The organism is Rhizohabitans arisaemae, assembly GCF_025996515.1.
In the GTDB taxonomy this organism is placed as follows: Bacteria; Actinomycetota; Actinomycetes; order Streptosporangiales; family Streptosporangiaceae; genus Rhizohabitans; species Rhizohabitans arisaemae.
Window position 1 is genome coordinate 281,576 of record NZ_BLRH01000034.1, and the last position, 55,777, is coordinate 337,352.

Consider the following 55,777-nt stretch of genomic DNA (forward strand, 5'->3'; position numbering starts at 1 on the left):
GTTTCAGTCGCCGGAGCGCGCGACCCCATCCGCCAGGACGGGGCCCTTGAACCGGGGAATCCGGTCGAGTCTGACCACGGTATTGACACCGACTCTTTTACAGTTTGTAATTAAGAAAGTTTCTTAAAAGAAACTGTCCGTTGTCCGAGTGAGGAGTCCCCATGGGCTTCAAGAAGCTTGCGGCCGTCCTGTCCGTCACCGCTCTGATCACCGGAACGACCATCCTGGGGACGGCATCGGCCGCCCACGCGCAACCGACGGGCTGCAGCGCCCAGGTCGGGCCTACCGGCACCACGGTGACCAGCCACTGCTCCGGTGGCTACGGTTACCACAAGGTCGTCGTGTATGTGAAGCACCGCATCCCTTGGAACGACTACATCATCAGCGAGGGCCCCTGGAGGCCCGTGGGCGAGGTCTCCGAGGCCTACCTGCCGCCCGGGCCGATCCTCTACCTCTTCTACTCGACGCACAGCTGGTAGGGAGAAAGATCGTCTGGTGACTCCCCGTCGTCCGAGCGAGGAGTCACCACGGCCTGGGTCCGGCACAGCCACGGCGAGACCCGCCTCGCGCAGGTCCTCACAGGGCTTGGGCAAACGCGACGGGCGCCGCCTTCCTTCCCGAATCCGGTACGGCTGCCGCGGCGCACGCCGTACCGGACGCATCACAACGAACCCACACATCCGTGTCGTCGGCGGAAAACACGGTGGGCGTCCCTCCAGGAAAGGGACGCCCACCGCCGTCTCGGAGAGACGTCTCAGTAGCCGAGGTCGGGCTCGCGCATCGTGCCCGTCGGCTGCTCTCCGGCCAGGTACCGGTCGAGGTTCGCGCAGAAGTCATCGCAGAGCCGTTGCAGGTTGCCCGAAGCCCGGAACGAGGTGTGCGGGGTGACGACGGTGCGCGGCAGCCCCCAGAACCGGCTGTCCGAAGGGAGCGGCTCCTGCTCGAAGACGTCGATCACAGCGCCCGCGATCGTGCCCTCGGTCACCGCCGCCACGAAGTCGTCCTCCGCCACCAGCGCGCCGCGGCCCACGTTGATGAGCACCGCGGTGTCCTTCATCGCCACGAAGTGCTCGGCGCGGATCAGGTAGCGGTTCTCCGGTGTCAGCGGCATCGCCAGCACCACCCAGTCGGCCTCGGGGAGGACCTCCAGGCAGTCCTCGACCGGCACCACCCGGTCGAACCCCTCGGCCGGGCGGCCGCTGCGGCTGACGCCGATCGTGCCGGCCCCGAGCGCCTTGGCCCGCCAGGCCACCTCCAGGCCGATCGAGCCGGTCCCGAAGACCAGCATCGTGCTGCCGACGAAGTCGGTGGCGACCACCCGCACCCACTCCCGGCGTTCCTGGGCCTCGCGCAGCTCGGGGAAGGCTCGGGAGTACATGAGGGCGGCACCGATGACGTACTCGCCGATCGGCACGCAGAAAGAGTGCGACGACCGGGTGAGGACCATCCCTTCGGCCACCCGATGCGGGAGGACGTCACCGCCGAACCAGTCGAAACCGGCGGTGGTGACCTGCATCCAGCGCAGCCCGGAGGCCTTGCGCAGGATGCCGTTCAGCATCTCTTCCCCCATCGAGCTGCAGAACATCACCTCGGCGTCGACGTACTCCTCCAGCAGCGGCCCCGCATCCGGTACCGGGGTGAAACGGGCGGCCGGGTACCGCGCGGTCAGCTGAGGCAGCATCCCGGCCAGGTTCTCGCTGATCAGCACGTGCGGCCCCGCAGGGGTGTGACTCATGCCGTCCCTTCGCTCCGCTGCATGCGCTTGGTGTAGGTCACCCCGCCCTTGGCCCACACGTCGTGGGAAACCTCGTACAGCAGGACGTGGGTGTTCTCGCGGGGCGAGCCGTACTTGACCAGCACGTCGGTGAGCTCGGCGATGATCGCTTCCTTGGTGTCCTGGTCGCGCGGGGAGAGTTCGACACGGATGATGGCCATGGGGATCAGTTCTCCTGGGTCGCCGCCGACGCGTCGGCGAAGTCGGGGTTGCGGGAGTATTCGGCCTCGACGGCCAGATAGGCGAAGGCATGGGTGACGCGGGTGCGGATCACCGCGTCGAAGACCTCGCGGGCCTTGGCGACGTCGCCCCGGTGGTAGTACCAGTTGCCCAGACCGTAGCCTTCGGTGGCGGTGCGCAGGTCGTCGCCGTCCAGGGACTTCCACAGCTCGTCCGGGCCGAGGTCGCCGGTGTACAGGCGCATCCGGTTCTCGTAGCCGACGTGGTGGTCCTCACGGACGACGTCGATCGCGCGGAACCGGTCCAGCACCTGCTCGGCCTCCCCGGTACGGCCGAGACGGCGCAGCGTCATGTACTGCCAGTCCTGGGAGGCCACGACGCCCTCCTGGTGGCGGGAGCTGCGCTCGGCCTCGCCGAAGGCGAGCAGGCAGCCCGTCAGGTCGCCGATGAGGTACTGCGCCACGCCGAGGTGGTACCAGACCGAGGTGTGCAGGGTGGTCAGGTACCGGCCGAGGGCCGTCGGGTCGGCGGCGGCCATGGTGTCGGTGAGGTGCTGCGGCCGCACCGCCTCGGGCCGGCCCAGGATGAGGCTGACGACGTCCTTCTCCACCTCGGGCTGGTACATCTCGTACTCGTCCTCGACCTGGTCGAGCTGCGAGGCGGCCGTCCGCAGGTCCTCGATCGCGCCGGCGTAGTCGCGGATCGAGATACGCCGATGGCCGCGGAAGCGCAGCAGCCGGGGGCTGCCGGGATCCTGCTCCAGCGCCTCGGTGAGGAGGGAGACTGCTTCGGCGTGCTTGTTCAGGTAGCCCTTCAGCCGGGCGGCCATGATGTAGCGGTCGGTCAGCGGCACTGAGGCCATGATTCGCCCTTTCGATGGGTGGTACCGGTCGGGCCGGGGAGGACGGCGGTGGGTCGCCGCCCTCCCCGGGGCCGGTCAGCGGTCGAGCCAGAGGTGGCGGTAGAACCGGTACGTCGGGGTGGGGTCACCCGCGTAACCCATGACGTCCTTCTTCACCACGTCGAAGTCGGCGTTGAGGAAGGTCATGGCCACCGGCCCGCGCTCGGCCAGAATGGTCTCCGCCTGCTGGTACAGGGCGGCGCGCTTGGCCGCGTCCAGTTCGGAGCGGGCCTGCACGATCAGGTTCTCGTATTCGGGGTCGCTCCAGTTGCCGTAGTTCAGGCCGCCGCCCTTGAGGAAGCTGGCGGAGAACCGCTCGTCCGGGTCGTAGGTGAGGCCGAAGCCGGACTGGTACATCTCGAAGTCGCCGGACTTGGTCTTGGAGTCGGCGATCGTGGCCTCGACCGACTCGATCGTCACCTTGATGCCGATCTTGGCGAGCTGCTGCTGCTCCACCTCGGCCTGGCGCACCTGGAACGCCGAGGTGGAGATGACGGTGAGCTTGGCCTCGAAGCCGTTCGGGTGTCCGGCTTCGGCCAGCAGCTGCTTGGCCTTCTCGAGGTCGGGCTTGCCGTAGATCGGCTTGGTCACCCCGCCGAAGCGGTCCGGGGGCAGGTAGCCGGCTTGAAGCGCGGTGCCGAAACCGGAGTTGGCGACGTTGAGGATCTCCTGGCGGTCCAGGGCGTGGTAGATCGCCTGGCGGACCTTGACGTTGTCGTACGGCGCCTTGGAGGTGTTGAGCCGCAGGTGCAGGGAGAGGGAGCCGGAGCCCCCGTACCACTTGAGCGCCTGGTCCTTCTTGAGCGCGTCGATGAATTCGGGCGCCGGGCGCCACAGGAAGTCGATGGTGCCGCTGCGGATCGCCGCGGCGCGGGCGTTGTCGTCGGGGTTGAAGGTGAAGTCCAGCCCGTCCAGATAGGGGACGCCCTTCTCCCAGTACTTGTCGTGCTTGTCCAGCTTGATGGCCTGGCCGGTGACGCGGGACGCCAGCTTGAACGGCCCGGTTCCGCCGTCCACCTGGCCGTTGAGACCGCCGCTCGCCTCGGCGACGCTACGGTCCACGATGGAGGAGGCCGCGGTGGACAGCAGGGTGAGGATGGCGGCGTACGGCTGGGACAGCTTGACGACGACGGTTCGCTCGTCCTTGGCCTCCACCGAGGTGATGGACTCGTAGCTGCGGGCCCGGGGGGCGCGGGTCTTGGGATCCTTGATCCGTTCGAGGGAGTACTTCACGTCCTCGGCGGTCACCTTCCGGCCGCTGTGGAAGTAGGCGTTGTCCCGCAGCTTGAAGGTGATCGTCTTGCCGTCGTCGCTCTGCTCCCACGACTCGGCCAGTGCCGGCTTGATCTCGCCCCGGTAGGACTGGACCAGCGACTCGTACAGCTGCTCGTTGATGACGAAGGCCGAGGTCTCCGACATGCGGTGCGGGTCGAGCTCGACGGCGTCCAAGCGGATCATGACGCTGAGCCGTCCGCCGGATTTGGGGGTGCCGGTCGGCTTGACCTCATCCTCCAGGCGGACGTTCGCGGTCAGGCCGTCGTTGACGGGGGCGGCGCTGTCTCCGGCCGACGACGGCGGTGCGCCACCTCCGCCGCAGGCGGCCAGCAGGGTGAGGGCGACCCCGGCCGCCAGCGCGTTACAAAGGGTTCGACGTCTCATCGGATGTCTCCTTGGTGGGGGTGGGGGTGGTGCTCGATGGCACGGTCTTCCATGCCTCCCCGAAGACTCGTAGCCAGTTGCCACCGAGGATCTTGGTGACCTCCTCCGGTGAGAAGCCGCCGTCAAGCAGGGCGGTCGTGAAGTTGGGGAACTGCGAAGCGTCGTCCATACCCTCGGCTCGGCGCTGGTCCCAGGGCCAGTCGCCGAGGAGGTTCTTGAACTCCTTCACCTTCATCTGCTCGGCCCGCATCGCCTCGGTGAGCGTCTCGTCGTAGTCGGTCGCGATGGCGACGTGGTCGACGCCGGCGACCTCGGCGATGTGGGAGATGTGGTCGACGAAACGGGCCAGGTCGGGCCGTCGCCCGGGCTCGTCGGGGTGGTAGAGGAACGCCGACAGGGTGGTGACGCCGATGACACCGCGCTGAGCGGCCAGCCGGCGCAGGAAGTCATCGGATTTGGCCCGGATGTGGGGGGAGAGCACGTCGCAGAACGAGTGGGTCACCACGACCGGTTTCCCGGAGGCGTCCATCGCGTCGAGGCCGGTGCGTTCGCCGCAGTGGGAGACGTCGACCAGGATGCCCAGCTCGTTCATCTCGCGGACGAAGGCGCGGCCCTGGTGGGTGAGCCCCGGGTCGACCGTCTCCCCGCAGCCGGCGCCCAGCAGGTTCTGCCGCTGGTAGGTGAGCTGCAGGATGCGCACGCCCAGGTCGTGGAAGGTGCCGAGCAGGTCGAGGTCGACCCCGATCATCTCGGTGTCCTGCGGGCCGAAGACGACGGCCTCCCTGCCCTCGGCCTTGGCCCGGGCGATGTCGTCGACGCATCGCGCGAGCAGCACCCGGTCGGAGTGTTCCTCGATCCAGCGGCGGCAAGCGTTGATCTCGTGCAGCGCGCTGACGGTGTCGGCGTAGGGGGTGGTCACCGTGTGGTTGACCGCGGTGACGCCGCCGCGGCGGATCCGGTCGAGGTGTTCGTCGCTGAGCTCGATGACGGTGCTCCCGTCGACCACGGTGGCGGCGGCGTGCAGCTCGACCGGCGTGAGGGTGGCGCCTTCCGATGCGGCAGGGTTCAACGTCGCCTCCAATGCGCGGGATCAGAAGATGCTGGCGACTCTACGAGAACTGTTCAGTCGTGTCCATATTTCCTAGGAACTCGTCATTCAATTGTCTTGAAGTGACGAATTTCGTCATTTTGGCGGTCAAGGCGACTGTCGAATCGCTGCCTGAATTGTGATGTTTTGTAACATCCGACCCTGGGAACGATCAAGAAGTTTGGGTACGCGTGCCACCGGGCGAGACCGGGATCGTGGCGCCGCCGTCCAAGGCACAGCTGTTGAGCGTGATCGATAATCGGGACGAATCGTCCTCCCGATAGTCGCGGTGCGTGACCGATCGATCCGCTTGATGACCGGAGAAACATGAAAAGACGCGTTCGTACCCTCCCCGTTCTTCTGACGATGATCACGGTCCTGGTCCCCGTTCTCCCCGGGAACGCGGCAACGGCTGTTCCCGAAAGGGCCGGTGCGCCGGCCGGCCGGGCTATCGCCTGGGCACCGTGCGCCGCGGACACGACCGCGGAATGCGGCACCTTGACCGTTCCCGCCGATTGGGCGAAGCCCGGCGGCCCCACCATCGATCTGGCCGTGGCCAGGCGGAAGGCCGCCGACCCCACGGCCGGAATGGGCTCCCTGATCATCAACCCGGGTGGTCCCGGCGAATCCGGGGTCGACTTCACCCTGAGACGCCGGGACTACTTCAGCGAAGAGATCACCCGAAGATTCGACATCGTCGGTTTCGACCCTCGCGGTGTGGCGCGCAGCAACCCCGTGGTCTGCTCCGCCGAACTCATGCGGCAGGCGCCGGCCGACCCGTTCCTGAGAAGCCAGACCGACTTCGATCGATGGCTCGACTACAACGACCGGCTCCGCGCCGACTGCCGGGCCAGGACCGGACCGCTGTTCGACCACGTCGACACGCTCAGCGTGGTCAAAGACGTGGACGCGCTGCGGGCCGCCGTCGGTGACAGGAGACTCACCTACTACGGTCTTTCCTACGGCACACTCATCGGGCAGCTCTACGCCGAGCGGTTCCCCCGCCGGGTCCGGGCGCTCGCCCTGGACAGCAATGTCGACCACAGCCTGCGCACCACCGCGTTCCTCGACACGGGGGCCGCCGCGGCCCAGGACTCCTTCGAGGAGTTCGCGGCCTGGTGCGAACGAGACAGCTCCTGCGCACTGCAGGGCGGCGACCTGCGCGCATTCTGGGCGAAGCTGCTCGCCCGCGCCGAACGCGGCGAGCTGCACTACCCCGGCGAACCCACCCTCATACTGACCCAGTTCGACCTCATCAGGCTTCCCTTCCAAGCCTCCTACGGGCCCTACTGGCGTGAACTCGCCGAGATGATGGTGGCGATCAGCAGCGGCGCCACACCCTCGAAAGCGCTGCCGGAGATCTTCACACGCCGCCTGACGCAGCGCCAGGAGGAGCGTCACCGGGCCACGCAAGCGGAAGATCTCATCGCCAACCCCATGCGGATCGTCTGCCAGGACTTCCACCTACCGATCCGGGACTACCGCGAGTTCGCGGCCCTCCTGCGCCGCTCGCAGCGCATCGCGCCCGACATGCGGGTGAGCCCGCTGACCCTCTCCTTCACCATGGCCTGTCTCGGCGAGCCCGCCGCGATCCCCAACCCGCAGCACCGGCTGCAGGTCGACGGCACCCCGGCGTTGCTGCTGGGCAACGCACGGCATGATCCGGCCACCGGCCACGCCTGGGCGGTGAACGCAGCCGACCAGATCGGCGGCGAGGCGCGGCTGCTGACCTACGAAGGCTGGGGACACAGCGTCTACAACCGCAGCGAGTGCACCCGCGGCGCGATCGACCGCTACCTCATCGAGCGGACGCTTCCCGCTCCCGGCATGCACTGCCCGGCGGTGCCTTACACGGGCACACCGACGTCGGCGCAGACCTGGCCCACGCCAATCGCGCCCCTACCCGACCTGCCCGGCTGATTCCATAGGGCGATGGACAGGGGTGCGTCAAAGCAACTGGCTCTGTCGCAGAAGCCGTACAGTCCGGCATACGGGAGCGGGTACGCACCGCTCACTAGCCCAGATCCACCGGCTTTGGAGCCGACGTCACGTCAGGAGGCATGACGGCACCGGTTCCACGTGCGGCCCCCTTTGTGGGTCTTCGTACGGAGGCCGATTGCCGGGCTTCTCGGTCACCCGGTGACGTGGTGATGTGTGGCCACATTACGCGGTACCTGACCATGGGGAGGGCAGGTGAACGACGATGCGGAGTCCGCCCGCGGGGCGCGGGGCGATGGTGAGCGATCCGTCGTGCACATGGACGATGCTCTTGACGATCGCCAGGCCGAGGCCGACGCCTGCGTGGTCCCCGCGGATTCTTCCGGCGCCGCGCTGAAACGGTTCGGTGAGCGTCGAGACCACCTGTGGGGTGAGCCTCTCGCCGGTGTTCTCGACGGTAAGCACCACGGTCTCGGGGCGGACGCCGGTCGTGACCCACACGGTGCCCCGTTCGGGCAGGTTGTGCACGATGGCGTTGTGCACAAGGTTCGTCGTCATCTGCAGCAGCAGCGCGTGCGACCCGACGGCGGGGGTGACGTCCGTGGAGGTGTCGACGGCGACACCGCGTTTCTCGGCGAGCGGGAGCAGCGTTTCGGTGGCCTCGTCCACGAGCAGGGACAGGTCCACAGATTCTCGGGTGAAGGACCTCCGGTCGGCGCGGCTGAGCACCAGGAGCGCCTCGGTGAGGTCGATCGCCCGGGCGTTGACGGCGTACAGGCGGTCGACGAGTTCACCGTGGTCGTGCGCCGGATCGTTGCGGGCCACGTCGAGAAGCGACTGCGAGATCGCCAGCGGGGTGCGCAGTTCGTGGGAGGCGTTGGCTGCGAATCGCTGCTGTTCGGCGACGTGTGCTTCGAGTCGTGCGAGCATCGTGTCGAAGGCGTCGGCGAGTTCGCGGAACTCGTCTTCGCGGCCTGCCAACCGGATCCGGTGGGAGAGCGACCCGTTCGCGGCCATGCGTGTCGCGTCCGTGATGCGGGTCAGCGGGGCGAGCATGCGACCGGCGAGGATCCACCCTCCCACGAGACCGAACACCAGCAGGAACGCCAACACGATGGCCGCGGCCGGGGCGAAGGTACTCAGGAGGAGGTAGCGGTTGGGTGATTTGCCGAGAAGGCCGGGCCAACCGTCGGGTACGTAGCGCAGCAGGAACACCCACACGGCGGCGAGCAGCAAGGCGCCGGCGAGCATGAGGAACCCGACGTAGCTGAGGGTGAGTTTGAGGCGAACGCTCCACCCGGGCGCTCTATCCACGGTTCGCTCCGTCGCGTCCGGTGCCGGGTGCTGTGCCGATGCGGTACCCGACGCCGGCCACGGTGGCGATGATCCCGGGTTCGCCGAGCCGTTTGCGCAGTGCCGAGACGGTGATGCGCACGGCGTTGGTGAAGGGGTCGGCGTTCTCATCCCACGCTCGCTCCAAGAGCTCTTCGGCGCTGACGACACCGCCTTCGGCGGCGACGAGGACTTCGAGCACGGCGAACTGCTTCCGGGTGAGCGCGACGTAACGGCCGTCGCGGTAGACCTCGCGGCGGAACGGATCCAGCCGCAGACCTGCGATCTCTCGCACGGGCGGCCTGTTGTACGCGCGCCTGCGGTCGAGTGCTCTGAGCCTGAGCACGAGCTCCCGGAGTTCGAACGGCTTCGTGAGGTAGTCGTCGGCGCCGAGTCCGAACCCGGAGGCCTTGTCGTCGAGCCGGTCGGCGGCGGTGAGCATGAGGATCGGCATGCCGCTGCCGGAGGCGACGATGCGTGTGGCGATCTCGTCGCCGGAAGGGCCGGGAATGTCGCGGTCGAGGACGGCGATGTCGTAGGCGTTGACACTCAGCAGTTCCAGCGCGGTGTCGCCGTCACCGGCGATGTCGGCGGCGATCGCCGCCAGGCGCAGGCCGTCGCGGATGGCTTCCGCCAGATAGGGCTCGTCCTCGACGATCAACACACGCATGCTCCCGAGGCTACGAGCCGACGCCTATCGCCCGCGTATCGAAAACCACATACGTGCCGGCAACACCGCGCCACCTTGACTTCAGGCATGAGCTACAGCGAACCGGCACGATTAGAAACCCGTCGGATTCCCCGGATCCCCCCCGGCGGCCCGCCCGTCGTCGCGGTGATCGCCGACGAGTCCCCGGCCTCCGGAAAGCGGCACCCCAACCGCGGTTTTGAGGGGGGCGCATGCGGCTGCTGAGGACGATGCTGGTCGGCTTGATGCTGGCCGCCGCCGCGCCACCCGCGGTCGCCACGGCGGCGGCCGCCGACGGCCGACACGAATGCGCCACCGCGACCAGCCGGTGCATCGGCACCCTGACCGTCCCGCTGAACTGGCAGGATCCGCAGTCGGAGAAGATCACCGTCAGGTTCGGGTACGTCCCACGGGCCAACCGATCGCGCCAGGCCCGCACCTCGATCCTGGTGATGCCGGGCGGTCCGTCCCCGCTCGGACCGGGCGGCGAGCGCGTCGACTCCTTCCGGCAGGTCCTCCAGCCGCTGCTGGACGACTCGGACATGACGATCGTGGAGTTCCGCGGGACGGGCCAATCCGCGCCGCTGCGGTGCGAGGGGCTGCGGCCGGCGAAGCCGGAGACGGTCAGCCAGTGCGCACGCGACCTGGGAGACCGGGCCCAGTTCTTCAGCAGCGACCAGTACGTCGCCGATGTGGAGGCGGTGCGCGCCGCGCTGGGCCTGCCCAAGGTCACCGTCGTGGGATCGTCCTGGGGCGCGCTGACCGGACAGGCGTACACGACGCGCTACCCGGACCGGGTGCGCGCCCTGTACATCGAGAGCATGATCGGCCCGCTCGACGAGGACGGCCGATGGCAGCTCGGAGCGGGGGACGGCCGCCCGATCCGGGAGGTCATCGCCGGTTACGCCCGTGCCTGCCGGCGATCGTCGGCCTGCCGCGGCGCCGCCGGTGGCGACCCGGAGGAACGCTGGGACGCGGTGGTGCGGAAGATGCGCGCCGCAGGCGACGGCGCACTGACCCCGCGGCGGCTGTTCGAAGCGCTGCAGGCCATCTCCGATCCGGTGGTCGCCACCGACGCGACCGCGGCCGCCGCCGCGTACCTGGTCGGCGACCCGGTCCCGCTACGGCGCCTGCTCGACCGGGCCGCCCCGCCCGCGCCGCCGCCCGGGCCGACACCGGAGCGGGCCGGTACGACGGCGTACCTGTGTTCCGACCCGTCCTGGCCGTACGGCCGTACCGACGACGAGGCGACCCGGCGCCGCCAGTTGGACGACCTCCACGCCGGGGGCAACCGGTACGCGCCGTTCACCCGCGCCGAGGTGTGGCCCAGCGGTCCTGACTACTGCGCAGGCTGGCCGACTCCGCGAGAGAACAACCCGTTCGGGCCGCACCGGCCGGCGGTGCCGATGCTGGCCGTCGCCGGCGAGTTCGACCCGATGGCGGTCGTCGGCGCGCGCTCCGCGGCGCGGCTGTTCCCCCGTGGCCAGGCGGTCACCGTCCTGGCCGGGTACCACAACCCCGGTGTCGTGGGGCGCGGGCCCGGTGGCGAGTGCGCGCGCCGGATCATGCACCGGTTCATCGAGAATCCGGGGCCGGTGTCCGGCACGTCGTGCGCAATGGCCAACTACCAGGCACACGGCCGCTTTCCTGCGACCGTGGCGGCGGTACCGGCCGCCCGCGGCGGCGGGCTCGGCGCTCCGCAGCGGACTCTCGTGGCGGCCGCGTTCGCCACCGTCGCCGACGCGGTAGCCGTGTACAACCCGCACCGCGCCTTGCGGCCGGGCACGGAGGCCGGGCTGCGTGGCGGGCGGCTCACCAACGGCGGAGACGGCACGATCACCCTGGACCAGGTCCGCTACGTCACCGACCTCGCCGCCACCGGCACCGCCAAGGTGACCGGCGGCAAGGCCACCGCCGACCTCACCGTCACCGGCCCCGACGGCGCGACGCACAAGGTCACGCTGCAGTGGGCGGCCTTCACCGCCACGGCGACCACTCCGGTCACCGGCACCCTCAACGGCCGGCCGTTCCGGCTCCGCGTCCCCGGACACTGATCCGCCCCACCCCGTGGGGAGCTCGCGGCGCCGGGCTCCCCACGGGATTCCGACGGCGGGGGTGACGGCCGCGGAGGCACCTCGGCGCCTGACCGTCGATCGCGTGAGAGACGCCACGGCGGGGCTGTCCGAGCACGGCGCCGAGTACGGGCTGCGCCAGATCTGCAGCAACGAATCCCGGGCACTGAGAACCGCGCCTTGAAGGCACCGACGAGAGCCGCACGCCCATGCGCGCCACTCCAAGGACGCCGCGGTGACCAGCACGCTCGGCACATCCCAGTCCAGACCCGCCGACCTTCGGCATTCGATCCCCGAACGACTCCAGCCGTCAACCGAAAGCCTCCATGCCAATGACGACCACCACCCGGCAAGCCACTCAGGAAACCGTGGCGGCCAGCGCGCGGAACCTGACCAAGACCTACGGCAAAGGCGATGCCCGGGTGCATGCCCTGCGCGGTATCGACCTCGACCTCCCACGAGGCAGGTTCATCGCGATCATGGGGCCGAGCGGGTCGGGCAAATCCACGCTGATGCACTGCCTGGCCGGACTCGACCAGGCCAGTGGCGGCACCGTCACCGTGGCCGGCACCGACCTCGGATCACTAGACGACGACGCGCTCACGATCTTCCGCCGCGAGCACATCGGCTTCGTGTTCCAGTCGTTCAACCTGCTGCCGATGCTCACCGCGGAGGAGAACATCGTGCTCCCGCTTGAGCTGGGCGGTCGCCGTATCGACGACGCGGTGCGCGAGCGCGCGCGCATGCTCGCCGACACCCTCGGCGTGGCCGACAGGCTCGGCCACCGGCCCGCGGAGCTGTCCGGCGGCCAGCAGCAGCGGGTCGCGATCGCCCGGGCCCTGATCACCCAGCCGGACCTGCTGTTCGCCGACGAGCCCACCGGAAACCTGGACAGCACCACCTCGGCGGAGGTGCTCGATCACCTGCGCCGGTCGGTGCGCGAGCTCGGCCAGACCGTCGTGATGGTCACCCACGAGCGGGACGCGGCGACGTACGCCGACCACGTGGTCACCGTGCAGGACGGGCGGATCGTCTGATGCATACCGTCTTCCTCGCGTCGCTGCGCACCCACATCCGCAGGTACGTCGCAGCGGCGATCGCGGTCACCGTCGCGGTCGCCTTCGTCGTCGTGGTCGGCGTGCTCACATCCGGGGCACACAGCGGACTCATGGACGGCCTGGGGGCGCCGTACCGCAATGCCGACCACGTGGTCTCGCCGACGGGGTGGCCGTCGTCCGAGCTGGACCCGAAGGCCGCGATCGCATTCACCGAGCGACACGGCGAGAACGCATCCGCGACCGGCCGGGCGACGCTGCCTGCGCGTGCGAACGGCCGAAAGCTCTCCGAATTGACCACCGTGGGTCCGATCGCCACCTCGGAGAAGTGGCGCTGGCAGAAGCTCAGCTCGGGTCGCTTTCCGGCACGCGCGGGCGAGGCGGTGGTGGACGTGTACTTCGCCACGGCCGAGAACGTCGCGGTCGGCGACCGGGTTCGGATCGGCGAGGGCGTCGCCGCGACCGACGTAGAAGTGGTCGGTCTCGTGGAGTCGCCCTCGCCCCCTGCCCAGGCCTCGATGTATGTCACCTGGCCGCAGTTGCTGCGGTGGCGCGACCAGGTCCATCTGAACGCGGTGGCGGTGCGCGGGGAGGTGGGCCGGCTCCCGGAAGGCGCGAAGGCGCAGTCGCCGGAGGGGTTCGCCGCGGAGCGGCTGACCTATGTCCAGAACAGGGTGAACAGCTTGGCGGTGATGCTGCTGCTGTTCGCCGGCGTCGCGATCTTCGTCTCGGTCCTGGTCATCGCGAACACGTTCTCCATCCTGTTCGCGCAGCGACTCCGCGACTTCGCCCTGCTGCGCTGCATCGGCGCGACCCGGCGGCAGGTGGTGCGTTCGGTACGCCGCGAGGCGGCCGTCGTCGGGGTGCTCGCGTCGCTGGCCGGGGCACTGGTCGGTATCGGTCTCGGCTACGGGCTGACCGCCCTGATCGGCGCCCTCGCGCCCGGCGTCCCGATGGGCGCCGCCGAGCTGCCCGTACTCTGGCTGCTGGGCGGGTTCGCCGTCGGCCTGGTGGTCACCATGGTCGCGTCCTGGTTGCCGACCCGGCGCGTGGTCCGGGTGAGCCCGCTGGCGGCGCTGCGCCCGGATACCGCGGTCGACGTGCACACGGCCACCGGCCGGGTGCGGCCGGCGTTCGCCGCGATCCTCCTGGTCACCGGGTCAGCCCTGCTCGGGGTGGCGATGGTCCAGGACAGTACGGCGCTCATGGTGGCAGGCGGAGGATCGGTGTTCGCCGGCGTACTCCTCTTCGGGCCGGTACTCGTTCCCCGCCTGGTTTGGATCACGGGCGCGCTGCTCGGCCCCGCCGGGCGGCTGGCGACCAAGCACGCTGTGCGCAATCCGCGTCGGACCGCCACCACCACCGCCTCCCTGCTGGTCGGCGTCACCCTGACGACCGCCGTACTCACCGGGATGACCACGTGGCGTTCTGCGTTGGATGAGCAGATCGGCAGGGACCACCCCATCGATGTCGCGCTTACCTCGCCCAAGGAGCCGGTCACCACCGACCTCCTCAATCGGGTACGTCACACTCCCGGTGTGGAGCGGGCCATTCCGGTGGACGGCGCCGTGGCCCGAGTGTCAGGGCTCGACGAACCGATCCTGGTTGTCACCGTGCCGGCCGCGGCGCAGGTGGCCCGCGACGGCGGAGCGTTCGCCCGGGTGGAGCCGGGGAAGATCGGAATCGATTCCGAGGCCTTCGGCAAGAACCTGAGCCTGCGGCCCGGTGACCGGGTCACGGTGCGCGTCGGCGACCGGCGAGCCCGGTTGCAGGTCGCCGTCGGCACCGGCTGGGGCCCGGCGGGCGTGGTCGCGCCCGAGACTCTGGCGACGCTCACCGACGCCCCCGAACCGCATGCCGTCTGGATCCGCGCCACTTCCGGCGCGGACCCGGCTCGACTCGGCGGTGACCTGGACAAGCTGGCGGATCCGGTCGGCGCGACGATCGAGAACGGGTTGCGGACCTGGGAGTCGCTGGACCGGCAGCTGGGGATCTACACCTGGTCGGCGCTCGGCCTGACCGGCATCGCCGTGGTGATCGCCCTGATCGGGATCGCGAACACCCTGGGACTCTCCGTCCTCGAACGCGCCCGCGAGCACGCGATGCTGCGCGCGCTCGGGCTCACCCGCGGGCAGCTGCGGCGGATGCTGGCGGCCGAGGCGGTGCTGCTGTCGGTGGTGGCCACCCTGCTCGGCACCGTGATCGGCGTCGTGTTCGCCTGGGTCGGCCACGAGACGTTCGTGAAGCGGGCTCTCCGCGAGGCCACCTTGCAGGTCCCCTGGCCGTCACTCGGCGTCGTCGTCCTCATCGCCGCCCTGGCCGGACTTCTCGCCGCCGTCCTCCCGGCACGCCGGGCCGCCCGGGTGACCCCGGCCGCAGGGCTGTCCCTCGACTGAGGCACTCGTCCCGACGGCCCCGAGCCGCTGCGGCTCTGCGCGGGGCTGTCGCCCTGCCCGCCGGGCCAGCGGTACGGATTGCTGCTCGACGTCGGCGAGTGGTTCACGATGGGGCGGCTCCCCAGCGGCTCTCCACCCCGGCCCCATGAGGGGCCTGGCCGCTTGAAGTCCGGGCGGCTAGCGTGATCGGGGTCGCGTACGAGCGTCGGACCGCGGAGGCACTGTGGCGGACAAGCTGGAAAACCTGATCGCGGGCATGCTCCTGTTCGGCAGCATCGGAGGCCTGGTCGGATACCTGGTGGACATGTTCATCTCAGGCTCCGGGAGCTCATCCGGCTCCGGGGGGTCGTCCGGCGCGGGCGGCGACTACAGCGGCGGCAGCTACAGCGGCTATGGCGGGGACAGCGGCTATGGCGGGGACGGCGGTGATGGCGGGGGAGACGGCGGCGGTTGACCGTCGTCGGTCCGGCCCGTCCCGGTTCGGGATCAATCGCAGGAGGAGCACTTGTCTCTGCCGGGCAGGCGGGCGGGGCGGCGGGGCTGCGGGAGGTCGATACCGTCGCGTGCCGCGCCGCCTGGCAGGCCTGGGACCTGCGTGCCGCGGCCGCCACGCCGCTGGAACTGGTCGCGATGGACGCCCCGGGGCCGAAGCACGCCTGGACCTGGGCGACGCCCGCCCCGAGGAGGTGACCGTGACGGTCGGCGCCTACAACAACGAGACCGGCACCGAGATCACCGACGACCTCACCATCACCCTGATCGACGAACGCGGCCACCAGGTCGTGAGGTGGGCCGGACGGCGCAGGCCGCTGGCCCTGGACGGCCGGACCGTCCTCGACCTGGCTGCCGCGGGCGAGACCATCGCCGGCGCCTACGACCGGTACCTGCGCGACACCGCGATCCAGGACGCCTTGCGCATCGACCCGGACGGCTCCTGACCATGGCCCGGCGGCCCGAACCGGTCGAATGGCCCGACGACCTCGACGACGTCCCGCACGGCACCGCGCTGCTCGGCGACGGGCGCCTGCGAGCCGCGATGCGTGACGCGTCCTGGTTCTCCAAGCCTGACACCGTCAAGGACAAGTACGCCCACGTCATCACGGTCTCCCACGAGATGAAGACCGGCCCGGGCGGGACCACCGGCGGCTGGGAAGCCGCGGCGTGCGACCCCACTCGCATCCCCTTGGACGTCGACCGGCTGGTCTGGGACGCCGCCGACGTCGGGGACAGCCTGCGCTGCCGCCGTCCCGGCTGCGTCGCCCTGTTCACACAGGCCGACCGGGCCAAAGCCGCCGAGAACGGCCGGACCACGGATCAGAGAAGCAGGCCGAAGGCGACCGCCAATACCAGACCGGCCGTCCCGGCTGCGGCGGCCATCGTGGCGAACACCGAGTCGGTGCCGTCCTGCAGGCTGCGCCGGGTGATCCGGTCGGCGACCGTCCCCCCGGCCAGGCCCGCCAGCAGCGGCGCCCCCAGCCAGCGCAGCGCCGCGCCGATCACGGAGGCGAGCCAGGTCACGAACGCCGCCGCGCCCACCCCGGCGAACACGTGGAACACCCAGGCGAACCCCAGGACGACGAGCGAGACCCCGACCCCCGCGCCGACCGCCTTGAGCGTGTACGGCTCCCGGTAGGGGGCGCGCACGAGCCGCGACGCCTCCTCCAGCAGGGCGCCCGGGTCGTCGTCGGCCGTGGCGGCGTGGGAGGGGGGCGGCAGCGTCATGTTGCGGGCGGGGTTGCCGAGCCGCCGCCCGGCCTCCACCCAGATCTCCCGGGCACGGCGCCGGTGCCGGGCCAGGCTCACCTCGGCCCCGGTCCGCTCCTGCTGCAGGTAGGACTTGGTGCGCTTGGCTTCCTCCACCCGGGCCAGATGCAGCTCGTGCCCCTCGACCAGCTGCTGCACCTGCCCGATGAGCGAGCGGTAGTCCCGCGCCGCCGAGGCGACCGTGTCGCTTTTCATGCGAGCTCCTTCCCTGCGGGCCTTCTCCTCGCGCGGTACGGCGAACGCGGCTTCATCCGGTTGCGGTACGGCCCGCGGGGGCCCGTACCGGATGCGGTCGGGCCGGTCATCGCTCGGCCTCCGGTTCCACGACGTGGAAGGGGATGACCGGCTGGGGTTCGCGGTGCCGGGTCCGGTCGAAGAACAGGGCCCGGCGTTCCCGCGGCGCCCAGGAGACCAGGGTGCCCGCGGGGAGCAGCGGGGTGAGCTCGGCGCCCTGCACGTCCAGCGCCACCCACACCCCGAGGTCGTCCAGCTTGCCGCCGATCCCGCCCGCGACGTCCTCGCGGAGGCGGCCCACCCCGCGCCACCACCCGATGACGTGGGTGAGCGTCTCGGGTCCGCGGGAGAGCACCCGGCGGAGCAGGTCGTGGCCGCTGGTCCGGGTCTGGGCGTCCTTGGCGGCCAGCACCCCGCTGGCCGCGTCGACGGCGAACAGCACCAGGTAGTGGACGCGCTCGGGCCGCTCCCCGGCCAGGGCCGCCTCCACCCGGTCGGCGCTCGCCTTCAGCGCGTCCTTCAGCCCCCAGGTGTCGGTGGTCTCCACCTCGTGCCCCAGATCCGCCAGGGATTTGCCGACCGCGCGGACCGCCGCGTCGGCGGTGTCGTCCAGGCAGGCCAGGGTGAAGGCGGCGGTGCCGGGGAGTTTCTGGCGGGCCAGGGACATCACCGTCGCGGCGACGACGTCGCAGGCCTCGACGGTGTTCATGCCCACCACCGCCAGGTTGCGCTGCGGGGAACGGCCGAAGGGCGTCGCCGCCGCCGTCCCCGCCAGGTCGATCCGCTGGCCGACCATGACCGCCGGCGGCCGGTCGGTGGGGGTGAGCCGCGCATAATCGGCGTTGTCGGCCAGGCGGGGCACCGTCTCACCGTCGAACACCTTGGGCGGGCCGAGCCCGTCGGGGCGGCGTTCCCACAGCGCCCGCTGGAGCGGGTCCAAGACGCTGCGGGAGGCGTTGGGGAGGCGGACCACCCGGTTGGCGTGGGCGACCCCGGAGTCGGGGTTGACCACGGCGCAGAACCGGGGGATCCGCTCGGCGATCCGGTCGTCGTCCAGGATGCGCCGGGACTGGGGGAGGGCCACCCGCAGCGTGAACTGCTCCAGGACCGAGGAACGGCCCCACAGGGCCTCGATGCGGGACAGGTCCTGGCTGGCCAGGATGAGGTGGATGCCGAAGGAGCGCCCCTGGCGGGCCAGGGTCTCCAGCAGCGCCACCGCCTCCTGGGTGATCTTGTCGCGGCGTTCCAGCAGCACCTGGCACTCGTCCACGATCGCCACGATCCGGGGCCAGCGGCCGGACGGGTCGGCCTGGCGCAGCTCCTCCAGTTTGCTGGTGTCCTGGGCCTTGGCGGCCCGCGCCCGCCGCTGCATCTCCCCGGTCAGGTGGGACAGCAGCGCCAGGCCGAACTCCCGGTCCCGGTTGATGTTGACCCCGACCAGCCGGGCGTGCGGCAGCCAGGACGGGTCACGGCCCGGCGCGAACTGCTGGAACGAGACGCCCTGCTTGAAGTCGAGCAGATAGAACTCCAGCTCGTCGGGGCTGTAGCGGGCGGCGTAGGAGGCGATCAGGGTGTAGAGGAAGTTGGTCTTGCCCGATCCGCTGGGCCCGCCCACCAGGGCGTGCGGCGGGTTGTCGCCCAGCTCCACCAGGACCTGCCCGCGGGCCGGTTCCAGCACGTCGTCGCCGATCGGCGCGGACAGGCCCGCGGCCGACGACTGCCCGTACAGCGCGGTCTGGGGGAGCAGGTCGGCGAACCGGCTGGGCGGCGGCCCCTGCCGTACGTGGGTGACGACGCGTTCGCACACGTCCCGGACCAGGTCGCCGGGGGGCGCGGCGTCGGGCTCCACCCGCAGGTGCGGCCCGGTCATCGAGGAGGTCAGCACCAGCGGGGCCGGGCCCATGTCGATGATCTCGCAGTTGCCCTCCGCCTTCACCGGGACGTCGCAGGCGATCACGTGCACCCCGCAGGTGGGCCCGGCCGTCATGATGCTCTGCAGCCGCTGGACGACCTCCGGGCGGAACCCGTCCACCGGGGTGTACACCACCAGGATCCGCCACGGTTCGGGCCGCAGCCCGGTCGCCTGCACCAGCTCGGCCAGCGAGTCGTGCCGCCCCAGCACCGTCGACTGGATCCGATGGATCTCGTCGGAGAGCCGGCCCAGCAGCGCGCCGAAGCCGTCCACCGAGCACGCCTCGAACAGCCCGGCACCCGCCATCGAGGCGAACGCCTTCAGGTGCTCGCACAGCCGTACCGGGTCGTAGACGTGCAGGCGGATCATCCCGGGCTGGCTGGTGGCCAGCATCCGGACCAGGAGCCCGGAGAGCACGGCGTCGGCCACCGCCGACTCGCCGTTCCTGATCACCAGGTTCCCGGCGTCCAGCAGCGGGATCAGGGCGGCGGGCGGGTTGTCCAGCCACCGCTGCCGCCACGGGCCGTCCTCCAGGGGCGGCGGCTGGATCGCGCCCACCCGGTACAGGCACGGCCCCTGGTCGACCGGGTCGGTCCTTCCCCACCGGGCCCACGGCGCGGAGGCGAACCCGGGCGAGGACACCGCGGCGTGCCGGTGCAGCCGCGCCGCGATCGGGGCGAGCCCCTCCCCGGCGGTGGCCGACCAGTCCTCGGCCTCGACGCTGCTGCGGGCGATCGACGTCTCCGCATCCGCGACGCGGTGCTCGCCGCGGGCGCGGATCGCCTCCATGGCGCCCAGAGCCCGGGCGACCCGGTCGCGGATCTCCTCGGCCAAGGCCTGCTTGCTGGGAAACACCTTGCCGCTCAAGGCTTCCTTCCGTGAAACGAACGTGGGACGAAAGGCCCGCTATGGGGTGGTGGCCGGGGCGCCGGATCGTCGGAGAGCCGCGATCGCCACCGGATAGGCGACCACGAGCTCGGCGAGGTCGAACCCGGTCGCCTGGGTGGGAACCCCGCACACCTCGTCGACGATCAGCGCGAAGACCTCGTCCGGCCCGGTCCGGCCGAGCAGGGTCTGACCTTGGCGGATCAAGGTGAGGATCCGCTCGCGGTCCGCCGCCTCCGGGACCCGCCCGTCGCATGCGGCCCGCGCGGCGGAAGCCGTCTCCGCGTGCGCGACGTCGAGAAGATACCCGACCCGCTCGACCTCGAACCGGGCCAGGCAGTCCCGGTAGGCCTCCCGGTCGCCGGCGCCGGCCCGCTCCACGAGCATCCGCAGCATCCCCCAGTCCTCGGGTGTGGCGCTCACGGCCGATCCCCTTCCGGTCGCTGCGGCGCCGCCAGCCGGTCGAAGGTCGCCACCAGGCGTTCCCGCAGCGGTTTGCCGAGCAGCGCCCGTACGGCGTGCCGGTCCGACAGGTGGCCGATCGCGCTCCTGATCGCGCCGGGCGCCGTGCCGACGTCCAGGACCGTTCCCCCGGGTTCGACGATCACCTTGGCCAGGCCGCCCGTGGCGGTCCGCTCCGCGCCGGTCAGCGCGTCGGGGGAGGCCGCCGGGGCCAGGCTCAGCCCGATTTCGGCCCCGTAGGACTCCACCGCCTGATCGGCCTCCAGCATCGCCTGGACCGACCGCTCGCATTCGCGGTGTGCCTGCGCCACCAGCGCCGACGCCTTGACCAGGAGGGGGTCGTCCCGCTGCGCGAGCAGACCCTGCAGGAGCCGTACGGCTTGCGCCAGGCCCGTCTGGGCGGATTTGGCGGCCATCTGGGACTCCCAGGCGCGGCGCCGGGCACGGTCCAGCGCCTCTCCAAGCTCGGTGAGCAGCGACACCGCGGTGCCTACAGTCCGGCGTCGTACTGCTCGACCGCCTGAAGCGCCTGCTGGACCGCGGCGAGCGCGTCGCTCAGCGAGGACTCCGCCTGCCGGAACAGCTGTGCCGCCTGACCGGGGAGCTCGTGGCCGCCGCCCTCGGTGGCCGCGGCGAGCATCGAGGCGGCGTCCCCGATCGAGTCACCGGCCTGGGTCATGGACTGGACCGACTCACCGGCCGCCGAACTCACCCTGGCGAGTGCGGCCTTTACCTCAGCGATTGACGACACAGGACAATTCCTCTCTCACCGCGCCGGTGTGCGACCGGCAGACCACGCTGACCATTGTGATGGGAACGGCCGCCGCCGGAGAACATCACGCGACCGGTGCCCGGCCGGTAAATCCCGTGTCCGCACGGGCACCATGCTTCCCGGCATCCCCGGGTACCCGCAACCGCCTCCGGCGAACACCCGCCGGGTGGTCGCGGCCGGGCTCGGGCGGCGGCCGTCCGGTGACCCGCCCCGGACGGGTACGGGCTGCGGCCGTGGGCGCAGCCCGTACCCGTCCCTCGTCCGGAGTCGCCCGCCGCGGGCGCCGGGCCCGCTCTCCGGTGCGGCGCCCGGGGACTCCCGTCCGCGTTCGCCCCGCGGCCCGGAGGGGGTACGGCCGCGGGCCGCTTCCGTTGTGACGTCGCGGCGGTGGGCGCAGCCCGTGTTCCGTTCTTGTGTCGGGGGCCTCCCCACGTCCGCCGTGAGCGCCGGGGGCGGAAAGGGCCCGGTCTTCGAGCATCCTTCCGCCGTCGGACGCTTTCGTGGTTCCCGGCCGGGTTGGCGACCGGCCGCCGCCGGTGTCGTCCGGGGAGGCCGGAGAGAACGTTCCGCGGTATCGGCAGAGGCGGTGTGAGGTGTGAGGGTCCGTATCCTCCACGCGACCAAGGGGATCCGCTTCTTCACGAAGCCCTGTTCGGGAAGTCCTGCGACACCTCTAGCGATACGAAGAGTCATGTCGGACATGCGAAGCGTTATGGAACCGTGTCTGACGGGCTGATCATAGGGCCTGTCCCGTGGCCGAGCGTATGTCTACGCTGACGGCGGGTTACCGGGCCGGGGCGGAAAGCCCCGGCGGCACATTCGTCGTCCGCCGGAAGGCCCCGGCGGACCCTGTGAGAGGGAGAGCCGGATGACGAGTGGGGATCTTCGCCAGCGCAACGTCACGGCGGCGTTCGCCGTCCTGGACGCCGACGGCAGCGGCGTGCTCGACCGGACCGACTTCGAGAAGCTGTCGGGCCGGGTGACTCTGGCCCTCGGCCTGGACCCCGGCGGCCAAGTGGCGACGTCGCTGCGCGCGGCGTATCTGACCTGGTGGGAGCAGCTGCGGGCGGACCTGGACACAGACGCCGACGGACGGATCACCCGCGCGGAGTTCGAGCAGGCGTTCCAGGGGGAGGACCCGGTCGCCTACGTCCGGCAAGGGCTGGGCAAACTCATCGACGTCCTCTTCCGGGCCCTGGACGCGGACGGGGACGGGTACATCACCCGGCAGGAGTACGCGAACCTCTTCGCCGTGGGCCGGCTGACCCCCGAGGAGATCGAGGCGGGGTTCCGGCAGCTGGACGCCGACTCCGACGGGCGGATCTCCCGGGCCGAGTTCCTTGCGGCCGTGGAGATCTTCTTCTCCAGCTCCGACCCGGACGCCCCCGGCGTCGCCATGCTCGGCCTGCGCTGACCCCTGCCTGTCGCACCGGGACCGGCCCGCGGCTTGCTTGCGATCGAGGTCGACGGCCCGCCCTGTTTCAAGATCGGACGTGTGGCGGGGCGGCTCAGGGGGTGTGCCCGAACACCCGCATGGCCGCCTCGGTCCGGTTGGTGACACCGAGCTTGGCGTAGATGTTGGCCAGGTGCTTCTCCACCGTCCGCGGGCTGATGCCCAGCGCGCGGGCGGTCTGCTCGCTGGTCCGCCCCCGGGCGACCAGCCGCAGCACCTCGGACTCGCGGTCCGAGAGCCGGGGCGCGGGCGGCGCGGGCGCGGACTCGCTCAGCACCAGCGCGCCGCAGGCGCCGTACGGGATCAGCCGGACGGTCAGGCGGCGCCCGCCGCGTTCGATCACCAGGTCGGGCACCGGGCCGGCGGCCTGCGGCACGGCGCGCCGGGCGGCGAGCCACGCGCGGATCTCCCCGGGGAGGGGGCCGCCGTCCCGGGCCTGCGCGGGAAAGTGGGCGGCGAGCAGGACGTGGGCGGTGCGGTTGACCGCCCGGGCGCTTCCGTGCGGACCCAGCAGCAGTACTCCGCGGGAGGCGTCGTCGAGGGTGTCCAGGGCGAGCAGCGCCGACTCCAGCCAGGTTGTGGCGTGCGCGGCGCGCAGCAGAGCCGCCAGGTACGGCTGGGCGATCTCCAGGAGCTGCCGGTCGGCGTCGGTGAAGTCGACGGTGGTGCGGTTGAGGCCGATGCAGGTGAGCGTCCCGCCCTGCACAGTGAGCAACCCCAACATCTGGTACTCGATACCCAGCGGCCGGTAGAACTCGTGGTAGAGGTCGAGACCGTGCCACTGGCTGCGGCTCACCACGTCGCTGAGGCGCAGCGGCTCGGTCCCGCAGCCCGCCTGGTCCAGCGGTGCGAGCAGGGGATGCTTGACGAAGAGCCGGGTGTAGGCCTGCACCAGCGCGACGGAGAGGTCGACGGGTGGCCAGGGATGCTGCTCGATCCGGCCGATTCGCAGGTCCATGGCCTTGTAGGCGATCACGTCCGCGCCGACCACCGCCGACAGCGCGGTGAGCATACGGGGGAGGACGTCCTCACCGGAGGCGGCCTGTTCACATTCCCGGATCGCGTTCAGCAGCTTCCTGAGGCTGGATTCACGCATGCGTTCACTCCGCTCCGTGCGGTCGGGGCGTCCGTAGTTTCCCCTTCGCCACAGATGTGATCACACATCGCCTGCATGCCAAGAAACGTCCGTAGTTTCCCGAATCGCCAGGATCTGCGCCGGAGAGGAAACTGAGGGCGCGCTGCAGGCTCCGAGAGTCCTCCTCGAAGCGAAGGAGAACCACGCGTCATGCACAGACTGCGAAAACCGCTCGTGGTCGCGACGGAGGCCTTTGCCTTCACGGGCTTCTCGTCCGTCCCCGCGCACGCCGACCCGCCGACCGGTGACGACATGGGCTGCTCCCTGGTGTTCGACCTCTGGTACAAGCTCACCGGCGATCCGGAGCACGCCTACCGCCTTTTCCTGGAGTGCATCGGCGAATCGGAATCCGTCCCGCCCCCGCAGTGAGCGGGAACCCTCCCCGGTGACCCGGCGACGGCACGACCCGCGCGGGCGCGTGAGAGTTCACGCGCCGGTGCCCGAGCCGGTCCCACCTCCCCTCCCGCAGAACCCAACTGAAGGAGAAGCCATGCGCACGCTCCGCAACACGATCGTGGTCACGGTGGCCGCGTTCGCGTTCACCACCGTGGCCTCGTCTCCGGCGCAGGCCGTCCCCATCGACTCGCCCGGGGACAACATGGGCTGCCACGCGGCCCCTGAGCAGCAACCAATCGGTCAGTGGCGGTAGCGGGCCGACGTCAGCGGACCTACCGCCATCCGGCGGTCCGATACAGGTGAGCCGCTCTATGTGAAGACGCGGTCGACGACGGCCGCCTGCTCGGCAGTGCCCGCCCGGAAGTACCGGGCCGAGGTGTCGAGGGAGGCGTGACCGAGCAAGGCCTGGACCTGGGCAACGTCGGGGCCGCCTTCACGCAGCCGGGTGGCGCCTGTATCGGACCGCGGCGATGCAACACCTAGCCGTGGTGGTTCTGCGGCCCGGCGGAGACTGCGGCCCGGCGGGCGGCCGCAGCGAGCCAGGGCTGGATGGAGCCGTCGTTGGTGAGGTCGGCGCGGTAGGCCAGCGTCACGGTCACGTAACGGTGGAAGACCCAGTTGTACCGCCATCGGTAGCTGCGGTGGACCTTGTCGGGACAGGGGGCGAGGCCGCCCCCGTCGCGGGCGCTCCAGATGGTGAGGCGCCAGCGCACGTCCCCGCCCAGGTATTTGTGCGCGTCCCGGGCCGTCGCCGCGTCGGGGAACGCGAAGACCTGAACGGAGACGTAGACGGGGTTCTCGGCCGTGGCGTGGGGACCGGGCTGCTCCGCGTAGACACCGACGACCACTTCGGTACAGTCACGGCGCGTGAGTTCCTTGGCCAGGTCGCTGGGGCCCGCTTCACGGGAGAGGCGGGTGTCCTCGGCGATTCGCGCGAACTCGATGCTCATGTCGTTGGTGAACCGCTGCGGCAGCAGGGCGTCCACGGTGAACGGTGTCTCGTCGGTGGAGGCTAGGTCCCAGGATTTGGGAGAGCGCGGCCGGGGCGCGGAGACTGCGGGCGGGTACGGGGTCGTGCCCGGCACTGTGAGGGGTCGGGTGCGGCCGTCTGGGGATTCGGGCCTGGGTATGTGGTCAAGTTGTCGTAGTGCCTGGGCCAGGTTGGCGGCGTTCGGGTGCCGCTGGCTGGGGTTCTTGCGCAGCAGGGTGAGCACGAGGTTGTCCCAGGGGGACGGGATGCCCGCCCGCACCGAACTGGGGGCGGGCGGTTGCTGGGTGAGGTGCGCCGAGAGGTAGCCCACGATATCGGGGGCTTGGAAGGGTAACCGGCCTGTGATCAACTCGAAGAGAAGGCAGCCGAGCGCGTACAGGTCGCTGCGCGGTTCGGGGAAGCCGCGTGCTTGTTCGGGGGCCATGTACGCGGCTGTGCCCACGATGAAGCCGGTCTGGGTGATTTGGTCTATGGTCGCATTGGGGCTGGCTGCCCGCGCGATTCCGAAATCGAGGACCTTCACATTGCCGCAAGGCGTAATGAAGATGTTGGACGGCTTGATGTCCCGGTGCATGATTCCGGCGTCGTGCGCCTCAGCAAGTGCGTCAGATATCTGCGCGCCCCATCGAGCCGCGTCCGGCAAGGTGACGGCGCCTCGGCGCAGCTTGGCGTCCACCCCCTCACCCCGCACCAGCTCCATCACCAGAAACGGGACCCTGTTGTCCCCGGTGCCGGTTTCGCCGAAGTCGTGGATGGTCACGATGTTGGAATGCTGCAGCTGGGCGGTGATCCGAGCCTCGCGCAGGAACCTGGTGCGTGCATCGTCGCCGTGGTTCCCGCCACCCGCAAGCATGGAGATCAACTTGACCGCGACGGAACGGCCCAGCGTCTCGTCCCGCGCCTCCCATACCTGTCCCATTCCGCCCTCGCCGAGCTGTCGCACCAACCTGTAACGGCCCCCGAGGAGTTGGTCTCGCACTGCTACGCCTCCCCCGTTTCGAACATCTCTGTCCTTTCCGCCGGCGAACCGGTGCGATGGGCATCGTGACACGGCCGCGAAAACGACATGCGCGTTACCCGGAAACACGCAAAACGGCAGGGCTGTTCGCCAAGACGGCCACCTGATCCGGATCAGCTTCCGTCTCCGGCGCGTCCCCGACGGCGGAGCGGGACCAGCGACTTGGCCATGCTGAACGAAGCATCACCAACGATGGGAAGCAGCCCCGAAACTCCCTGCCTGAGCAGGTTATCGCGGGGCGACTCATTTTCACGATGGGCTGGGCCCGACTACCGGGCGCCCCTCGTTGCGTCATGCAACGTGCCTTACTTGCCTGAAAAAATCATCTCGCTCTGACCTGCGAGAAGAGGTCAAGAACCCAACAAGACCATCGGTCCGCTGACGTGGGCCCGCCACCGCCACTGACCGATTGGTTGCTGCTCAGGGGCCTACGCGCTCTACGACTTCTGGTACAAGATCACCAAAAGCCCGGAAATCGCCTACTCCATGTACCTGAGCTGCCGGGGCGGATAGCCCGGGACGTGGCGGCGGCCCGTACGACTCCCGGGGTCGTACGGGCCGCCGCCGGGTCGATCCATATGGAACCGTCTTTCCGGTCGAAGGCAAGAATGTCCAGCCGCAGACCATGATTGCCATGCCGACCGGCGCGTGCGTCGACAAACGCCGCGAAGTCCACCCATGCTCGACAAAGGGCCGACCGGTCGTTTCCGCACGGAACGCCGGCACGTCGGGGAGCGGAGCGACGCAGGGGGACTCATGGCCGAGCAGGGTCGCGTGCGGTGGAAGCGCTTCGCCGTGATCGCGGCTCCCGTCGTGGCGATGACCTCGGCGTTGGTCGGCGCCACGGCCCAAGGCGTCATCGGCGCCTCATTCGTGGTCTCCGGCCACACGTTCAAGCTGTTCAGCGGGGAGCTGCGCGGGCGGGGCATCAGCCTGGCCCCCGGTGTGGTGCGGACCAAGAAGGGTCAGGTCATCCCGGTCATCGTGACCGGAATACGGCGAGCCGAGATCACCGATCTGTGCCAGAGCGTGCTCGTGCGGACCCCTGTGGGCACGGTGACGCTCAGGATCACCGGCGGCCGGGACGGCAACGAGGTGACGGCGGAGAACCTGGTGATCGACGTGGCGGCGGCGCGGGCCGCGGCCTTTCTGCGCGGCCTGCAGGAGGGCCGGGACGCGAGCACCCTGGACGAGGTCCCCGGCGTCAGGGGCCCGGCCGGGGCCTTCGGTTCCCAGGCCAGAGCGGTCGTGCTCCGCGACGTCAGGCTGAGCGCGTGGGCCGTCACCGCCGCGACGTTCAGCCTGCCCGACCTCAGCCTCAAGCTGGTGCAGGGCGAGGACGAGTGCTTCTAAGGCGGAATCGGGCCGACCGTGATGCTCCAGGAGGACGAAAGACCATGAAATCGTGGCGGCGATCACGGCCGTTCTGGGGCGGCCTGCTCATGGTGGGCGCGGGGGCGGAACTGCTCTTCATCCCGTTTGCGATCGACGCGTTGCCGGTGGCGATCCTGTTCGGCCGGGTGGGGGCGGGCTACCTGATCGCCCTGGTGATGATGGTCGCCGGCGTGCTCGTCTGGCTGCAGCCAGGCCAGCGGGTGTTCCTCGGACTGGTCTGCGTGCTGCTGTCGATGGCGTCCTTCGTCTACGCGAACCTGGGCGGATTCCTGATCGGCATGACCTTGGGGCTGCTGGGCGGAGTGCTGGCGATGGCCTGGACCCCCGTCGGCACGCCCGCCAACCGCCTCGACCGGGCCACCGTCCGAAGCGTGCTCACCGCACTCGGGGGATTGACCGCACCCGCGCGCCGCCACCGGCGGCCTGTGGCGAGGGAGCGGATGTGCGCCGAGGCCGGGACCCCGTCGAGGGAGGCAGGTGTCGGGGCGAAGACGCGCGAGCCGGCCGGATGAGCGGGGAGCCCGTCAGGGCGTGACGATGGCGAAGTCCACCTTGGGCTCGCCGAGGACGGAGCCGAGCCGCCGCAGCACGCCCAGGTCTCCGTCGTGGTCGACGTCGTCGACGCCGCCTTCCCCGGTGAGCAGGCCGAGCAGGCGCCGCTTGGTCAGCCGCAGCGTCAGCTCCGCCCCCGCGCCGGACGGGACGACGTGGTGGATGAGGGCGCCGTTGGACATCGTGGTGCGGTGTCGCTCGTCCAGGTCGGTGAGGTGCCAGTCGATGGCGAAGCGCTCGTTCCAGGCTTTGGGGCCGTCCACGCGAATGGCGAGGGAGTCGAAGATCTGCTCGGCGGTCAGCGCGCCGAGCACCTCCGAGGAGGCGGTGTCGGTGGCGCCCGCCGAGGGACCGCCGGTCAGCTCGTCGGCGCCGCTCAGATAGAAGTTGCGCCAGGTGGCGTTCTCCGCGCCGTGTCCGAGCCGGGTGTAGACCCGGGCCAGGAGCCCTCTGGCCGCGGAGTCGCCTTCGTCGGCGAACACGGCGTGGTTGAGCAGGGTCGCCGCGAAGCGCAGGTCGCCCTCCCCGATGTAGCGTTCGGCGAGGGCCCGTACGGCGGAGGCGCCGCCCAGGCATTCGACGTACCGCCTGGCCTGCTTTACGGGCGGATGTTCCCACAGGTGGGCCGGGTTGCCGTCGAACCAGCCCAGGTAGCGCTGGTAGACGGCCTTGACGTTGTGGCTGACCGAGCCGTAGTAGCCGTGGGTGTGCCAGGCCCGCTCCAAGGCGGGCGGCAGCCGCATGGCCTCCGCGATCTCGCCGCCGGTGAGGCCGAGGTTCATCATGCGCACGGTCTGGTCGTGCAGGTAGGCGTAGAGGTCGCGCTGCTGGGACAGGAAGGTCACGATGTCGTCCCTGCCCCAGGTGGGCCAGTGGTGGGAGGCGAAGGCCACGTCCGCGTGGTCGGCGAACAGCGTGACGGCCTCATCCAGGTACCGGGCCCAGGTCCGCGGGTCGCGGACGACGGCTCCGCGCAGGGTGAGCAGGTTGTGCAGGTTGTGCGTGGCGTTCTCGGCCATGCACAGGGCCCGATGGTCGGGGAAGAGGAAGTTCATCTCCGCCGGGGCCTCGGTTCCGGGGGTGAGCTGGAAGACGACGCGCACCCCGTCGACGGTCTCCTCCTGCCCGGTGCGGGTGACGTCTACGGTGGGCGGGATCAGGGAGACGGTGCCGGCTGAGGTGCCCATGCCGAGCCCGCAGCCGAGCTGCCCTTCGGGGCTGCGCGGCAGGAGCTGGCCGTACATGTACAGGGCCCGGCGGTTCATGGCGGTGCCGGCGTAGACGTTCTCCGAGACGGCGTGCTCCATGAAGTGGGCCGGGGCGATGACGGGGATGCCGGTCCCGTCGGCGACTCCCCGCGCGCCGCCGAAGTGGTCGACGTGCGAGTGGGTGTAGATCAGGCCGGTCACCGGGCGCTCACCCCGGTGGTCCCGGTAGAGCCGCAGCGCCGCGGCGGCGCACTCGGTGGAGATGAGCGGATCGATGACGACGACCCCGCTCCGTCCCTCGACGAGGGTCATGTTGGACAGGTCGAGGCCGCGTACCTGGTAGACGCCGTCGGTCACCTCGAACAACCCGTGCACGGCGCACAGCTGTGCCTGCCGCCAAAGGCTTGGGTGCGCGGTTGCGGGACAGTCGCCGTCGAGGAAGTCGTAGGCGTCGCAGTCCCAGACGACCTTGCCGTCGGACGCCTTAATCAGGGCGTCGCTCGGCTTGGCGATGAAACCGCGTTCGGCGTTGTCGAAGTCCGCCCGATCGCGGGTGGGAAGGTCTGCCATGAGATCGTCCTGCCCGCCGCCGTCTTCGGTAAGTCAAGGAAACCCCCAAGAAAGAGACACGTCACGGCGGGCACAGTGACGTCGTCCACGAGGCCGCCTACAGCCCCGACGGCCGCACCACCGGCCTATCTGGGACTGGAGTTCCAGCGCTCGTTCGCCTCCAACACCCTGCGCGGGGTCGCGGCCGACGCCGCGCACATCATGGGCCCGCTGGCCGCGCACGCCCGCCACGCCCCGGGCCAGGTCGGCCTCTGACGCCGACCATCGGTGCACTCGTTGGTTCGACATCCAGCTAATTTGACGTATCTCTAATCAATAGCCCACTATGGGTATTGCTTCGACAATCTTCTAATCAAGGGTGTCGGGTTGCCTTGAACGTGCCCGGCACCCTGTGCACCCTTCGCTGCGTCGTCGGCCTTCTGACCTTGGGGAGAGCCCTGCCATGAGCAACAACTGCTGCGGTACCACCACCGCTCTGGAACTCGAGCGGATCGTAAACGGCCCCAACGTCGGCGCGCTGCCGGTCGTGGTGATCGGCGCGGGTCCGGTCGGCCTGGCCGCCGCCGCCCACCTGGCCGAACGCGGCCAGGACTTCCTGGTGCTGGAGGCGGGCGAGCAGGTCGCCGCCTCGGTCGCCCGGTGGGGGCACGTGCGGGTGTTCAGCCCGTGGAAGTACAACATCGACGCCGCCGCCCGCCGCCTGCTGGAGGCCGGCGGCTGGAGCGCGCCCGACGGCGAGTGGCTGCCCACCGGCGCCGAGCTCATCGACGACTACCTCGCCCCGTTGGCCAAGCTCCTCGGCGAGCGCTTACGGCTCGGCGCGAAGGTGAGCGCCGTCAGCCGAGAGGGCTACGACCGGGTCCGCACCAACGGCCGCGAAGCCGTACCCTTCCTCATTCGCCTGCAGGACGGCGAAGAACTCCGGGCCCGCGCGGTCATCGACGCCTCCGGCACCTACGAGAACCCCAACGTGCTCGGCGCGAGCGGTCTGCCCGCCCGCGGCGAGGCCGGGGCGGTCGCGGCCGGGCTGGTCGACCACGCCCTGCCGGACGTGCTCGGCGCCGACCGCGACCGCTATGAGGGCAATCACGTATTGGTCGTGGGAGCCGGCCACTCGGCCGCCACCACCTTGCTCGCCCTGGCTCAGCTGTCGGAGGACACCCGCATCACGTGGGCGATCCGCGCCGGCGGCGCCGCCCGCACCTACGGCGGCGGTGACGCCGACGCTCTACCGGCCCGCGGCGCGCTCGGCACCCGCCTGCGCGCGCACGTCGACTCCGGCCGCATCCAGCTGGTGACCGGTTTCTTCACCCACACCGTCCGGTGTGCAGGCGAGCAGGCGATCGTGGTGAGCCGCGATGCGTCCGGCCACGAGCAGGCCATCGTCGTCGACCGGGTCGTCGCGGCGACCGGCTACCGGCCCGACCACACCATCGCGAGCGAACTGCGCCTGGACCTGGATCCGATCCTCGGCTCGACCCGGGCTCTGGCCCCGCTTATCGACCCCAATCGGCACTCGTGCGGCACCGTCCCCGCCCACGGCGTCGACGAGCTGGCCCATCCCGAGCCCGGTTTCTACGCCGTGGGCGTCAAGTCCTACGGCCGCGCCCCGACCTTCCTGATGGCCACCGGGTATGAGCAGGTCCGCTCTGTGGTCGCCGCGCTCGCGGGCGACTGGGAGGCCGCCCGGGATGTGCGGCTGGAGCTGCCCGAGACCGGGGTGTGCTCCTCCAACCTGGCCGAGGCCCAGGAGCAGCGGGTCGGCCTGGCCACCGGCATCAGCGGCGGCCTGCTCGACACCCCGCTCGCCGGCGCCACCGCCGCGGTCCCCGGCCGGGGCGGCGGAAGCTGCTGCGGCTGACCACCACACCCGCAGCAGGCAGCACGACCGGAGACGAGGAAGAGGAACGCCATGTCGGCCGCGGCATGCGTGATCGCCGCCGGTGCGTTGGTCGCCTACCACCGCATATAGTTCGATTGACGTCGAACCAAGGAGTCGTGTCATGGCCGCCCCCGCGACAGTCCCGTGCTGCGCCCCGATCGCCCGCGAGCCGATCTCCGAAAGCGACGCGGCCGAGGCGGCGGTGCTGCTCAAGGCGGTCGCCGACCCGGTGCGGCTGCGCCTGCTGTCGATGATCGGCTCCCACGCCGGAGGTGAGGCGTGCGTGTGCGACCTGACCGGCGCCTTCGACCTGACCGCGCCCACGATCTCCCACCACCTGAAGATCCTGCGCACCGCCGGGCTGATCGACGGCGAACGCCGCGGCACCTGGGTCTACTACCGCATCATCCCCGAGGCGGTGAACAAGCTCGGCGCTCTGTTCACGCCCCTCGGCGACGCCGCACCCGTCCTTCTTCCGGCCTGAGCGGAACCGGAGCATGCCCTGCGGCCACGTCGTCCGATGAGGGCGTGCCTCTGAACGAACGTGCCACCAACCCACAGTCGGCGCGAGCCGGGCGAGCCGGTTCGCGTACCTGTCGAGGATGTCGTGGCCTGCGGCGTTGTAATCGCGCGGCCGGGGCCGAAGGACACCAACGGTCAGCCGCTGTGTGCGGCGGTCCTCTCGCCGCTGCTGCGTGGGTCAGCGCCCGCAGGCTGCGAATCACCGGCCGGGCGGGCCAGGATGCTGCACACCTGTTCACTGGCGCAGTCGGCGGGATCGGTGACGTCCGCGCGGCGACGCAGACCGCGCAGCACCTGGCGGGCCTGGTCGAGCTCGGCCATGCGCTGATCGATCCGTGCCAGGTGCTCATCGATGAGGTCGGTGACGTGCCGGCAGGGGGCGTGGCCGCTGTCGCGGATTGCCAGGATGCCCCGGATCTCTGCCAGAGTCAGCCCGGCGGTCTGGGCATCGCGGATGAAGCGCAGCCGGGTCGCGGCCCCCTCGGGATAGTCACGGTAGCCGGCTGAGGTGCGGGGCGGAGCAGGCAGCAGACCTGCCTCTTCATAGAACCGGATGGTCTTGGCGCTGACTCCGGCCTGTTCGGCGAGCACTCCGATGCGCATCCCTCCACCCTATGCTTGACCTTCCAGCACGCTGGAACCTCTACCGTCCGGGATGAGCGTCCTTTACCACCTGCGACCAGGAGGCGACCATGCTGGAGCTGACCGTGCTGACCGTGCCCGACTGCCCGCACGAGGCGGACTTGCACGAGCGGCTCGCCCAAGCCCTCGTCGGCCACCCGGCGGTGCGGCTCACCACACACGTGATCGACAACGAGGGCGACGCGGCCCGGTGGGGCATGCACGGCTCCCCGACCCTGCTGATCAACGGGGTGGACGTCTTCGCTGCACCGGACACCCCGGCAAGCGTCTCCTGTCGCCTCTACCGCGATGAGACCGGGCCGACCGGCGGCGCTCCTTCGGTGACCGCGCTGCGTGAGGCACTGCGTCATGCCTCTTCGGACCGCTCCTTCAGCCGTTCGAGTAGTCCTCGTTCGACAACCGACAATCGTCGAGGGCGATGAGAAGCATCAGGTGGGCAAGAGCTCCGCCAGCAGTGTCTCGATCCGTTTCCTGATCACGTCCCGGATCTCCCGCACCGCCTCGATGTCCTGGCCTGCGGGGTCGTCGAGCTTCCAATCCTCGTAGCGTTTGCCGGGGAAGACGGGGCAGGCGTCGCCGCAGCCCATGGTGATCACGACATCGCAGGCTTCGACCGCGTCCACGGTGAGCACCTTGGGCTGGGCGCCGGTGATGTCGATGCCCACTTCGTTCATGGCCTCGGCGGCCACCGGGTTGATCCGGTCGGCGGGGGAGGACCCTGCCGAGTGGACCTCCACACGGTCACCGGCCAGGTGGGTGAGCCATCCGGCGGCCATCTGGGAGCGGCCGGCGTTGTGCACGCAGACGAACAGCACGCCGGGCTTACCGGGCATGGGTGCTCTCCTTGCCGAACAGGCGTCGGCCCCAGAGGCTGACGTAGACGAGGGCGACCAGGACGGGCACCTCGATGAGCGGGCCCACCACTCCGGCGAGGGCTTGGCCGGAGGTGACGCCGAAGACGCCGACCGCCACCGCGATGGCCAGTTCGAAGTTGTTGCCCGCGGCGGTGAAGGCGAGTGTGGTGGTTCGGTCGTAGGGCAGGCCGATCGCCCGGCCGGTGAGGAAGGAGCCGCCCCACATGAGGAAGAAGTAGGCCAGCAGCGGAAGTGCGATCCGCGCCACGTCCAGGGGGCGTTCGGTGATGGTATGCCCTTGCAGGGCGAACAGGATGACGATGGTGAACAGCAGCCCGTACAGGGCGATCGGCCCGATCCTCGGCAGGAACCGCTGCTCGTACCAGTCGCGGCCCCGGGTACGCTCGCCGATCTTGCGGGAGGCGTATCCGGCGGCCAGCGGGATGCCGAGAAAGATGAGCACGTACCACGCGATATCCCAGGCCGAGACGTCCAGGGCGGCTTCGGGCAGGCCGAGCAGGCCGGGGAGCAGCTCCAGGTAGAACCAGCCCAGGGCGCCGAACGCGACCACCTGGAAGACCGAGTTGAGGGCGACCAGGACGGCGGCGGCCTCGCGGTCGCCGCAGGCCAGGTCGTTCCAGATGAGCACCATGGCGATACAGCGGGCCAACCCGACGATGATCAAGCCGGTGCGGTACTCGGGCAGGTCCGGCAGCAGCGCCCAGGCCAGCGCGAACATCAGCGCCGGTCCGACGATCCAGTTGAGCACGAGGGAGGACAACAGCAGGCGGCGGTCGCCGGTGACGGTGTCGAGCCGGTCGTAGCGGACCTTGGCCAGCACCGGATACATCATCAGCAGCAGGCCGAGGGCGATCGGCAGCGAGATCTGACCGATCTTCACCGCGTCCAACGCGGTGTCCAGGCCGGGCAGCAGTCGGCCGAGCAGCAGCCCGGCGGCCATCGCGGCGCCGATCCACACCGGCAGGAGCCGGTCGAGCGTGGACAGCCCGGCGATTACCGCCGGGCTCTTGGCGGCAGCGTGGGGAGAGAGCATGACAATCGCCCCGCCTCAGACCGTGGCGGGCGCGGTGAGCAGCGCCGACAGCTCGCCCAGCGTCTCGGGCACCAGCCGGTAGTACACCCAGGACGCGCGGCGCTCCGAGGTGATCAGGCCGACGTCCTTGAGGACCTTCAGGTGGTGGCTGATGGTCGGCTGGGACAGCTCGAAGGCGCCGGTGATGTCGCACACGCACACCTCGCCGCCCTCGCGGCTGGCCACGATCGACAGGATGCGCAGCCGTACCGGATCACCCAGCGCTTTGAACACCCGCGCCACCCCTGCGGCCTGCTCGGCGTCCAGCGGCTCGCGCGCCAGCGGCGGGCTGCACTCCAGGATCTGCAGCAGCTCCACACACCCTCCCCACATAGATGACTGTCGAAGTCGACCCCTGTCTATATTGACATACATCTATTCCGGCTGATGCTACGGGGGCGTTGAGGTTGACCGGCAGGGTACGGACCCGCCACGGCAGGAAGTCGGGCACTGCGGCGGCGAACAGGTCGTCGCCGGTATGCAGGAACCGCTCGATCGTCTCGGTTTCCGCTCACTCATCCGATCGCCGGGCACAAGCCCGGTTCAGCAGCCCGTCGAGGCGCTTCGCCGCTCCACGAAGAGGACGTCACGCCAGGTGCCGTGGTGGCGGCCGATACGCTCGCGGGTGCCCACGACGCGGAAGCCGAGCGCCTGGTGCAGCGACAGGCTGGCGACGTTCTCCGGGAAGATCCCCGACTGGACGGTCCACACCCCGGCGTCCTCGGCCGCGGCGATGAACGCGCTCAGCAGGGCACGGCCGATGCCGTGCGCCTGGCAGCCCGGGTGCACGTAGACGCTGTGCTCGACCACCCCCGCATACACCGGACGGCTCGACACCGCAGAGGCCGCGATCCAGCCGACCACCTCGCCGGTCCCGGTGTCGGCGGCGACGTAGCGCAGGTGGGGCAGCCTGGCCGCGTCCAAGCCCTCCCAGGACGGGGCGGTCGTCTCGAAGCCGGCCTGCCCGGTGTCCAGTCCGGCCTGGTAGATGGCCAGCACCTGACCGGCGTCGGCCGCGCGCATCGGGCGGATCTCCAGGCCCGGGCCGATGTCGGGCTTGACGGCCTGGACGATGGCCGAGTGCACGCCGTCGCCGTGACCGGCGGTCAGCGTGATGGCCACCTTCACGAACCCGGCCGCCGCCAGCAGGGTGCGGTAGACCTCGATGCCGAGGGCACCGGCCGCACAGCTGATCCGCTGTTCGGCCGCGGCCTGCCGTACCGGGTCTGCGGTGTCGTCGACGACCACGTCGCTCACCCCGAACCGGCCGCCGGGGCGCAGCACCCGGAACGCCTCGGCCAGCACCGCGGCCTTGTCGTCGGACAGGTTGATCACGCAGTTGGAGATGACCACGTCCACGCTCCGGCCGGGTAACGGGATCCGCTCGATGCCGCCGCGCAGGAACTCCACGTTGGCCACGCCGTCCTGGGCGGCGTTGCGGCGGGCCAGCTCGACCATGTCCGCGCTGGCGTCCAGCCCGTAGACCTTGCCGTACGGGCCGACCCGGCGGGCCGAGAGCAGTACGTCGATGCCGCCGCCCGAGCCCAGGTCCAGCACCGTCTCCCCGCCGCACAGCTCGGCGACCGCGACCGGGTTGCCGCAGCCGAGGCTGGCCAGCAGCGCACCTTGCGGCAGGACGGCCACCTCGTCGTCCTGGTCGTAGCCCACGGTGCCGAAACCGCCCTCGGCGAAGGCCCGCGGCCCGCAGTCGAGGGCGGGCTCGCCGTTCATGGCCCGGCGGGCCAGACCGGAGTAGCGCCGGATGATCTCCTCGTCGGCCATCACTCAGCTCCTTCACTCACAGACGGGGGGTTCGGGAACGGGCTTGCCCATGACCACATCGGCCGCGGTCGGAAAGCAGCTCACGCAGTTCTCGTTGATCCGGTAGAGGCTGGAGGTGCCCTGGCGTTCCACCAGCACGAAGCGGACTTCGGCCAGGAGTTTCAGATGGTGGGAGACCGTCGACTGGCCCACCCCGGAGGCATCGACGATCTCGCCGACCGTCATCGGCTCCCGGCGCCGGGCCAGCAGCGACACGATCTGGATCCGGGTGGCGTCCGCGAGCGCTTTGAACCAGGTCGCGTACTCTTCGGCCTCGGCCCGATCCAGTGGCCTTGCCCCATAGTCTTTCATCGATAATCGACGATAGTCGATTATCGATGTGTCCGCCAGACTTCGCTTGTGACGTGACGACGGTCCGCCATCGATCACGGCTCGACGCCGATCAGGCGAACCGCTTGCCGCGGAAGTGCCCAACGTTGTCCGTCACATCGGCCCGAGTACGCGGACCGGGCCCGGCGTCGTAAGGCGGCGGTCGGCATGAGCGCCGTCGGCGCCGCTCTCCTCGCACCCCGCCGCCGTACGCGCCGGCTGACCGTCGGCGACGGGCGCGCCTTACGCGGAACCCTTCGCCAGGGCGATCGTCGTCTGTTGGAGGCGGCGCAGCGTCTCGACGGCGACGGACTCGTCGCCGTCGGCCAGGTAGCGCAGGACCAGGCCGTCGAATCCGGCCAGGAAGAGCCGGGCGAGGGTCGCGGGCGGGTGCGCGAGGGTGAGGCCCGCGCGGGCGGCGGCGTCGGAGATCAGCCGGGAGGCCGGCTCGTCCAGGCTCGTCGCGTAGTCGGCGGCGGTCTCGCGGAGCCGCGGGTCGCGGAGCGCGTGGGTGATCAGTTCGTAGACGAGCAGGTACCGGTCCCGATATGCCGTCACCGTGTCCCAGAGCGCGCCGACCAGCGCGTGCACGGTCTCCTCGAAGCCGGTGTCGTCGGGGACGGCCGCCTCCACCAGGGTGACGAGGGATCGGGTGAGTTCCTCCATGACCGCCCGGTACAGCTCCTGTTTGGAGCCGAAGGTGTAGTGGACGGTCGCCTGCGCCACACCCAGCTCGGCGGCGACCGCGCGGGTGCTGCCGGCCGCCACCCCCTCGCGGGACATCAGGGCGATGGCCGCCTCGATCAGCTGGGGACGCCGCTCGGCGGCGGGGACGTGGGGCATGCGCGCCAGCATACCGGCCACCGACTATTTCGAACGACTTTTTCGAACGACAAACTTCTGAGGTAGCCTCGAAACCATGACGACGACACAGATGCCGTCACCGCCGGGCCTGCCGTGGGTCGGCCAGGCACTGAGCATCCCGATGGACCAGCAGGTCGACTACCTCGTGCGGCAGGCCCGTGCACGCGGACCCGCCTACAAGCTCGGCTTCTTCGGCCGGGAGCTGACGATCGTCTCCGGCCTGGACCTGGTCACCGAGCTCTGCGACGAGACCAGGTTCCGCAAGAACGTCCACGACGACCTGGTCAACCTGCGCGAACTCGCCGGCGACGGCCTGTTCACCGCCTTCAACCACGAACCCAACTGGCTCAAGGCCCACGACCTGCTGCTCCCCGCGTTCTCCCTGGGGGCCATGCGCGGCTACCACGCCAGGATGCTCCAGGTGGCCGGGAAACTGCTCGACACCTGGGACCGGGCCGGGGACACCCCGGTCGACGTGGCGGCCGACATGACCAGGCTCACCCTGGACACCATCGGACTGTGCGGGTTCGACTACGACTTCGGCTCCTTCGAGGCCGACGAGCCGCACCCCTTCATCGAATCCATGGTCAGGGCGCTCACCTACGCCCAGGCCAAGGCCTCCTTCGTTCCCGGGCTCGGCTTCCTCTACGCCAAGCGGACCCGGCGGTTCGCGGCCGACCTGGCCGTCATGGGTGACCTGGTCGACGATGTGATCAAGCGCCGCCGTGTCTCACGCGACACCGGCACCGGAGACCTGCTCGGCCGGATGCTGAACTCCTCCGACCCCCTGGACGACGTGAACGTCCGACACCAGGTGATCACCTTCCTGATCGCCGGGCACGAGACCACCAGCGGCGCGCTGTCCTTCGCCCTGTACAACCTGGTCAAGAACCCCGCCGCGCTCGCCAAGGCCCAAGAGGAGACCGATGCGCTGTGGGGCCGGGGCGACCCCGACCCCACCCACGCCGACGTGGGGAGACTCCGCTACATCCGGCAGGTGCTCATGGAGAGCCTGCGGCTGCACCCCACCGCGCCCGCCTTCGCGGTGGAGCCGCTGGCCGACACCGTCATCGGCGGCCGGTACCCGGTGCGTCAAGGCGAGACCCTGATGGTGCTCATCCCGCAGCTGCACCGCGACCCCGTTTGGGGCGACAACCCCGACCTCTTCGACCCCGAACGGTTCTCCCCCGAGCGGGAGGAGTCCCGGCCGCCCCACGCCTTCAAGGCGTTCGGCAGCGGCGAGCGCGCCTGCATCGGCCGGCAGTTCGCGCTGCACGAGGCCACCTTGGTGCTCGCCCTGCTGGTGCACCGGTACCGCCTGATCGACCACGCCGGCTACCAGCTCAAGATCAAGGAAACGCTCACCGTCAAACCCGACGGGTTCACCCTGCGCGTCGCCCGGCGCACCCCCGCGCCGAAGCGGGCCACCGCACAGCAGGCCCCGGCGCGGACCCCGGTGCCCGCCGGGCAGGCCGCGCCGGGCACGCCGATGGCCGTCCTGTACGGCTCCACCATGGGAACCGCCGCCGCACTCGCCGGTGAACTGGCCGCGGAGGGCGAGGGGTACGGCTTCGCCCCGTCGGTCACCACCCTCGACGAGGCGGCCGGGGGCCTGCCGCGCGCCGGGGAACCCGTGGTGATCGTCACCGCCTCCTACAACGGCAAACCCCCCGAAGGCACCGAGACCTTCCTCACCTGGCTGACCGGGCTGGAACCCGGCGCGCTGACCGGCGTCCGCCACGCGGTGCTCGGCCTCGGGGACCGCAACTGGGCCGCCACCTACCAGCGGATCCCCACCCTCGTCGACGAGCACCTGCGAGCCGCGGGAGCCGTCCCGCTGGTGGAGCGCGGCGTCGCCGACGTCTCCGGCGACTTCGCCGGCGCGGTCGCCTCCTGGACGGCCGGTCTGTGGACCACGCTGCTCGCCGAGTACGGCGGCGGCGCCGAACCGGCCGGGCCGCAGCGGCAGCCGTACCGTATCGAAGAGGTCCCCGAATGGCGGACCGAGCGTTACGGCACGCGCCCCATGCGGGTGCTCACCGCCTGCGACCTGGCCCCGCGCGGCCGGCCCAAACTCCACCTGCGCCTGGAGCTGCCCGCCGGAGTCGCCTACCGGACCGGGGACCACTTCACCGTGCTCCCGGAGAACCCCCGGGAGCTGGTGGAGGAGGCCGCCGCCCGCTTCGGCCTGGACCTGGACCGGAGCGTCCGGATCACCGGGCCCCGCCACACGCGGCTGCCCGTCGGCGAACCCGTCGGCCTGCGACGGCTGCTCACCGAGGTCCTGGACCTGCGGCAGCCGGCGGGTCCCGAACTCGTCGCCGCCATGGCCGAGCACACCGCATGCCCCAATCAGCGGCGGGCTCTGGGCGAAGGGGACCACGCCGGGCGCGGCGTGCTGGACCTGCTCGCCGAGTACCGCGCCTGCGAGCTGCCGTTCGCCCGCTACCTGGAGTCGGCGCCCGTGCTGCGGCCCCGCACCTACTCGGTCTCCTCCTCCGCGCTCGCCACCCCCGGCACGGTCGACCTGATGGTGTCCCCGCTGCCCGGCGGCCTGGCCTCGGCGTACCTGTCCTCGGTACGGGAGGGGGACCTGGTGCACGCCCGGGTCCTGCCCGGGCCGGAGGCCTACCGGCTGCTCTCCGACGAGACCGTCCCGGCGATCCTGGTCGGCGCGGGGACGGGGCTGGCACCTTTCCGCGGCGTGATCCTGGATCGGCTGCACCGCGGGGCGCGCGGGACCCTGCTGTGCTACTTCGGCTGCGACGACCCGGACGTGGATTACCTGCACCGCGACGAGCTGGAGGAGGCCGAGGCCGCCGGGGTGGTCGGCATGCGGCCCGCGTACTCCGCCGCCCCGCGCAACGGCGTCCGCTTCGTCCAGGACCGGCTGCTGGCCGAGTCCGCCGAGGTGTGGCAGGTCCTGTCGGAGGGGGCCCGCGTCTACGTCTGCGGCGACGGCCGCCACATGGCACCCGGCGTCCGGGAGGCCTTCACCCGGATCCACCGGGAGGCCGTCGGCGGCGACCCCGAGGAGAGCAGGGCCTGGCTGACCGGCCTGCTGGACTCCGGCCGCTACATCGAGGACGTCTGGTTCGGCCCGGAGTCCTGACCACGGCCCGGCCGTTCCCGCGCCGACGACGTTTCCGGTACGGGCTGCGCCCGCAGGCCGTACCGGCCTGGCTTCCCCGCACCGTGGGAGCGGGCGTCGCCCACCACCGTCGCTCAGGGAACGCCCGGTCGATCACCCTCCGGCGACGTTCCGCCGTCCCGGCGTGCGGCAGCCCCGCCTTACCGGCCACCACCGCCAGGCTGAACCGCCCGGGCGATCTGGTCCGGGCGCTGGTGGCCGAACGTGCCCAGCGTGTTCCGCACCTGTGGGGGAGTGGACCTAACCTGTCGACTTCCTGCGGTGTACGGCCGTCGCCGCCCCGAGGGCGAGGGCGGCGTATCCGCAGGTCACGGCCAAGCCTGCCCAGGGCGGGAGCGGGTAGTAGCCCCCGAGCAGTGACAGGGCCACGTCCACATGCGCGAACGTGGGGACGCTCTGCGTGATCGCGAACCCGGCGGCTGGGGTGAACGTCAGCAGCCATGGCGCCAGGCCCGCGGTCGCCAGCAGGTAGGGCACGAGGACCAGCGCGACGGCCAGCCCGGCGGCGACGACGGCCCGCTTGACCAGCGCGGCCAGGCCCAGGGCCAGGACGGCGGCGGCCGCGGTCAGCGCCGCGTAGCCGACGATCACCCGCAGCCCGGTACCCAGGGTGATCGGCTGAATCGGGTTCTCATTGGCGCGCAATATCGCCAGGCCGACGGGGACCACGACCCCCGAGGTCACCAGCCCCGTCGTGAACGCGACCGCGCCGATCACCACGCCCTTGGCCGCCACGTCGGTCCTGGTCAGCCCGCGCCGTCGATCCGCCGTGAAGAACACGACCGCCACCACGAGCACCGGAATCAGCCCCAACCCTCCGCCGATCAGCATGAGGTCGGCGCGCACACCGCCCTCCACCGTGGCGGGCCCGATGTCCCCGTTTCCGGTCACGATGAGCTTGTCGCCGGACTCGACGACCCCGCCCGGGTGATGTGGGGTCTTGCCGTCGGACAGCATGCCGACGCCGACGTCGTCGCGGCGCCACGAACCGTTCGCGCCCTGCAGCGTGATCCGGTCGAAGGTGGCGGTGGTCTGGGCGAAGGCCTTCGCCATGTCCCAAAGGACGCCCGGTGAGGTGGCGAACAGCCCGATCTCGACCGTCTCCGGCAACCCGGTCAGCCTGACCGTGCCGACCTCGGTCCACGTCTTGCCGTCGTCCGACTCGGAGCCGGTGACGGTGTCGCCCGACCTGGTCAGCCGCAACCACTGCGGGCCGTTGTGAGGACCGCCGGGCAGGTCGTGGGTGAAGTTGTACTGCATCCGCACGCCGTGATACCCGGTGAGCATGACGGCGGCGTACGGCGTGCCCTGCGTGAGGCTCTGCCTGACGAGGAGCCCCGCCTTCGCCCACGGCACCACCCCCTCCTTGACGTTGCGCACCCCCGGTACGGCGTCCGGCAGCCGGATCTGCCCGGTCATGTCCGACACGCGGGCGGTGATGCTGCCGTTTCCCTTGAGCGGCTGGTGCACGAAGTAGTACCTGTCCTTCACCGCCGTGCCATCGGGTCCCAGCAGAGGCGCGGGGCAGGCGCCCTCCCCCTTCCCGGTCACGCAGGTGCTCCGGACGCCCCCGGCGATCAGCAGTCCGAGCGCCACGGTGACCAGCACGGAGGCCGCCAGGGCGAGCAGCCGGCCCCGCGCGGAGCGGAACCTGGTCCATTCCGCGCGCAGCGACTGAGGGAAGCGATCACGCCCGGTCGGCGGGCCGGATCGGTGAGATATGGATGAACTCATGCCGACGGTTGTACGCGGCACCCGGTTCCAGCCGGGTCGCGGCGGCTGCGACCCGGCTGGAACCGGGCGTCTGGCATCGTTGAGCCATGGCACTTCGACCCGGCGGCCGGTTCCGCCGCCCCTCCCACACGACGACCGGCGGCGAGCGGCGGTGAGGGTCCTCGTCGCCGAGGACTTCGAGGTCCTCGCCCGCTCCCTCGGAACCGGGCTGCGCCGCGAGGGCATGGCCGTCGACGTCGTCCTGGACGGGACCGCCGCCCTCGAACGCCTGGCCGCCACCCGCTACGACGTGGTGATCCTCGACCGCGACCTGCCCGGCGTCCACGGGGACGAGATCTGCCGGCGGCTCGCCCACGGCCGCTGTGAGACCCGCGTCCTGATGCTCACCGCCTCCGGCACGATCGAGGACCGCGTCGACGGGCTGAGCCTCGGCGCCGACGACTACCTGCCCAAGCCGTTCGCGTTCGCCGAACTGGTCGCCCGCGTCCGTGCCCTGGCCCGCCGCGCCACCCCGCCGCTGCCGCCCACCCTGGCCTGCGGGGACGTCACCCTCGATCCGGCGCGCCGTACCGCGTTCCGAGCCGGCCGGCGCCTTGACCTGAGCCCCAGGGAGTTCGCCCTGCTCGAATGTCTGCTCGCCGTACCCGGCCTGGTCGTCTCCGCCGAGGAACTGCTGGAGCGCGTCTGGGACGAGGCCGCCGACCCCTTCAGCAGCGCCGTCAAGCACACCGTGCACCGCCTGCGGGCCAAGCTCGGCGACCCGCCCGTGATCGAGACCGTCCGCGAAGGCGGCTACCGCATGGGACCGGCATGATCTCCCGAAAGTTCGCCGGAAGGTCCCTGCAGACGCGGCTCGCGCTCGCCTACGCGGCGGGCATCTACGCCGCCGGGGTCTTCGTGGTCGTACTCGTCGCCGTCCCGCTGGCCGGCATCGACGCGGCCATACCCAAGGGCCGGCCCTCAGCGAGCGCGATCACTGAAACCGGGCCCGGGATCAGCCTGCCCCAACTCCTCGTCGGCTCTGCCGTCGCCCTGGTCCTTCTGATTCCCGTCGCCCTGGCTCTCGGCTGGTTCGTCGCCGGCCGGTTCCTGCGGCCGCTGCGCGCCATCGCCGCCACCGCCCGGAGCATCTCCGCCGGCGACCTGCACCGGCGCCTCGACCTCGGCGAGCCCACGGACGAGCTGACCGAACTCGGCCACACCCTCGACGACCTGTTCGCCCGCCTGCAGGCGTCCTTCGACGCCCAGCGCCGTTTCGTCGCCAACGCCTCCCACGAACTGCGCACCCCGCTGGCCGGCCTGCGTACCCTGCTGGAAGTCGCGCTCGCCGACCCCGACGCCGACACCGGCACCCTGCGCTCGGTCTGCCAGGAGGCCCTCGCGCTGGGCGAACACCAGGAGCGGCTCGTCCAAGCACTGCTCGACCTGGCCTCCGGCGAACGCGGCGTCACCCGCCGGGACGCCCTCGACCTCGCCCACGTCGTCGAAGGAGTGCTCACCTCCCGCCGCGACCAGGCACGGGAACAAGGCGTCGACCTCGCCGAACACCTGACGCCCGCAGTGACGACCGGGGACCCGAGGTTGATCGAAAGCCTCGTCGCCAACCTCGTCGACAACGCCATCCGCCACAACCACGCGGACGGGCACGTAAAGATCACCACGGAGACCTCCGGCCCGCACGTGGCCCTTACAGTCGTCAACAGCGGGCCGGTCATCCCCGGCGACCAGGTCCGGCGACTCCTGCAGCCCTTCCGGACACTGGCGCCCGAACGTCACGGCCGCGACGGCTACGGCCTCGGCCTCGCCATCGTCAACGCCGTCGCCCAAGCTCACCAGGCCACCCTCACCGTCGACGCGCGTCCCGAAGGCGGCCTGTCCGTCACCGTAGGGTTCGCACACGGACTTGCCTAACGTCAGGGAACGACTGCGCGACGCCGACACCCGCATCGGGGCACCGGCCGGCGGAAACGCAGCGTGTACCGGCTCGCTTGCACCTACCGACCGATCGGTTGCCGCTCAAGGACCGATACCCACGCGCACAAGACGGCCCTGTCGGCGGCATGGTGCGCCGGCCTGGCCGCCGGGGCGAGAGAAGATCTACAGTTTGCCGCCGCGCATCAGGCCTCGATGTGCCCGACACGGAGGAGACCTGCGCGTTCTTCGCCGAAGCGCTCCTGCGCGCCGTCGCCGTGCCGTAGCCCGCACCATGGTCGCCCAGCCGATCGGGCGCGTCCCGGGGCGCAAGCGCGATGAGCCGGGCCTCGCTTGACTTCAGGTGTACATGAACCGGCACGGTGTCGGCATGAGCAAGCAACCGATCACCGTCACCCGGATCGTCAACTCCTGTGTGCTGCTGGAACTGGACGGCCACGCCATCCTCACCGACCCCTGGTTCATCGAACGGTGGTGGCTGCGCCGCGGGGAACCACTGGGCCTGCACGTCGCCGACCTGCCCCCGCTGACCGCCGTCGTCATCACCAACGTGGCCACCAACCACTTCGACCTGCCCGGGATGCGCACCCTGCCCGCCAAGGACACGACACCGGTGTACGTGCCCGCCCCGAATATGGCCCGCAGGGTTCGCGCACAGGGGTTCCGGCGGGTCGAAGCCGTGAACTGGGGGCAGACCCGGGAGATCGCGCCCGGCCTGTCCATGTTCGTTGTGCCCTCCGGGCGGACCGCGGTCTGGCCCAACAACGCCTACGCGTTCACCACGGCGGGCGGGGACCGGGTCTTCTTCGGCGGCGAGATGGACGACGTGGAGCCGCTGGAGCGATACCGGGCCGAGCATCCGCCGGTGGACCTGGCCCTGTTGCCCGTCAACGGGCTGCGCCCGCTGCTCGGGCCCCGCCTGGTGATGGGTCCGCGCCAGGCCGTCGCCGGGTCCTCCGTCCTGGGCGCCAAGGTGCTGGTCCCGGTGCACGACGCCCACGGGCACGACCCGCTGTCGCGCCTGTTCCGCACGACGGGCACCGCGTCGGACGCGGTGGCGCTGGCCGGGCCCGACCTGCGGGTGGTGGACCTGCCCACGGGTGAGCGCTGGAAGTTCACGCAATGAGGCTCTTCCTGAACGGCGTCGTGGACGAGATCGAGCCCATCACCGCGCGGATGCGCCGTGTCCGCATCGCCGGTCCCCGGTTGCGCGACCTCACCTGGGTACCCGGCACGCACATCCGCCTGCTGGTCGGCGACCCGCGCTCGCCCCGCTCGTGGGTGCGCGGACTGCTGCGCACCTACACGATCTGGGACCACTCGCCCGACGGCTACCTTGATCTCTGTATCCTCGACCACCCGGCCGCCGGACCCGGCGCCCTGTGGGCGCGGCGCGTGCGACCCGGCGACCCGGCCGCCTTCACCGCCCCGGAGGGCAGGCTCGTGCTGCGCGCGGACGCGCCGTACCACCTGTTCGCCGGGGACGAGACCGCGGCCGTCGCCTTCGGGGCGCTGCACCGCGCGCTGCCGCCCTCGGCCGCCGCGTACGGCGCCGTCGTGGCCGACGGGCCCGCCGACCGCCTGCCCCCGGCACGGACCGGCCACCTCACCTGGACCTACCGTCCGGGCGAGCTCGTGGACGCCGTGCGCGCGCTGAACCTGCCCGCCGAACCCGGTGTCGCCTACCTCGCCGGCGAAGCCCGTACCTGCCAGGCGGTCCGGGACCATCTGGTCCGCGAACGCGGCTGGTCGCGTCGCGACGTCGTGGTCAAGCCGTTCTGGGCGCCGGGACGACGCGGGATGGACTGAGATGACCGGCCTGTGCGACCTCCACGGGATCGGGTTTGCGTATCTCGCCGCCGAGCCCGTTAATGTGCGCATGAAGGCAACCATGGGTATCGGCGAAGTGGCCGACGTGTTCGGGCTGCCCACGCACGTGCTGCGCCACTGGGAGAGCGTCGGGCTGCTCGTCCCGGCCAGGGACGGCGGCGGTCAGCGCCGGTACGGCGCGGCGGACATGCGGCGGGTGGCGATGATCCTGATGGGCAAGGAGGCCGGCCTCGGGCTGCGGATGCTCTCCCAGGTGCTCACCTCGCCTGACCCGATGCGGCACGCGGACCTGCTCAGGGAGCACGTCGAGGTGCTGGAACGGCGCATCGCCCAGGCGCAGGCGGCGCGGGACCTCATCCTGCACGCGCTGGAGTGCCCGCTCGGCTTCGATGAGTGTCCCCACGCGCGGGAGCAGATCGAGGCGCGGATCCCCCTCGCGGGCCGGGGCGGCGGAACACCACCGGAAGGCGGTCTGCCGGGCACGCCCTGAGCGACGGCGGTGAACGGGGTGTCGACGTCGGGCCGGGTCGGCGTCCGCCGACGGGGTGCGCGGACGGCGGCGGATGCGGCCTAGCGGGGCACCGGTCGGCCGACCCTGGTCGCGCCGCCCGCAGGCTCGTCTCCGGCCGCCTGACACGCCGACGGGGTGAGGAGGCCCCTCACCCCGTCGTTCAGTCGATGTGGACGGTGGTCGCGCAGATTACGCGCTTCTCCTCAGGCCGCCACTGGATCTGCTCAAACGGTGCCATGACAAACTGGACCGGCCTGCCGTCCTTGCCGGGCACACCGTCGTAGATCTTCAGGTACTCCTTGTCGCAGAAGTCCCCGGCGAACTTGCTCATCGTCTCGTACCCGGGGAAGGGCCCGTCCCGGATGTCCGCGGGCAGGTCGGTGGCCGCGTACGTCTTGTACTTGTGCTTCCCCGCGCAGTCCACGAGCGGAACCGTGCCGTCACGGCTGGGGATCCGCTCGGTGTCGATGCACGAGCCGTCGGGGATCTCGCGAAACTTGACCACGCGGGCTCCGGCCGGAGCCGCGGCCTCCTGCGTGGCCGGCGCCGCGGCGCAGCCCACGCCCAGCAGTCCGGTCAGCGCCAGGCCGGCGAGCAGCCGTGGCAGGCCACTGGGCCCGCCACCGATCGTGGCGGGCCCAGAGGACGAAATCATGGAATGGAGTTCAGCGGGCAGTCGATCGACCCGTAGGACGTGTCCGGCTTGTCGCGGCCGGGCAGCAGCTTGCTGTCGTTGTCGGCCCACCAGTGGTATCGCTTGAAGTGCGCGAAGTTCTCGGTGCGCTTGATGTAGTGATCACCGGTGAGGTGCTCGTGGCCCCAGGCCCTGCTCGTAGGCTCGCCGCCCTCACCATCGTTGATAGCGATCTTGCCGCTTGCGCCGCACCGCTTGTCGGCGTGTGCGGGCGTCACCGAGACCGTGACCAGACTGGCGGCGACCGCAGCAGTCAGTCCCGTGACCGTCAAGCGCTTAAGGAAACCCATCGGTCCTCCTCTAGCAAATGGAAGATGATCACCTAGTTTGTGATCATCACCAGCGAGATGACGCTATCGGACCGCGCGGTTGTCAAGATCCTCCGAGTGGAGGAGATCAACATCCTTCTTCCGGTGGAGGACGGGGGATCGCCTCGGCGCGGCGACGGGAGGCAACATTGCGGAGAGCTGGACCTTTCCGGCCTCCCGGTCTTCGGCGGCCATGTCCGGAACATCCGCTCTGCCCGGAGGGTGACTTAGGTCACCCTAGTGAAGCCGGTGGCACAATGCCTGCGTGTGAGCTCCTCGTCATTGATCACCCTCACCCCGCTTCTACCGGCGATTCTGCTGCTGCTCGTCGCGATGGGCGCCGCCGTGGCCTGGCTGGGCCGGCTTGGCCACGGCACGGCCGTGCTGACCGCCTCCCTGCGGGCGGCCGTCCAGCTGGGGGCGGTCTCCGCGCTGATCGCCTGGGTGGTGGCGTACGGCACCGCTGTTGCGGGGTTCGTGCTGCTCATGTACGGCGTGGCGGCCTTCACCGCCGGTCGGCGCATCACCCGCGGTGCGGGCGTGTGGTGGGCGGCGGTGCCCATCGCGGCGGGCACCGTGCCGGTGCTGGCCGTCCTGGTGGCCGGCGGGGTGGTCTCCCTGGACGGGATCGTGGTGATCCCCGTCGCGGGCATCCTGCTGGGCGGCTGTATGACCGCGACCGCGCTGGCGGGACGGCGCGCCGTGGACGAGCTGGTCCAGCGCCGCGGCGAGGTGGAGGCGGCGCTGGCGCTGGGATTTCGACCCCGGGAGGCGGCGCTGGAGATCTGCCGCCCGGCGGCGAGCCAGGCGCTGGTGCCCGCACTGGACCAGACCAGAACCGTCGGGCTGGTCACCCTTCCCGGCGCCTTCGTGGGGATGCTGCTCGGGGGAGCGAGCCCGTTCGAAGCGGGCGTGGTGCAGCTCGTGGTGCTGGTGGCACTCCTGGCCGCCGAGGCGGTGGCGACCCTGGCCACGACCGAGCTGGTCGCCCGCGGCCTCTTCACCTGAGCAGACGACCGGATCCGGTACGGGCTCAGCCGGGCCCAGCTCCACCTCGGCGCCCGGGCCGCCGCAGGCCGTACCGGACGGGGGCTTGGGTTTCCCCGGATCCCGGGCCGGTGTCAGGCGGCTCGCCGTTTCACCGTCACCACGGCGATCCCGAGGATGGCCGGCGCGAACGCCGCGTAGTAAACCAGAGCCCACCACGGGTCGAGCGGGGAGGCCGACGGGGGAGGGGCGAGCGCGCCGAACGGCTGGAGCGCGAGCAGGCGGTGCAGGCGGTGATCCTGGCACACGAGGCCGGTCTGCTCTGACCCCGCCCGGCGCCTCACGCCACCGGCGCTTGGCCTCTGCGCCGCAGGGCCGCCGTGCGGCCGGTCTGGCACACGATTCAGAACGGGGGTACGTCGGCGGGCGTGCCGGTCCAGAGCTGCGCGGCGGACTTGGGTGCACGCCGTTGAAGCAGCGCCACGGCTTTCGGGCGCAGCCCGTACCTGATCCGCAAGATCCGTTCGGGCCGGGTCCCGGGCGGCGCCAAAAATCTCCGTACTTTGTACGGCGATCTGGGGAATCATCGCGCGGGTTCCGCCGTTGAACGGGGGCGATCGACGGGAAATGAGGGGCCGATGACGCGGGTGCCGCAGGAAACGGCGGAGGAACTGGTGCGGTACGCCGCGGTCTACGAGCCGGGAGACCCGCCCCGGACCGGACGGATCGCCTTCTTCGATCCCGCCGGAGGCGACCTCCCGGCCGGTATGGGGGAACCGGGGGAACTGACCGTGGCCGTGCCGCGGAACGGGTCGATCGAGACAGCCACGGTACCGGCGGTCCGCCTGAGTGTCGCCGACGCGGTGCCCCTGCTCACCCGGGCCCGGCGCGACGCCTCCGCTCACCCCGCATCCGCGTTCTGGGGCGCCGCCACCCTGGTCGCGCTGCAGCTGGTCGCCCGGGGACGGCTCCTGCCCGGGGTGTCGCCCGGCGGATACGACGCCTGGCGGCTCGGGCCGCTGGACCCCGCCGACGTCGAACGCGTCCGCGAACTGGCCGAGGCGATGCCCGCGGAAGCCCGGGCCGTCCCCCTGCCCGGCACCGCCCCGCCGGAGCTGCCCGGCGCCCGCGAGCTGATCCGCGGCTACCTGGACGCCGTCGCCGACGGCATGCCCCGTACGGCCGCCGCGGCCCGGGCGGCGGGCGGGCCGGTCTTCGCCGCGGTGAAACCGCAGCGGGTGCCGCCGTCCTGGACCTGGGCCCGGGAGATCAGCGAAAGCCTGGACTCCGGCGTGCGGATCTCGCTGCGCCTGGAAACCGACGGGGACGACCTCGCCGACGCCGCCTTCCAGGCCGTACTCCAGGTGCACAGCCTCGCCGACCCCTCGCTCGTCGCCGACGCCGACCGGCTCTGGGACGGCGCGGCCCCCGGATTCGGTCCGCGGGCCGTCGTCGAGGCCACGCTGGCCCTGCGCGGCGCCGCCCGGGTGTGGGCGCCGCTGGAGCGGCTGCTCGGCCAGGCGGTCCCCGGCGCGCTGGAGCTCGACGACGCCGAGGTACGGGAGCTGCTCGGCCCGGCCGCCGCCCGGCTGGACGCCGCCGGGGTCGAGCTGCACTGGCCGCGGGAACTGGTGCACCGGCTGACCGCGCGGGTCGCGGTCGGCGACCCCGACGACGCCTTCGCCGACCGGCCCTCCTTCTTCGGCGGCGACCACGCGCTCACCTTCGACTGGCAGCTCGCCCTCGGGGACGAACCGCTCACCCCGGCCGAGATGGACGCCCTCGCCGAGGCGCACCGCCCGCTGGTCCGCCTGCGCGACCGGTGGATGCTGCTCCCGCCCGACGTCGCCAGGAAGGCTCGGGAACGGGCGCTGAAACCGCTCGCCCCCGTGCAGGCGCTCGGCGCCGCGCTCACCGGATCGGCCGAGATCGACGGCGAACGGGTCGAGGTCGCCTCCAGCCCCTGGCTGCGGGCACTGCGCGAGCGGATCCGCGACCCCGACGGCGGGCGGGAACCGATCGCCGCGCCCGCCGGGCTCGCCGCCGCGCTCCGCGACTACCAGCTGCGCGGGCTGCGCTGGCTGGACCGGATGACCTCCCTCGGGCTCGGCGGCTGCCTCGCCGACGACATGGGACTCGGCAAGACGATCACCCTCATCGCCCTACACCTGCACCGTCAGGCCGGTCCGACCCTGGTCGTGTGCCCGGCCTCCCTGCTCGGCAACTGGGAGCGGGAGATCCACCGGTTCGCCCCGGGCGTCCCCGTACGACGGTTCCACGGATCCGGGCGCAGCCTGGACGGGGCCGAGGAGGGTTTCACCCTGACCACGTACGGCACGATGCGAATCGACGCGGCGACGCTCGCCGACCACGGGTGGGGGCTGCTCGTCGCCGACGAGGCCCAGCACGTGAAGAACCCGCTGTCGGGTACGGCCAAGGCGCTGCGGACCATCCCGGCCGCCGCGCGGATCGCGCTGACCGGGACCCCGGTGGAGAACAACCTGTCGGAGCTGTGGTCGATCCTGGACTGGACCACCCCCGGGCTGCTCGGCACCCTGGACGCGTTCAAGACCCGCTGGGCGGGGCCCGTGGAGGCCGGGCGGGACCCGGCCGCCGTCGAACGCCTGGCCCGCCTCATCGGGCCGTTCCTGCTGCGCCGCCGCAAATCCGACCCCGGCATCGCCCCCGAGCTGCCGCCCAAGACCGAGACCGACCGGCCGGTGTCGCTCACCCGGGAACAGGCCGTCCTGTACGAGGCGACCGTGCGCGAGACCATGGAGGGGATCAGGCTGGGCGGCGGGATGGCCCGGCGCGGTCTGATCATGAAGCTGCTGACCTCGCTCAAACAGATCTGCAACCACCCCGCGCAGTACCTGAAGGAGGACCGGCCGCGGCTCGCCGGGCGTTCGGGCAAGCTGGAGCTGCTCGACGAGCTGCTGGAGGTGATCCTCGCCGAGGACGGCGCGGTCCTGGTCTTCACCCAGTACGTGGCGATGGCCCGGCTCATCCAGCGGCACCTCGACGAGCGGGGGGTGTCCGCCCAGCTGCTGCACGGCGGCACGCCCGTACCCAAACGGGAGGAGATGGTCCGGCTGTTCCAGGACGGCCGGGAGCCGGTCTTCCTGCTGTCGCTGAAGGCCGCCGGGACCGGTCTCAACCTCACCCGGGCCGACCACGTGATCCACTTCGACCGGTGGTGGAACCCCGCGGTGGAGGAGCAGGCCACCGACCGCGCGTACCGGATCGGGCAGACCAAGCCCGTCCAGGTGCACCGGCTGATCGCCGAGGGAACCCTGGAGGACCGGATCGCGACGATGCTGGCGGCCAAGCGGGCCCTGTCGGACGCCGTGCTGGCCGGCGGGGAGGCCGCGCTCACCGAACTCTCCGACGCCGAACTGGCCGAGCTGGTCGAACTGAGGAGCGCCCCGTGACCGAGACCGCCCGCGGATTCCCCCCGTTCCCGCCCGGCCGGCGCCCGACCCGGCGCGCCGGATCCTGGTGGGGCACCGCCTGGATCAAGGCGCTGGAGGACACCTCCTTGGACCAGACCCTGCTGCATCAGGGCCGCCGGTACGCGACCACCGGCCACGTCGGGTCGATCACCGTCAGCCCGGGCCGGATCTCCGCTCCCGTGCACGACGCCCGGGCCGACACCCCGTACCACACGATCGTCCGCGTGGAGGTGCTCGGCGAGCAGGGGTGGCGGCGGTTCCTGGACCAGGTGGCGATGGAGGCCGGGCACATCGCGGCCCTGCTGGAGGGGGAGATGCCGCACCGCCTGGTGACGGCCGCCGCCGACGCGGGGGTGCAGCTGCTGCCCGGCATCGGCGACCTGGAACCCGAGTGCGAGTGCCCCGACTGGGGTCACCCGTGCAAGCACGCGGCCGCCCTGTGCTACCAGGCCGCCTGGCTCCTGGACGAGGACCCGTTCCTGCTCCTGCTCCTGCGCGGCCGGGGCGAGCGGGAGCTCCTGGACGCGCTGCACCGGCGGGACGCGCCCGTCACCCGCGGCGGGACACCCGCCCGCGACGCCTACGCCCTGGGCACCCCGCCGCTGCCGGACCCTCCCGAGCCGGTGTCGGCGCCGCCGCCCGAGCCGCCCCCCACCCCCGGGCTCGACCCCGGCATCCTGCGGGTGCTCGTCGCCGACGCCGCGCTGCGCGCCCGGGAGCTGCTCACCGGGGCCGCACCCTCCCACGACCTGGCCCTGTGGCCGGACACCGTCCGGCTGGCCGCCGTCCACGACGACCCGCCGCTCCGGGCGCGGCTCCGCGCCGCCGCCGGGGAGAAACTGGACCGGGCGGCGCAGGCGTGGCGGTTCGGCGGTGCGGCCGGGTTGAAAACCCTGGAAGCCGCCTGGAACCCCACCCGCGCCGACCTGACCCGGGCCGGTGCCGCCCTGGCCGCCGCCGCGGAGGAGTCCGGGGTCGCCGCGCCGCCGGTCCCCGACCGGAACCACTGGACCTTCACAGTCCGGGGAGCCCAGCTCCGCCTGGGCAGGGACGGCCTGTGGCACCCCTACACCCGGCGGGAGGACGGCGAGTGGTGGCCCGCAGGCCCCCCGAGCGCCGACCCCGCCGTCGCCCTCACCCACCTCCCGGACACCTCCCCCGGGTAGGCGCGCCGCACGGCCCGTGCCCGGTGGTACCCGTTTCACGCTTCGCCCTTCACGATCTACGTGCGACCGGCTAGGTTTCGCATGTATGTTCGATCCGAATGTGCGGCACCACGCCGCGTCTTTCCTCCTCGCCTTCCTGCCCGAAGGCGGGGGTCTCCACGCTGAGGAGATTCGATGCACGAAATGCTGTCACGCGCCATCACGCGCACCTCGGCCGTGGTCCGCGAGGTCCGCGACGACCAGCTCGGTCTGCCCACCCCCTGTGCCGACTACGATGTGCGCGCTCTGCTCGGCCACATGTCCCGGGCGGCGGCGACGTTCGACGCGCTGGCGCGCAAGGAGGAGGCGCCGGCCAAGGACTCCGACCACACCGCCTTCGAGAGCAGGGCCGCCGGGATGCTCGCCGCCTGGTCGAATCCGGAGGCGTTCGAGGGAAGCAGCCCCGACATGGGGTTGCCCATGACCGTCGTGTTCCACATGGGTCTGAGCGACGTGGTGATCCACGGCTGGGACCTGGCCAGGAGTATCGGGCAGGACTACGAGGTGGACGCCGAGACCGCGGAGACGATGGCCGCCTTCGCCGACCGGATGGCCCCCCAGGGGCGGCAGATGGGGATCTTCGGCGAGGAGGTCGCCGTGTCGGACGATGCTTCGGCGTTCGAGCGCGCCCTGGCGCTCAGCGGACGCGACCCGGCCTGGAAGCCCTGACGACGCACCGGACCCGGGCCGCGCTCGCCCCGGCGTGGCCCTCGGCACACCGGGCTCCTGCCGTAGCCGAACGTCCCCCGGGCCGGACCCTGGAGAGCGCGGGGTGAAGATCAGGGATTTCCCCGATACGGCGGAAAGCCGACGACCGGCTGATCCTGGCAGGGGGACGCGACTCCCGGGAGCACTTCCCGTACCGGCCGAATGTCGTCCTGGCCGAACTCCTGGACACCGAGGTGGTCGACTACCCCGGCCACCACGCCGGCTACCTCAATCGTCCGGCTGAGTTCGCCGCCCAGCTCTCCGCCGAACTCGACTGAGCCGCCCTTCGCCGTGTGACCACACGATCGGCGGGTACGGGCTGCGCCGGCCCGTACCCGCCGTGGCGTGTGAGGCCGGGTGCCGCCCACCCGCCCAAGGCCCCGGCCTGCCCCGTGCCGCCGGTTGAGCCGACGAGCGCGGAGCACCTCGGCTGTTTCCGATCGGTTCGGGGCGTAGGCTCGGCGGCATGGCGACGCGGCTTGTTCAGATTGCGATGAACGCGCGGGACGACTCCGCCCTCGGCCGGTTCTGGGCGGAGGCGCTCGGCTGGAGTGTTTCCAGTGAGGGGCCCGGCGTGACCAACCTCGAACCCGAGGGCTTCACCTATCCCGACCCCGTCGCCGTCTGCATCGACATCCTTGCCGTCCCGGAACCCAAGACGGTGAAGAACCGCGTGCACGTCGACCTCGCCACCACCTCCGCCGGGCATCAGGAGGAGATGGTCGCGCGCCTGAAGGATCTCGGTGCGACGCCCGCCGACGTGGGCCAGGGCGACGTCCCGTGGACGGTCCTGGCCGACCCGGAGGGCAACGAGTTCTGCGTGCTGGAGCCTCGGGAGGTCTACCGGGATACCGGGCCGATCGCCGCCGTCGTGGTCGACTGCGTCGATCCGCGGGCCATGGCCCGATTCTGGGGCGAGGCGACGGACTGGGCCCTGCGCGAGGTAACCGACGATCTTGCGGCGCTGCGCTCCGCCAAAGGCGTCGGCCCGTATCTGGAGTTCATCCGCACACCCGGCGCCAAGACCGTGAAGAACCGCGTCCATCTCGACGTCCGCCCGTACCCCGGCGACGACCAGGCGGCGGAGGTGGCCCGGCTGCGGACCCTCGGCGCCGTCGACGTCGACCTCGGCCAGGGCGACGTGCCGTGGACGGTCCTGGCCGACCCCGAGGGCAACGAGTTCTGCGTCCTCACCCCGCGCTGACGCGGAGCCGCTCGGGGAACGGCCGGGGTCAGCGGCGGCGTCTGATCCGGCTGACCGCCGCGGCCACCGGGGTCGCCGCGGTGGTGACGGCCGCGCCCAGCGGGGTGTCCGTGGCCAGGATCAGACGGACGGTTCTCATGGCCAGTGTCAGGATCTCGCCGCCGCGTACCCGCATGGCGGCCTCGAACCGGCTGACCGCCACGACGAGGGTGCTGGTGCCGTCC

General features: G+C 71.2%; 55 protein-coding genes (1 of these 55 only partly in view). 27 read left to right on the top strand and 28 right to left on the bottom strand.

From position 1 onward, the window contains the following. The first annotated feature begins 161 nt into the window (after positions 1-161). Positions 162-479, top strand: coding sequence for a hypothetical protein (locus RUR_RS16690; protein ID WP_283135985.1), 318 nt, complete (start codon positions 162-164; stop codon positions 477-479). Positions 480-754: 275 nt separating this feature from the next. Here the strand turns inward: RUR_RS16690 and RUR_RS16695 are convergent, their stop codons facing one another. From RUR_RS16695 to RUR_RS16715, 5 genes are all read right to left on the bottom strand, one after another. Next, positions 755-1,735, bottom strand: coding sequence for a D-2-hydroxyacid dehydrogenase (locus tag RUR_RS16695; RefSeq protein ID WP_283135986.1), 981 nt, complete (start codon positions 1,733-1,735; stop codon positions 755-757). After that, complete coding sequence (locus tag RUR_RS16700) at positions 1,732-1,935, bottom strand: tautomerase family protein (protein ID WP_283135987.1); 204 nt, start codon at positions 1,933-1,935, stop codon at positions 1,732-1,734. The genes RUR_RS16695 and RUR_RS16700 overlap by 4 nt, the downstream gene beginning before the upstream one ends. A 5-nt stretch (positions 1,936-1,940) precedes the next feature. Next, positions 1,941-2,816 (bottom strand): tetratricopeptide repeat protein, encoded by an 876-nt coding sequence (locus tag RUR_RS16705; RefSeq protein WP_283135988.1) that lies wholly within the window; start codon positions 2,814-2,816, stop codon positions 1,941-1,943. A gap of 75 nt (positions 2,817-2,891) precedes the next feature. After that, a complete protein-coding gene (locus tag RUR_RS16710; protein ID WP_283135989.1) occupies positions 2,892-4,514 on the bottom strand; it encodes an ABC transporter substrate-binding protein in 1,623 nt (540 codons plus the stop codon). Further along, positions 4,492-5,583, bottom strand: a complete 1,092-nt coding sequence (locus RUR_RS16715; RefSeq protein ID WP_283135990.1) for a dipeptidase — start codon at positions 5,581-5,583, stop codon at positions 4,492-4,494. The genes RUR_RS16710 and RUR_RS16715 overlap by 23 nt, the downstream gene beginning before the upstream one ends. A 516-nt stretch (positions 5,584-6,099) precedes the next feature. Between RUR_RS16715 and RUR_RS16720 the strand changes: the two genes are divergently transcribed. Continuing rightward, the gene (locus RUR_RS16720; RefSeq protein WP_283135991.1) at positions 6,100-7,521 is read left to right on the top strand and encodes an alpha/beta hydrolase; all 1,422 of its coding nucleotides are present in this window, start codon (positions 6,100-6,102) and stop codon (positions 7,519-7,521) included. A 243-nt stretch (positions 7,522-7,764) separates the two neighbouring features. Here the strand turns inward: RUR_RS16720 and RUR_RS16725 are convergent, their stop codons facing one another. Continuing rightward, positions 7,765-8,853, bottom strand: a complete 1,089-nt coding sequence (locus RUR_RS16725) for a sensor histidine kinase (RefSeq protein ID WP_283135992.1) — start codon at positions 8,851-8,853, stop codon at positions 7,765-7,767. Beyond that, positions 8,846-9,541 (bottom strand): response regulator transcription factor, encoded by a 696-nt coding sequence (locus tag RUR_RS16730; protein ID WP_283135993.1) that lies wholly within the window; start codon positions 9,539-9,541, stop codon positions 8,846-8,848. The genes RUR_RS16725 and RUR_RS16730 overlap by 8 nt, the downstream gene beginning before the upstream one ends. A gap of 230 nt (positions 9,542-9,771) precedes the next feature. On the opposite strand from RUR_RS16730, the gene RUR_RS16735 reads away from it, so the two are divergent. The 5 genes from RUR_RS16735 (at position 9,772) to RUR_RS16755 (ending at position 16,020) form a co-directional block, all read left to right on the top strand. After that, positions 9,772-11,613: an alpha/beta hydrolase gene (locus tag RUR_RS16735; RefSeq protein ID WP_283135994.1), complete on the top strand. Its 1,842-nt coding sequence runs from the start codon at positions 9,772-9,774 to the stop codon at positions 11,611-11,613. A 350-nt stretch (positions 11,614-11,963) separates the two neighbouring features. Next, positions 11,964-12,668, top strand: coding sequence for an ABC transporter ATP-binding protein (locus RUR_RS16740; RefSeq protein ID WP_283135995.1), 705 nt, complete (start codon positions 11,964-11,966; stop codon positions 12,666-12,668). Further along, positions 12,668-15,082: an ABC transporter permease gene (locus RUR_RS16745; protein WP_283135996.1), complete on the top strand. Its 2,415-nt coding sequence runs from the start codon at positions 12,668-12,670 to the stop codon at positions 15,080-15,082. The genes RUR_RS16740 and RUR_RS16745 overlap by 1 nt, the downstream gene beginning before the upstream one ends. Positions 15,083-15,305: 223 nt before the next feature. Then, a complete protein-coding gene (locus RUR_RS16750; RefSeq protein ID WP_283135997.1) occupies positions 15,306-15,536 on the top strand; it encodes a hypothetical protein in 231 nt (76 codons plus the stop codon). Between the two features lie 238 nt (positions 15,537-15,774). Beyond that, the gene (locus tag RUR_RS16755) at positions 15,775-16,020 is read left to right on the top strand and encodes a hypothetical protein (protein WP_283135998.1); all 246 of its coding nucleotides are present in this window, start codon (positions 15,775-15,777) and stop codon (positions 16,018-16,020) included. A gap of 376 nt (positions 16,021-16,396) precedes the next feature. Here the strand turns inward: RUR_RS16755 and RUR_RS16760 are convergent, their stop codons facing one another. The 5 genes from RUR_RS16760 to RUR_RS16780 form a co-directional block, all read right to left on the bottom strand. Beyond that, positions 16,397-17,041, bottom strand: coding sequence for a hypothetical protein (locus tag RUR_RS16760; protein ID WP_283135999.1), 645 nt, complete (start codon positions 17,039-17,041; stop codon positions 16,397-16,399). A 106-nt stretch (positions 17,042-17,147) separates the two neighbouring features. After that, complete coding sequence (locus tag RUR_RS16765; RefSeq protein WP_283136000.1) at positions 17,148-19,859, bottom strand: FtsK/SpoIIIE domain-containing protein; 2,712 nt, start codon at positions 19,857-19,859, stop codon at positions 17,148-17,150. Positions 19,860-19,898: 39 nt separating this feature from the next. Beyond that, complete coding sequence (locus RUR_RS16770; protein ID WP_283136001.1) at positions 19,899-20,300, bottom strand: hypothetical protein; 402 nt, start codon at positions 20,298-20,300, stop codon at positions 19,899-19,901. Then, positions 20,297-20,821 carry a hypothetical protein gene (locus tag RUR_RS16775; RefSeq protein WP_283136002.1) on the bottom strand — a complete coding sequence of 175 codons (525 nt, stop codon included), beginning with the start codon at positions 20,819-20,821 and terminating at the stop codon, positions 20,297-20,299. The genes RUR_RS16770 and RUR_RS16775 overlap by 4 nt, the downstream gene beginning before the upstream one ends. An 8-nt stretch (positions 20,822-20,829) precedes the next feature. Beyond that, positions 20,830-21,090, bottom strand: a complete 261-nt coding sequence (locus RUR_RS16780; protein ID WP_283136003.1) for a hypothetical protein — start codon at positions 21,088-21,090, stop codon at positions 20,830-20,832. 889 nt (positions 21,091-21,979) lie between these two features. Between RUR_RS16780 and RUR_RS16785 the strand changes: the two genes are divergently transcribed. Continuing rightward, positions 21,980-22,525 (top strand): EF-hand domain-containing protein, encoded by a 546-nt coding sequence (locus RUR_RS16785; RefSeq protein ID WP_283136004.1) that lies wholly within the window; start codon positions 21,980-21,982, stop codon positions 22,523-22,525. Positions 22,526-22,619: 94 nt separating this feature from the next. Here the strand turns inward: RUR_RS16785 and RUR_RS16790 are convergent, their stop codons facing one another. Next, entirely contained in the window at positions 22,620-23,660 is a 1,041-nt protein-coding gene (locus tag RUR_RS16790) for a helix-turn-helix transcriptional regulator (protein ID WP_283136005.1), read from the bottom strand. Between the two features lie 189 nt (positions 23,661-23,849). Here RUR_RS16790 and RUR_RS16795 point away from each other — a divergent pair, with 189 nt between their 5' ends. Continuing rightward, on the top strand, positions 23,850-24,068 hold the full coding sequence (locus tag RUR_RS16795; protein WP_283136006.1) for a hypothetical protein: 219 nt from the start codon (positions 23,850-23,852) through the stop codon (positions 24,066-24,068). A gap of 121 nt (positions 24,069-24,189) precedes the next feature. After that, positions 24,190-24,348 carry a hypothetical protein gene (locus tag RUR_RS16800; protein WP_283136007.1) on the top strand — a complete coding sequence of 53 codons (159 nt, stop codon included), beginning with the start codon at positions 24,190-24,192 and terminating at the stop codon, positions 24,346-24,348. 226 nt (positions 24,349-24,574) lie between these two features. On the opposite strand, the gene RUR_RS16805 is transcribed toward RUR_RS16800, so the two are convergent. Continuing rightward, entirely contained in the window at positions 24,575-26,173 is a 1,599-nt protein-coding gene (locus RUR_RS16805) for a serine/threonine-protein kinase (RefSeq protein WP_346349042.1), read from the bottom strand. Between the two features lie 609 nt (positions 26,174-26,782). On the opposite strand from RUR_RS16805, the gene RUR_RS16810 reads away from it, so the two are divergent. Both RUR_RS16810 and RUR_RS16815 read left to right on the top strand, forming a co-directional pair. Further along, the gene (locus tag RUR_RS16810; protein WP_283136008.1) at positions 26,783-27,457 is read left to right on the top strand and encodes a DUF6230 family protein; all 675 of its coding nucleotides are present in this window, start codon (positions 26,783-26,785) and stop codon (positions 27,455-27,457) included. Between the two features lie 44 nt (positions 27,458-27,501). Beyond that, a complete protein-coding gene (locus RUR_RS16815; protein ID WP_283136009.1) occupies positions 27,502-28,011 on the top strand; it encodes a DUF6114 domain-containing protein in 510 nt (169 codons plus the stop codon). Positions 28,012-28,023: 12 nt separating this feature from the next. Here the strand turns inward: RUR_RS16815 and RUR_RS16820 are convergent, their stop codons facing one another. Continuing rightward, positions 28,024-29,829, bottom strand: a complete 1,806-nt coding sequence (locus tag RUR_RS16820; RefSeq protein ID WP_283136010.1) for an alkyl/aryl-sulfatase — start codon at positions 29,827-29,829, stop codon at positions 28,024-28,026. Positions 29,830-29,904: 75 nt separating this feature from the next. Between RUR_RS16820 and RUR_RS16825 the strand changes: the two genes are divergently transcribed. The 3 genes from RUR_RS16825 (at position 29,905) to RUR_RS16835 (ending at position 32,195) form a co-directional block, all read left to right on the top strand. After that, a complete protein-coding gene (locus RUR_RS16825) occupies positions 29,905-30,084 on the top strand; it encodes a hypothetical protein (protein ID WP_283136011.1) in 180 nt (59 codons plus the stop codon). Between the two features lie 187 nt (positions 30,085-30,271). Next, positions 30,272-31,690 (top strand): FAD-dependent oxidoreductase, encoded by a 1,419-nt coding sequence (locus RUR_RS16830; RefSeq protein ID WP_283136012.1) that lies wholly within the window; start codon positions 30,272-30,274, stop codon positions 31,688-31,690. Positions 31,691-31,832: 142 nt separating this feature from the next. Continuing rightward, positions 31,833-32,195 carry an ArsR/SmtB family transcription factor gene (locus RUR_RS16835; protein WP_283136013.1) on the top strand — a complete coding sequence of 121 codons (363 nt, stop codon included), beginning with the start codon at positions 31,833-31,835 and terminating at the stop codon, positions 32,193-32,195. A 173-nt stretch (positions 32,196-32,368) separates the two neighbouring features. Here the strand turns inward: RUR_RS16835 and RUR_RS16840 are convergent, their stop codons facing one another. Continuing rightward, entirely contained in the window at positions 32,369-32,836 is a 468-nt protein-coding gene (locus RUR_RS16840) for a heavy metal-responsive transcriptional regulator (protein WP_428847004.1), read from the bottom strand. 89 nt (positions 32,837-32,925) lie between these two features. Here RUR_RS16840 and RUR_RS16845 point away from each other — a divergent pair, with 89 nt between their 5' ends. Continuing rightward, positions 32,926-33,297 carry a thioredoxin family protein gene (locus RUR_RS16845; protein ID WP_283136014.1) on the top strand — a complete coding sequence of 124 codons (372 nt, stop codon included), beginning with the start codon at positions 32,926-32,928 and terminating at the stop codon, positions 33,295-33,297. A gap of 6 nt (positions 33,298-33,303) precedes the next feature. Here RUR_RS16845 and RUR_RS16850 read toward each other — a convergent pair whose 3' ends face one another. From RUR_RS16850 to RUR_RS16875, 6 genes are all read right to left on the bottom strand, one after another. Further along, entirely contained in the window at positions 33,304-33,708 is a 405-nt protein-coding gene (locus tag RUR_RS16850) for an arsenate reductase ArsC (protein ID WP_283136015.1), read from the bottom strand. Beyond that, on the bottom strand, positions 33,698-34,783 hold the full coding sequence (gene arsB, locus RUR_RS16855; RefSeq protein ID WP_283136016.1) for an ACR3 family arsenite efflux transporter: 1,086 nt from the start codon (positions 34,781-34,783) through the stop codon (positions 33,698-33,700). Before arsB ends, RUR_RS16850 begins: the two co-directional genes overlap by 11 nt. Positions 34,784-34,798: 15 nt before the next feature. Beyond that, a complete protein-coding gene (locus RUR_RS16860; protein ID WP_283136017.1) occupies positions 34,799-35,140 on the bottom strand; it encodes an ArsR/SmtB family transcription factor in 342 nt (113 codons plus the stop codon). 225 nt (positions 35,141-35,365) lie between these two features. Then, the gene (locus tag RUR_RS16865; RefSeq protein ID WP_283136018.1) at positions 35,366-36,604 is read right to left on the bottom strand and encodes a GNAT family N-acetyltransferase; all 1,239 of its coding nucleotides are present in this window, start codon (positions 36,602-36,604) and stop codon (positions 35,366-35,368) included. A 12-nt stretch (positions 36,605-36,616) separates the two neighbouring features. Beyond that, positions 36,617-36,955 (bottom strand): ArsR/SmtB family transcription factor, encoded by a 339-nt coding sequence (locus RUR_RS16870; RefSeq protein ID WP_283136019.1) that lies wholly within the window; start codon positions 36,953-36,955, stop codon positions 36,617-36,619. Positions 36,956-37,216: 261 nt separating this feature from the next. After that, positions 37,217-37,816 carry a TetR/AcrR family transcriptional regulator gene (locus RUR_RS16875; RefSeq protein WP_283136020.1) on the bottom strand — a complete coding sequence of 200 codons (600 nt, stop codon included), beginning with the start codon at positions 37,814-37,816 and terminating at the stop codon, positions 37,217-37,219. Between the two features lie 76 nt (positions 37,817-37,892). Between RUR_RS16875 and RUR_RS16880 the strand changes: the two genes are divergently transcribed. Then, positions 37,893-40,949 carry a cytochrome P450 gene (locus RUR_RS16880; protein ID WP_283136021.1) on the top strand — a complete coding sequence of 1,019 codons (3,057 nt, stop codon included), beginning with the start codon at positions 37,893-37,895 and terminating at the stop codon, positions 40,947-40,949. A gap of 279 nt (positions 40,950-41,228) precedes the next feature. On the opposite strand, the gene RUR_RS16885 is transcribed toward RUR_RS16880, so the two are convergent. Further along, on the bottom strand, positions 41,229-42,722 hold the full coding sequence (locus RUR_RS16885; protein WP_283136022.1) for a DUF1349 domain-containing protein: 1,494 nt from the start codon (positions 42,720-42,722) through the stop codon (positions 41,229-41,231). Between the two features lie 151 nt (positions 42,723-42,873). Here RUR_RS16885 and RUR_RS16890 point away from each other — a divergent pair, with 151 nt between their 5' ends. From RUR_RS16890 to RUR_RS16910, 5 genes are all read left to right on the top strand, one after another. Further along, complete coding sequence (locus RUR_RS16890) at positions 42,874-43,536, top strand: response regulator transcription factor (protein WP_283136023.1); 663 nt, start codon at positions 42,874-42,876, stop codon at positions 43,534-43,536. Beyond that, a complete protein-coding gene (locus RUR_RS16895; protein WP_283136024.1) occupies positions 43,533-44,633 on the top strand; it encodes a sensor histidine kinase in 1,101 nt (366 codons plus the stop codon). Before RUR_RS16890 ends, RUR_RS16895 begins: the two co-directional genes overlap by 4 nt. 391 nt (positions 44,634-45,024) lie before the next feature. Next, complete coding sequence (locus tag RUR_RS16900; RefSeq protein ID WP_283136025.1) at positions 45,025-45,780, top strand: MBL fold metallo-hydrolase; 756 nt, start codon at positions 45,025-45,027, stop codon at positions 45,778-45,780. Next, entirely contained in the window at positions 45,777-46,463 is a 687-nt protein-coding gene (locus RUR_RS16905) for a siderophore-interacting protein (protein WP_283136026.1), read from the top strand. The genes RUR_RS16900 and RUR_RS16905 overlap by 4 nt, the downstream gene beginning before the upstream one ends. Before the next feature lie 82 nt (positions 46,464-46,545). Further along, positions 46,546-46,974: a helix-turn-helix domain-containing protein gene (locus tag RUR_RS16910; RefSeq protein ID WP_283136027.1), complete on the top strand. Its 429-nt coding sequence runs from the start codon at positions 46,546-46,548 to the stop codon at positions 46,972-46,974. 181 nt (positions 46,975-47,155) lie between these two features. On the opposite strand, the gene RUR_RS16915 is transcribed toward RUR_RS16910, so the two are convergent. Together RUR_RS16915 and RUR_RS16920 are read right to left on the bottom strand one after the other, a co-directional pair. Beyond that, complete coding sequence (locus RUR_RS16915) at positions 47,156-47,650, bottom strand: septum formation family protein (RefSeq protein WP_283136028.1); 495 nt, start codon at positions 47,648-47,650, stop codon at positions 47,156-47,158. Continuing rightward, a complete protein-coding gene (locus RUR_RS16920; protein ID WP_283136029.1) occupies positions 47,647-47,979 on the bottom strand; it encodes a hypothetical protein in 333 nt (110 codons plus the stop codon). Before RUR_RS16920 ends, RUR_RS16915 begins: the two co-directional genes overlap by 4 nt. A gap of 285 nt (positions 47,980-48,264) precedes the next feature. Between RUR_RS16920 and RUR_RS16925 the strand changes: the two genes are divergently transcribed. Next, positions 48,265-49,005, top strand: coding sequence for an ABC transporter permease (locus RUR_RS16925; protein ID WP_283136030.1), 741 nt, complete (start codon positions 48,265-48,267; stop codon positions 49,003-49,005). Positions 49,006-49,118: 113 nt separating this feature from the next. Here RUR_RS16925 and RUR_RS16930 read toward each other — a convergent pair whose 3' ends face one another. Next, a complete protein-coding gene (locus tag RUR_RS16930; protein WP_283136031.1) occupies positions 49,119-49,292 on the bottom strand; it encodes a hypothetical protein in 174 nt (57 codons plus the stop codon). Between the two features lie 95 nt (positions 49,293-49,387). Then, positions 49,388-49,534 carry a hypothetical protein gene (locus tag RUR_RS16935; RefSeq protein ID WP_283136032.1) on the bottom strand — a complete coding sequence of 49 codons (147 nt, stop codon included), beginning with the start codon at positions 49,532-49,534 and terminating at the stop codon, positions 49,388-49,390. A gap of 88 nt (positions 49,535-49,622) precedes the next feature. Between RUR_RS16935 and RUR_RS16940 the strand changes: the two genes are divergently transcribed. The 4 genes from RUR_RS16940 to RUR_RS16955 all read left to right on the top strand — a co-directional run bounded on the left by RUR_RS16940 (position 49,623) and on the right by RUR_RS16955 (position 55,553). Further along, complete coding sequence (locus tag RUR_RS16940) at positions 49,623-52,415, top strand: DEAD/DEAH box helicase (RefSeq protein ID WP_283136033.1); 2,793 nt, start codon at positions 49,623-49,625, stop codon at positions 52,413-52,415. Further along, a complete protein-coding gene (locus RUR_RS16945) occupies positions 52,412-53,602 on the top strand; it encodes an SWIM zinc finger family protein (protein WP_283136034.1) in 1,191 nt (396 codons plus the stop codon). The genes RUR_RS16940 and RUR_RS16945 overlap by 4 nt, the downstream gene beginning before the upstream one ends. Positions 53,603-53,776: 174 nt before the next feature. Beyond that, positions 53,777-54,310, top strand: coding sequence for a TIGR03086 family metal-binding protein (locus RUR_RS16950; RefSeq protein WP_283136035.1), 534 nt, complete (start codon positions 53,777-53,779; stop codon positions 54,308-54,310). 505 nt (positions 54,311-54,815) lie between these two features. Further along, the gene (locus RUR_RS16955) at positions 54,816-55,553 is read left to right on the top strand and encodes a VOC family protein (protein ID WP_283136036.1); all 738 of its coding nucleotides are present in this window, start codon (positions 54,816-54,818) and stop codon (positions 55,551-55,553) included. A gap of 28 nt (positions 55,554-55,581) precedes the next feature. Here RUR_RS16955 and RUR_RS16960 read toward each other — a convergent pair whose 3' ends face one another. Then, positions 55,582-55,777 carry the 3' portion of an FAD-dependent oxidoreductase gene (locus RUR_RS16960; protein ID WP_283136037.1) on the bottom strand. It continues 1,049 nt past the right edge of the window, so the window shows 196 of its 1,245 coding nt (coding positions 1,050-1,245); its start codon lies beyond the right edge, outside the window; its stop codon occupies positions 55,582-55,584.

What these genes read in the sequence shown, in the direction of transcription:
- RUR_RS16690 (WP_283135985.1), top strand. Translation starts at nt 162, where the DNA reads ATGGGCTTCAAGAAGCTTGCGGCCGTCCTGTCCGTCACCGCTCTGATC.
- RUR_RS16695 (WP_283135986.1), bottom strand. Translation starts at nt 1,735, where the DNA reads ATGAGTCACACCCCTGCGGGGCCGCACGTGCTGATCAGCGAGAACCTG.
- RUR_RS16700 (WP_283135987.1), bottom strand. Translation starts at nt 1,935, where the DNA reads ATGGCCATCATCCGTGTCGAACTCTCCCCGCGCGACCAGGACACCAAG.
- RUR_RS16705 (WP_283135988.1), bottom strand. Translation starts at nt 2,816, where the DNA reads ATGGCCTCAGTGCCGCTGACCGACCGCTACATCATGGCCGCCCGGCTG.
- RUR_RS16710 (WP_283135989.1), bottom strand. Translation starts at nt 4,514, where the DNA reads ATGAGACGTCGAACCCTTTGTAACGCGCTGGCGGCCGGGGTCGCCCTC.
- RUR_RS16730 (WP_283135993.1), bottom strand. Translation starts at nt 9,541, where the DNA reads ATGCGTGTGTTGATCGTCGAGGACGAGCCCTATCTGGCGGAAGCCATC.
- RUR_RS16735 (WP_283135994.1), top strand. Translation starts at nt 9,772, where the DNA reads ATGCGGCTGCTGAGGACGATGCTGGTCGGCTTGATGCTGGCCGCCGCC.
- RUR_RS16740 (WP_283135995.1), top strand. Translation starts at nt 11,964, where the DNA reads ATGACGACCACCACCCGGCAAGCCACTCAGGAAACCGTGGCGGCCAGC.
- RUR_RS16745 (WP_283135996.1), top strand. Translation starts at nt 12,668, where the DNA reads ATGCATACCGTCTTCCTCGCGTCGCTGCGCACCCACATCCGCAGGTAC.
- RUR_RS16760 (WP_283135999.1), bottom strand. Translation starts at nt 17,041, where the DNA reads ATGAAAAGCGACACGGTCGCCTCGGCGGCGCGGGACTACCGCTCGCTC.
- RUR_RS16785 (WP_283136004.1), top strand. Translation starts at nt 21,980, where the DNA reads ATGACGAGTGGGGATCTTCGCCAGCGCAACGTCACGGCGGCGTTCGCC.
- RUR_RS16790 (WP_283136005.1), bottom strand. Translation starts at nt 23,660, where the DNA reads ATGCGTGAATCCAGCCTCAGGAAGCTGCTGAACGCGATCCGGGAATGT.
- RUR_RS16795 (WP_283136006.1), top strand. Translation starts at nt 23,850, where the DNA reads ATGCACAGACTGCGAAAACCGCTCGTGGTCGCGACGGAGGCCTTTGCC.
- RUR_RS16800 (WP_283136007.1), top strand. Translation starts at nt 24,190, where the DNA reads ATGCGCACGCTCCGCAACACGATCGTGGTCACGGTGGCCGCGTTCGCG.
- RUR_RS16810 (WP_283136008.1), top strand. Translation starts at nt 26,783, where the DNA reads ATGCTCGACAAAGGGCCGACCGGTCGTTTCCGCACGGAACGCCGGCAC.
- RUR_RS16815 (WP_283136009.1), top strand. Translation starts at nt 27,502, where the DNA reads ATGAAATCGTGGCGGCGATCACGGCCGTTCTGGGGCGGCCTGCTCATG.
- RUR_RS16820 (WP_283136010.1), bottom strand. Translation starts at nt 29,829, where the DNA reads ATGGCAGACCTTCCCACCCGCGATCGGGCGGACTTCGACAACGCCGAA.
- RUR_RS16830 (WP_283136012.1), top strand. Translation starts at nt 30,272, where the DNA reads ATGAGCAACAACTGCTGCGGTACCACCACCGCTCTGGAACTCGAGCGG.
- RUR_RS16835 (WP_283136013.1), top strand. Translation starts at nt 31,833, where the DNA reads ATGGCCGCCCCCGCGACAGTCCCGTGCTGCGCCCCGATCGCCCGCGAG.
- RUR_RS16840 (WP_428847004.1), bottom strand. Translation starts at nt 32,836, where the DNA reads ATGCGCATCGGAGTGCTCGCCGAACAGGCCGGAGTCAGCGCCAAGACC.
- RUR_RS16845 (WP_283136014.1), top strand. Translation starts at nt 32,926, where the DNA reads ATGCTGGAGCTGACCGTGCTGACCGTGCCCGACTGCCCGCACGAGGCG.
- RUR_RS16850 (WP_283136015.1), bottom strand. Translation starts at nt 33,708, where the DNA reads ATGCCCGGTAAGCCCGGCGTGCTGTTCGTCTGCGTGCACAACGCCGGC.
- arsB (WP_283136016.1), bottom strand. Translation starts at nt 34,783, where the DNA reads ATGCTCTCTCCCCACGCTGCCGCCAAGAGCCCGGCGGTAATCGCCGGG.
- RUR_RS16865 (WP_283136018.1), bottom strand. Translation starts at nt 36,604, where the DNA reads ATGGCCGACGAGGAGATCATCCGGCGCTACTCCGGTCTGGCCCGCCGG.
- RUR_RS16870 (WP_283136019.1), bottom strand. Translation starts at nt 36,955, where the DNA reads ATGAAAGACTATGGGGCAAGGCCACTGGATCGGGCCGAGGCCGAAGAG.
- RUR_RS16875 (WP_283136020.1), bottom strand. Translation starts at nt 37,816, where the DNA reads ATGCCCCACGTCCCCGCCGCCGAGCGGCGTCCCCAGCTGATCGAGGCG.
- RUR_RS16880 (WP_283136021.1), top strand. Translation starts at nt 37,893, where the DNA reads ATGACGACGACACAGATGCCGTCACCGCCGGGCCTGCCGTGGGTCGGC.
- RUR_RS16885 (WP_283136022.1), bottom strand. Translation starts at nt 42,722, where the DNA reads ATGAGTTCATCCATATCTCACCGATCCGGCCCGCCGACCGGGCGTGAT.
- RUR_RS16895 (WP_283136024.1), top strand. Translation starts at nt 43,533, where the DNA reads ATGATCTCCCGAAAGTTCGCCGGAAGGTCCCTGCAGACGCGGCTCGCG.
- RUR_RS16900 (WP_283136025.1), top strand. Translation starts at nt 45,025, where the DNA reads ATGAGCAAGCAACCGATCACCGTCACCCGGATCGTCAACTCCTGTGTG.
- RUR_RS16905 (WP_283136026.1), top strand. Translation starts at nt 45,777, where the DNA reads ATGAGGCTCTTCCTGAACGGCGTCGTGGACGAGATCGAGCCCATCACC.
- RUR_RS16910 (WP_283136027.1), top strand. Translation starts at nt 46,546, where the DNA reads ATGGGTATCGGCGAAGTGGCCGACGTGTTCGGGCTGCCCACGCACGTG.
- RUR_RS16915 (WP_283136028.1), bottom strand. Translation starts at nt 47,650, where the DNA reads ATGATTTCGTCCTCTGGGCCCGCCACGATCGGTGGCGGGCCCAGTGGC.
- RUR_RS16920 (WP_283136029.1), bottom strand. Translation starts at nt 47,979, where the DNA reads ATGGGTTTCCTTAAGCGCTTGACGGTCACGGGACTGACTGCTGCGGTC.
- RUR_RS16940 (WP_283136033.1), top strand. Translation starts at nt 49,623, where the DNA reads ATGACGCGGGTGCCGCAGGAAACGGCGGAGGAACTGGTGCGGTACGCC.
- RUR_RS16950 (WP_283136035.1), top strand. Translation starts at nt 53,777, where the DNA reads ATGCACGAAATGCTGTCACGCGCCATCACGCGCACCTCGGCCGTGGTC.
- RUR_RS16955 (WP_283136036.1), top strand. Translation starts at nt 54,816, where the DNA reads ATGGCGACGCGGCTTGTTCAGATTGCGATGAACGCGCGGGACGACTCC.